The sequence below is a fragment of the Streptomyces sp. NPDC002032 genome (genome assembly GCF_042890765.1).
Lineage (GTDB): Bacteria > Actinomycetota > Actinomycetes > Streptomycetales > Streptomycetaceae > Streptomyces.
In genome coordinates, this window is the sequence record NZ_JBIASM010000001.1 from 119259 (window position 1) to 176929 (window position 57671).

The following is a 57671-nucleotide window of genomic DNA, read 5'->3' on the forward strand; positions in this document are numbered from 1 at the left end:
AAGGGGGGGGGGGGGGGCGGGGGGGGGGGGGGGGGGGGGGGGGGGGGGGGGGGGGGGGGGGCCGGCGCGGGGGGCCGGCCGCCCCCCCCCCCCCCCCCGCCGGGCGTCAGCCGCCGTAGACGCCCAGCTCGCGCAGCGAGTAGCCCCACTGGCTGCCGCGCTGCACGCCGTGGACGCGTACGTAGCGGGCCGGGGCGCCGGCGAACCGGACGGTGTCCACCCCGCCGTCGCCGGTGGTGGTGGAGGAGACCGTCTGCCAGTCACTGCCGTCGGTGGAGACCTCGACCCGGTACGCCTTCCCGTACGCGGCCTCCCAGTCGAGGGTCACGCGCCGCACCGTGTGCGCCGATCCGAGGTCGACCTGCACCCACTGGTCGTCGCTCCACTCGCTGGCCCAGCGGGTCGCGGTGTCCCCGTCGACCGCCTTGCCCGGCGCGTAGTCGACGAAGGGGTTCCACCACTCGGTGGAGCTGGCCGAGGCGGCGGCGCCGGAGGCGAGGTTGACCCCGGCCCGGTGGCTCTCCGTGGCGCCCCAGGTGTGCAGGTAGGACTCGGCGCCCCGCATCAGGTCGTCGACCACGCCCTGGCCGCCGACCTGCCGGATGTCCTCGATCCAGTCGGGGACCATGCCGACGTGCGCGGCGCCGTCGGTGTTGAGGTCCCAGGTCCGCGAGCCGGTGGTCTGCCGGTCGACGACGGAGCCGCCGTCGGCGGTGCGGAAGGGGTAGCGCACCGGGTTGGGGGTGTTCGCCCCGCGCGGGCCGGGCCAGCCGCCGACGCCGTTCATGTCCGTGCCGTAGCCGTAGCCCACGCCGTACTTGTCGCGCAGGGCCTTGGTGCGGGCGGCCTCGGCGGTGAAGCCCTCGGAGCCGTTCATGTACTGGGCGGCGAATCCGCCGAGCTTGTAGAGCCGCTCGGTCCAGCCCAGGTCCATCCAGCTGTGCGAGGAGATCACGCCGGGGTAGGACTCGGACTCCAGGATGTCGAAGGCCTGGCCGGCGGCCTTGACCCCCATGTGGTCGACCTCCAGCATCATGTTGCGCTTCATCATCCCGCGCACCGCGTAGGCGCCGAGATCGGTGAGCCCGCGCGCGTTGCACTGCGCGTCGGCGGCGTAGGAGGGCACCGACACCCCCGCGGGGAGCTCCTTCTGCGCCTGGGGGGCCGGTGCGAGGCCGATGGGGTTGTCGTGCTGCGGGCCGGTGCACTTCTCCGTCTGCCAGAAGGTCCCGGTGGACAGGAACTGGCCGACGTTGATGGCGGTGCCCAGGGTGCCCTCGTCGAAGCGGACCCCGCACAGGGCGTTGTCGAACTTGTGGCACAGGAACATGCTGCGCACGCCCAGCTTGTACAGCTCGTCCAGACCCCGGTCGACGTCCGCCCTGCTGCACTGGGCGACGTCCAGGATCTGCTTGCAGCCGAAGGGCTCGGAGGTCTCCACGCCGAGGACGACGGCCAGCTTGCCCTGCTTGACCACCTCGCGGGCCTGGGCGGAGTCGGTGACGATGCGGAACCAGCCCTTGCCCGGGCCGCCGTACATCTTGTCGATGTAGGCCTGCATGTCGTAGGTCTTCTGCGCCTCCAGGCGGATGGCGGACATCTCGTCGCAGCCGCGGTCCTTGAAGAAGTAGACCGAGCAGATCACCCCGTTGGTGACGAGGTCGTTGACGAGGACGCGCTCACCGCCGCGCCAGGCCCGCTCGATCCAGGCGTAGTAGTTCTGCTGGTGGGTCAGCGAGTCGTGGGCGGGCCAGTCCTTGAAGGTGGGCCAGCCGACGGGGTCGTGCTTGCCGTCCCCGCCCTTGGTGATCATGTCGAAGACGGCCAGGCTGCCGTCGGGGTAGTGCTCGGGGCAGTCCTTGAGCGCGTCGGCGACGCCCGCTTCGGAGAAGGGCTTGCCGCAGATCAGCCGTCCGCCGAAGCCCTCGTTGGACATGATGTGGTCGTGCGCGTCGACGAAGCCGCGGACCCGGCCCTGGGCGTCGGCGCCCTTGAAGGGCTCGCCCGTGACGTTGATGTCGGAGTCGGGCTGGGGACGCGCGGTCGGGGTCCACCAGCCGGCGTCGGCCGAGGAGCTGGGGACGGGTCCCAGCACCATGGCCAGCGCGGCGGCGAGGAGCAGCGACAGGAGTGCGAGGGGCCGGCGGCGCGGGCGCGGCGGGCGTGGCGGGCGGGGGTGAGGGTTCAAGGTCATCACTCGCGTCTTCGGTCGGCGGAGGGGCGCGCACGAATCCGGGCATGAATTGTCATGCCCCGCACAAACGGTGCGTCGAGAATCCCGAGTGGCGCGAACGGAGTCAAGGGTCCGGGACGGATGACCTGATGCACCGTCGGATTCGCCGCCATGCCGCGGCCGCCGGCAACGGGCCCGCCCCCGCGGCCGGTTCAGCGCCCGGCGGCTCCGGCGGCTCCCGCGGCCGGGGGCATGTCGTAGGTGACCCACAGGGTGCGGGAGGCCACCTGGTCGTACTTCGCGCGGGCCCGGTGGTTGTCGTCGGCGGTGATCCAGCGCACCACGCTCCAGCCGCGCTCCCGCGCCAGCTCGCGCAGCGCGCCGAGCAGCAGGTCGGCGGCGCCCGACCCGCGGTGCTCCGGGGTTACGAACAGGTCGTCCAGGAAGCCGCCGACCGTCGCGGACAGCGGCCGGGCGAAGGGGCGGTAGTGAGCCAGCCCCAGCAAACGGCCCGCGCCGTCCTCGGCGACGAGCGCGCCCACCTCGTGGCCGGGGTCGTGGATCCACCCCCACACCGTGGCGGCGGCCTCCTCCGTCTGCTCCACCCGGTAGAAGTCGGCGTAGCCGCGGTAGAGGGCGCGCCACTGGCCGAAGTCGCCGGGGCGGGCGGCGCGGACGGTGATGTCGGACATCGGACGGCTCCAGTGCTCGGGGGACCCGGACCCCCCGGGGCCGGGGCGGGTCAACCGATCATGCGGGAGCCGGGCGTCCGCGGGGCCTGCCGCCGTGTCGAAACGCGGGCCCCGGGCCCGCCGCCGTGGACAGGTCGGCGGGCCCTCGGGGCGGCCCTCAGCAGATCCGCGGGAGCTGTTCCCCGAGCGGCAGGTCGACCACCCGGGTGCCGCCGAGACCGGTCCGCGCCACGACCATCCCCGGGTGCGCGGCGACGGCCTCGCCGATCACCGCCGCGCGGCGGCCCAGCGGATGGGCGCGCATCGCGTCGAGGACGGCGTCGGCGTGCTCGCGGGGTACGAAGGCGACCAGCTTGCCCTCGTTGGCCACGTAGAGCGGATCGAGGCCGAGGATCGCGCAGGCGTTCGCGACGGCCTCGGGGACCGGGACGCTGCCCTCGTGGAGGACGACCCCGGTGCCGGAGGCCGCCGCGATCTCGTTGAGGGAGGCCGCCAGCCCGCCCCGGGTGGGGTCGCGCAGGACGTGCAGGCCCGGGGTGACCGCGAGCATGCTCTGCACCAGCCCGCCCAGGGCCGCGCAGTCGCTCTCGACGTCGACGCCGAACTCCAGGCCCTCGCGCACGCTCATGATGGCCACCCCGTGGAGGCCGATCTCACCGCTGACGATCACCACGTCCCCGGGGACCACCCGCTGCGGGCGCAGGTCCACCCCGTCCGGGATCAGCCCGATCCCCGCCGTGTTGACGTAGATCCCGTCCCCGTGACCGGCCTCGACGACCTTGGTGTCCCCGGTCACGACCTCCACGCCGGCGGCCCGCGCGGCGGCGCCCAGCGCCTGCGCGACCCGCGCCACCACGGACATCTCGACGCCCTCCTCCAGGATGAACCCGCAGGAGAGGTAGGCCGCCCGGGCCCCGCTCATGGCCAGGTCGTTGACGGTGCCGTTGACCGCCAGGTCCCCGATGCTCCCGCCGGGGAAGAACAGCGGGCGCACGACGTAGGAGTCGGTGGAGAAGGCCAGCCGCACCCCGCCCAGGGTGAGCGCGGCCGAGTCCCCGAGCCGGGCCAGCGCCTCGCCGCCGTAGGCCGGGGCGAACAGGTGCTGGACCAGCTCGGCGGAGAGCGCGCCGCCCCCGCCGTGGCCCATCACGACCCTGGGGTGGTCGCGCAGCGGGGCCGGACAGGTCCAGCCGGTGACGTCCAGCACGGAAGCGGTCGGAGCGGACGCAGCGGACGCAGCGGACGCAGCGGTCGGAGCGGATGCGGCGGACGGGACGGACGGAGCGGTCTCAGGCAACGGGGCTCGCCTCCAGCGCGGCGGTGGTCGGTACGGTGTCGGGCGCGGCGGCCCCCGGGAGGTCCAGGCGCCGGTAGAGGTAGTACGCCGCGCACGCGCCCTCGCTGGACACCATCGTGGCGCCGAGCGGATTGCGGGGCGTGCACAGCCCGCCGAAGGCCTCGCACTCGTGCGGCTTCAGCAGCCCCTGGAGCACCTCCCCGCTACGGCACGCGGCGGGCTCCACGGTCGTGATGCCGGTGACCGAGAAGCGGTGCTCGGCGTCGAACTCCCGGTAGCGCGGCGACAGCCGCCACCCGCTGTCCGGGATGACCCCGATGCCGCGCCAGGCCCGGTCGGTGACCTCGAAGACGTCCTCCAGCATCGCCAGGGCCGCCGGGTTGCCCTCCGGGCGGACGGCCCGCGCGTAGGCGTTGTCGACGGTGTGCTCCCCGCGCTCCAGCTGCCGCACGGCCCGGCGCACCCCTTCGAGGATGTCCAGCGGCTCGAAGCCGGTGACGACGATCGGCACCCGGTGGCGCTCCGCCAGGTCCGGGTACTCGGCCGTCCCCATCACGCTGCACACGTGCCCGGCGGCCAGAAAGGCCTGCACCCGGCAGCTCGGCGACCGCATGATCGCCTCGATCGCGGGGGGCACCCGTACGTGCGAGACCAGCAGGCTGAAGTTGCGGATGCCGAGCTTCCTGGCCTGGTACACCGTCATGGCGTTGGGCGGGGCGGTGGTCTCGAACCCGATGCCGAAGAAGACCACCTCCCGCTCCGGGTTCTGCCGCGCGATCCGCAGCGCGTCGAGCGGGGAGTAGACGACGCGTACGTCGCCCCCCTCGCTGCGGACCCGGAACAGGTCGCGGCCCGTCCCCGGGACGCGGAGCATGTCGCCGAACGAGCAGAAGATCACCCCGGGCCGGGAGGCGATCTCCAGCGCCTTGTCGATGACCTCCAGCGGCGTCACGCACACCGGACAGCCGGGTCCGTGGATCAGCTCCACCAGGTCCGGCAGCAGCTGGTCGATGCCGTGCCGGATGATCGTGTGCGTCTGCCCGCCGCAGACCTCCATCAGCGCCCAGGGCCGGGTCACCGTGGCGCGGATGTCGTCCAGCAGCCGCCCGGCCAGCTCCGGGTCCTGGAACTCTTCGATGTACTTCACCGGGGTACCTCCTCCTGCCGGACGCCGGCCGGGTGCGGGGTGGGGGGCGCCGCCGGGGCGTCGGCGAAGGGCCATTCGCCGCCGGCGGCCTGCGCCGCCTGCTCCCAGGGGTCGCCGAACTCCTCCTGGAGCATGCCGAGCTGCGCGAAGAGTTCGAGGGTCTGCCGGGCCGACTCCTCGTCCAGGCGCTGGAGCGCGAAGCCCACGTGGACGATGGCGTACTCGCCGACCTGGAGGTCCGGCAGGTACTCCAGGCACACCTCCTTCTGGACGCCGCCGAAGTCGACGGTGGCCATCCGGGTGCCGTCCTTCTCCCCGATCTCAAGCACTCTGCCGGGTACCGCCAGGCACATGGGCTTCTCCTCGCTGTGGGTGTTCCGTGACGGGTGCGGCCGCCGCCACCATGAGCTGGCCGAGCGCCAGCCCGCCGTCGCCCGGCGGGACCGCGCGGTGCCGCAGGACGGTGAACCCCCGCGCGCGCAGCAGCCGTGCGCAGGCGGAGGAGAGCAGGGTGTTGGCGAAGACCCCGCCGGTCAGGGCGACCGTGTCGAGGCCGTGCCGGTCGCGGGCGAGTCCGCACAGCGTGACGACGAGGTCCGCGACGGCCGCGTGGAAGCGGGCGGCGATCACCGGCCGCCCGGTACCGGCCCGTACGTCGGCCACCACCGCGGCCAGCACCGGCGCCGGGTCGGCCGTGACCGGGCCCGCGACGCCCGCCGGGGGCACGCGCAGGGCGAACGCGTAGCCGGCCGCGGCGTCGCGGCCGGCGCCGGCCGCCCCGGCCGCGGCGCCCTCCAGCTCGATGGCGGCCTGCGCCTCGTACCCGGCGTGCCCGCAGACGCCCGCCAGCGCGGACACGGCGTCGAAGAGCCGGCCCATGCTGGAGGTGGGCACGCAGTTCAGTCCCCGCTCCAACTGGGTGCGCAGGATCCGGAGTTCCCCGGGCGGACAGGCCTGCGTGCACGGCAGGTCCGGCGCCCACTCCAGGCCCGCGGCCCACAGGTGCGCCAGGGCCATGCGGTACGGCCGCCGCACGGCCGCGTCGCCGCCTGGGAGCGGTACGTAGGCCAGGTGGGCGAAGCGCGCGTAGCCGGAGTAGTCGGCGAGCAGCACTTCCCCGCCCCACACGGCGCCGTCGTCCCCGTATCCGGTGCCGTCGAAGGCGACGCCGATGACCCGGCGGGTGCCGTCGAGCCCGTGCTCGGCGAGCGCGGACGCGATGTGCGCGTGATGGTGCTGTACGAGGACCAGCGGGCGCCCGCCGGCGTGCTCGCGGGCCCAGCGCCCGGAGCGGTAGCCGGGATGCCGGTCGGCGGCGAGCCGGGCGGGGGCGACGCCCGTGATGGACTCCAGCTGCTCCTCACCCCGTTCGAAGGCGTACCGGGTGGCCAGGTCGTCCATGTCGCCGACGTGCGCCGACAGCCAGGCGCGGCGGCCCTCGCCGAGGCAGAAGGCGTTCTTGAGGTCGCCGCCCACGGCGAGGGAGGGCGGGACGGGCAGCGGCAGGGCGAGCGGCAGCGGCGCGTACCCGCGCGAGCGGCGCAGCACCAGCGTGTCCCCGTCGCAGACCCGGACGACGGAGTCGTCGCAGGGCACGTGGATCGGCCGGTCGTGCGTCAGCCAGGCGTCCGCGAGCCCGGCGAGGCGTTCCAGGGCTTCGGCGTCGTCGGTGACGATGGGCTCGCCCGAGAGGTTTCCGCTGGTCATCACCAGCAGCCGGGGGCCCTGCGGATCGCCTTCCCGGCCGAGCAGCAGGTGGTGGACGGGGGTGTACGGGAGCATCACGCCGAGGTCGGGGCTGCCGGGGGCGACCCCGGGCAGCGGATCGCCGTCCGGGCGGCGGCGCAGCAGCACGATGGGCCGCACCCCGCCGGTGAGCAGCTGCCGCTCCTCGGCGCCCACGCGGGCGAGCTCCTCGACGTCGGCGAGCCCGCGGGCCATCAGCGCGAACGGCTTGGCCCCGCGGTCCTTGCGGCGGCGCAGCTCCGCGACCGCCTCGGGACGGCCGGCGTCGCAGGCCAGGTGGTAGCCGCCGAGCCCCTTGACCGCGAGGACCGCGCCGGCGGCCAGCAGCGCACGGGCCTCGGCGACCGGATCGGCGCAGGCCACCTCGCGCGGCGGCCGCCCGGCGAGCAGCCGCAGCCGGGGCCCGCAGGCCGGGCAGGCGACGGGCTGGGCGTGGAAGCGGCGGTCGGCCGGGTCGGCGTACTCGCGGGCGCAGTCGGGACACATCGGGAAACGGGCCATCGTGGTGTGGGCCCGGTCGTAGGGCAGCCCGGTGACGATGGTGAAGCGGGGCCCGCAGTGCGTGCAGGTGATGAAGGGGTGGCGGTGGCGGCGGTCGGCCGGGTCCGAGAGCTCGGCGAGGCAGTCGGCGCAGGTGGCGACGTCGGGGGAGACCAGGGTCCGGCCGGGGCCGCCGGTCCGCGACGCGATGATGGTGAACCCGGCGCCGCCGACGGGCGCCACCCGCTGGTGGTCGACGGCGTCCACCACGGCCAGCGGGGGAGCGTCCGCCGCGAGCCGCTCGCAGAACTCCGATACGGCGGCGGGGGCGCCCTCCACCTCGGCGACGACCCCGTCCGGGGTGTTGGTGACGTGCCCGGCGAGACCGAGGCCGGTGGCCCGGGTGTACACGTACGGCCGGAAACCGACGCCCTGCACCACGCCCCGCACGGTGACCCGGCGGCGCTCCGGGGCCTCCATCAGCGGGTCTGCGCGACGGCCGGACCGGTCGCCGCGTGCCCGTGCCCGTGCCCGTGCCCGTGGGTGTGGCCCTGGCCGTGCGGGTGCGTGTGCCCCGTGCCGTGGTCGTGGTCGGGCGCGTGCTCGTGGTCATGGTCGTGGTCGTGGCCGGCCCCGTGGTGGCCGGCGGCGCCCTGCTGCCGCGCCATCACCGGAGCGTGCGCCGCCGCGCCCGCGCCGACCGCCAGCGCCCGCTCCAGCAGCAGGCCCGTCCCCCGGTCCGCGCGGACCGAGGTGAGCAGCACCTCCACACCGGGGTTGACCCGCTGGACGTTCGCGCGGAAGGCCGCCTCGTCGAACTCCACGGCCTCGGCGATGTCGGTCTTGGTGACCAGCACGAGCTGGGCCAGCCCGAAGGCCGTCGGATACTTCAGGGGCTTGTCCTCGCCCTCGGTCACCGAGGCGAGGACCACGCGCAGCGACTCCCCGAGGTCGTACGAGGCCGGGCAGACCAGGTTGCCGACGTTCTCCACGAACAGCAGCCGGGTGTCCTCGGGCAGCCACCCCTCCAGATGGCGCCCCAGCATCGGCGCCTCCAGGTGGCACAAGCCGTCCGTGAGCACCTGCTTGACCGGCACCCCCGAACGGGCGAGCCGCAGCGCGTCGTTCTCGGTGGCCAGGTCGGCGGTCAGGGCGGCGACCGGCACGCCCCGCTCCCGCGCCAGCGTCAACTCCCGCTCCAGCAGCGCCGTTTTTCCGCTGCCCGGGCTGGACAGCAGATTCACGACCGCCGTCCCCCGGGCGGCGAGCGCGGTGCGCAGGGCACGCGCGGCCCCGTCGTTCTTGGCGAGCACCGCCTGTTGCAGGTCGACCACTCGGCACATGGTTCAGGCCTCCTCGGAGATCGGTTCGCGGCAGGCCGCCCCGGCCGGGGCGGCCCCGTCCTCCCAGGTCACGCGGAGGACGCACAGTTCGCGCCCCGAGAGCAGCTCCACCTCCGTGGCCCGGCCGCAGGCGGGGCAGCACAGGTCCGGCGGCATGCCCACCGGCCACTCGCCCGTACAGGCGCCGCAGCGCGCACGGGCCGTCACGGGCCGCGTCACGAGCTCGGCCCCCTCCAGGACCGTTCCGGCGCAGGCCAGTTCGAAACAGAAGGCGAGGGCGTCCGGTACCACCCCGGCCAGCTCTCCGACCTGGAGCTCCACCCGGCTCACGGCGTGCGCCGCGCCCGCCCGGGCCGCCTCTTCCACCTGGCCCACGACGGCCATGGCGATCGACATCTCGTGCATCGGACTCCGTCCTGCCGGGGCTCATTACACCGGCCGGACGGGGGCGGGGCGGGCGGGCACGCCGACGCGCGAGGCGCCCCGTACGCCATTCGGGCGTGGGGGCGCCTCGGTGGTCACATGGAGCGGATGCGCAGGTAGCGCCTGATGTCGGGGAGGACCTGGGCGAGTACGGCGACCAGGACCACACCGGTCGCGGCGATGACGGCCTTCTTCATGGGGTTCTCCTCGGTTCGCGCGGGGTCGGTTGGTCGGCTCCGGCGCGGACGGAGCCCAGCGGGACGGCGTCCCGGTCCTCGTCCCCGGACCCGTACGGGTCCTGCGGGCGGAGCAGGTCCAGCAGCATCCGTACGGCCTCCGGCACCGCGGCGGCCACCGGGGCGCTGAGCCCGATGCCCTCCTCGACGCAGGCGGGTTCGCAGCCGAGGACGAGCGTGCGCCGGGGCGGGGTGGAGCCGGTCCCCGCGCACAGGGTGCCCAGCAGGGCCAGGACCGTGTCGGGGGACATGTGGTGGCCGTCCAGGACGGCGGCCCCGGGCGAGACCGGCCCGGCGGCGGAACCCGGCTGCGCGTCCTCGATCAGGTACAGCGTCCCGGGGGCGCCGCCGCGGGCGGTGGCGTCGACGAGGACGAGGGTGTCGTAGCCGTCGAGGAGCTGGTAGGCGAGGTGCACCCCGCGCACGCCGAAGTCCACCACCTCGACCCGCTCGGGCAGCGGGTGGGCGGACAGGGCGCGGACCGCCTCCACGCCGAAGCCGTCGTCGCCGAGGAAGACGTTGCCGATCCCGGCGACCAGCACCGGGCCGTTCACGCGTCCTCCAGCGGGGTGACCTCGTCGGGCTGGAAGTACAGGAACCGGCCCTGCTCGCGGCGGATGTCGGCGCCCGGGTCGCCCTCCACGGTGACGGCGAGGTGCACCCCGCCGTCGACGTCGTGCAGGACGGCCTCGACCTGCGCGGAGCACCCCTGGAGGAACAGGTCCTGGGCGTCGGTGCGGCGCAGCCCGGGCCGCAGCAGCACCCGGCTGCCCACGCCCACCGGGACCCCGTCGACCGTGATCCGGTCCGGGGGCGGCCCCGCCGGGTCCGCGCCGGCCGGGTCCCACCAGGGGGTCTCGGGCCGGAACACGGCCTCCTCGGAGGGGAGTTCGCTCAGCTCGGGCGGCCCGTCGAAGGCGTCCGGGCCGGTGATCTCCCGCAGGCCGCGCACCGCCCCGTGGAGCCGCTCCAGCACCTCGGGCGGCATCGACTCGGCGAGCTCGATCACGGCGGCCGCGCGGGCGTCGGTGCCCCGCGCCTCGCGCTTCTCCTCCTCGGTGAGCGTCGCGGTGCGCAGCGCGAGGATCTCGTCGATCTCCAGGGCGTCGTACATCGCCCCGGCGCTCTCCGGCGCGATGGCCGGATGGTCCTCCAGGATGATCGGGGACGACAGGACCACGTCGGCGCGGCCGGGGCCGCCCGCCAGCACCGGCCAGGTGTGCCGGTTCTCGCAGGCGGCGACCGCGCCCCTGGCCCACTCGGGCGGATCGGTCATCGACAGGAACGAGCCGGCGCTGACCCCCAGCAGGAGGTGCGCGCCGACCAGCGAGCGGGGCAGCGCCGCCTCCCGCGCGGCGTCCGGGTCCCCGGGGGTCCAGGGGCTGGTGTTCTCCACGACCGCGGTGAGCCGCAGCACCCGGTAGGGGCCCTCCAGCGCGGTGGCCGACACCCGCAGGACGCCCTCGGCCTCGGCCGTGCGCCGCACGAGCCGGCCGATGACCGCCCCCTCGGCGTCACGCACCGGTTCGCTCTCCTCCCCGGCCGGCCGGGAGAAGGGCAGCACGACCCCGTCCCCGGTCAGCGAGGCCACGGGGACGGCCAGTTCGACCCGCTCCTCGGTGCCCTCGTCCCAGGGGACCAGGATCCGGTCGGGCAGGCGCAGTTCGGCGACGTCCTCGAAGCCGCCGTCCGCGCGCAGCCGCTGCACGGTGCGCCGCCGGCCGTGCAGGAAGCGCAGCTCCAGGAAGAGCGTGGCCTCGCCCCTGGGCTCCATGAGGATCTCGGTGCGCTGGAAGGAGTGCTCGCCGTGCGCGGGCGCCCAGGCGGGCGGCACGAGGACGCCGAACTGCCAGCGCAGCCGGTTCTTGGCCGCCGACGCCCGGTACGGGTAGAGCACGTACCCCTCGAAGAGGACGGCGTCGGCCACCTGCCGGGCGGTGTCGAAGCGGGAGCCGCATTCGGTGGCGGCGGTCACGGGGCCGTCCTCTCGGTCACGCGCGGCAGTACGGCTCCCAGCCGCAGCGGGGGCGGCGGGGCGGCCGCGGCGGGGCCGCCGGAGCCGTCGGCCGCACCGTCGGCGCCGTCCAGGAGCGCGCGGACCGTCGCCTCCCAGGAGGCGAGCGCGTGGCGGGAGCGGAAGGCGAGCAGCTCCGCCATGAGGTCGCGCGGCAGCCGCAGCCAGCCGCAGCCCGGGAAGTGCTGTTCGACCATCTCCCGCCACACCGTCGCCGGCATCCGGTACGAGGCCTCGCGGTCCCAGGGCACCGGCTCGACCCGGAAGCCGCCGTCGCCGGTGAAGGCGGTCCCCGAGAACAGCATCAGCAGCGGGGCCTCACCCTCCGTCAGGGCGCTGAAGTAGCGGGTGGCCGCGATGTCCATGTCGTAGGTGCAGGGCACGACCAGATCGGTCTCGGTCTCCCCGGTGAAGCTCGGCACCATCAGCGCCACCTGCGCGAACTGCACGGGCAGCAGGGTGCTGCCCCAGCGGGACCGCTCCCCGAACAGGTCGGCCAGCGCCGCCGCCTCGCCGTCCGCGTAGCTGCGCCGGGCCGGCTCGATCCGCAGCTGGCAGCGCAGCGCGAGCGCGTGCACCCGCACCCCCGCCCCGGCGCTGATCCGCAGCCGGAAGACGAGGGTGGGTCCGGCGGCGTACGGGTCGGCGCGCACCCCGGTGCAGGCGAAGGCCAGGTCCGTGGCGCCGGTCATGACGCCGGTTCCCCGGCCAGGGCACGGGAGCGCCGCTCGACCCGCTCGAAGAACGCGTCCAGCGCGGCCCTGGCCTCGGCACCGCCGTCAAACCCCTGCCACAGCAGCCGCATCCGCCCCACCAGCTCGTAGCAGATGTCGATCGGTACGAGGTGGCAGCTGGTGCGGCCCTCCGAGCGGCGCAGCAGCAGCGCCTCGACGTCGGGTTCCAGCAGCGCGGAGAGCCGGCCCGTGCCGAGCACGCGCTGCCACACCTGCGGGTCGAGTTCGCTCTCGGTGGCACCGGCCGGGCTCGGGTAGAGGGCGACCAGCCGGTCGAGCGCGGCGTTGCGGAAGAAGAACGCCACGCCGACCGGGATCTGGAGCAGCTCCCAGGCCCCGTCGTCGAGCCGGTGGCCGGGGTCGGCCAGGTAGCGGTCCGGGACGGCGCGGAACCGGCCCGTCACGGTGCCGGGCCGGTCGAACAGCAGGGCGCAGCCGGTGCAGGCGCAGACCAGCGTCCGCTTCTCGGTCTCCACCAGGTGGCGGTGGCCGTCCTCGGCCACCACCGTCCCGCACAGCTCGCAGCTCTCGGGGCGGGGCGGGCGCGGGCCCGCGAACCGGCGCAGGCCGCGCGGGCCGCCCGCCAGGACACCGGGCGCCGTCACGGCACCCGTACCGGGGCGTGCGGCCGGGTACCGATCTGGAGCAGGGGCGGCTGCGGGGCCGGCGCGGGCTCCGCCTCCACCGCCGTCACCTCGGGCGCGAAGCAGGCCAGGGCCTCCTCCAGGCTCTTGGTGGCCTCGTCCGCGGAGCCGCTCCCGCAGCCGCAGCCCGAGGCCGCCGCCGCCCGGGGGCGCACCCGCAGCACCCCGGTGGCCCGGTCGAAGCCGATCAGCTCCACCGGGTCCCCGGCCGCGCCGAGCGCACGCCCGATCCGGATGTCGACGTCCTCCGGGTGCAGGTCGTGCAGCGAGAGCAGACCGGCCACCAGCTCGTCGTCCAGCACCGGGGCCAGCGCCTGCGCGCCGACCCCTTCCACGATCCGGGCGAGCCCGGCCCCGTAGAAGTCCATGAGCACGCGCACCAGTTCCTCGGCCGCCGCGCACGCCGCCCGGTCCCCGCCCGCGGCGAGCCCGTCCAGGACCTCCTCCACACGTGCGCCCGCCTGCCGGGCGTCCGGGGCGGCGCTCATCCGCCCAGTCCGCTCAGCCCGGTGGGGACGTGCATGGTCTTGACCGTCTTGCCGCCGCCCACGTACATGTGGACCCCGCAGGGCAGGCACGGGTCGAAGCTGCGCACCGCGCGCATGATGTCGATGCCCTTGAAGTTCTCCGGGGAGTTCTCCTCGAAGATCGGGGTGTTCTGCACCGCGTCCTCGTACGGGCCGGGCGTGCCGAAGGTGTCGCGCGTGCTGGCGTTCCACGGGGTCGGCGGGTACGGGTGGTAGTTGGCGATCTTGCCGTCGCGGATCACCATGTGGTGCGAGAGCACCCCGCGCACCGCCTCGGTGAAGCCGACGCCCAGGCCCTCGTCCGGGACCTCGAACTTCTCCCAGGTCTGGGTGCGTCCGGCGCGGACCTCGGCGAGGCCCTTCTCGGCGCAGTGCAGCGCGATGGCGGCCGCGTACGCCTGGAAGTACGTGCGGGCGCGGTTGCGCTCCAGCGCGTTGCTCCACTTCGGGATCTTCCACTCGAAGCGGGTCTCGGGCTTGGTCATCGTGCGCGGCAGGGTGATGACCACGCTGTGGCCGGTGGCCTGGACGTAGTCGGTCTGCACCAGCCCGGACAGGGCGGTCGACCACAGGCGCGCGATGGGGCCGCCGCCGGTGTCGAGGGCGAGGTGGTCCTTGCCGTCGAACCAGCGCGGGGACATCACCCAGCTGTACTTGTCGTCGAAGTTGCGCTTCTGCGGGGCGGGGATGGTGTGCTGGTTCCACGGGTGGCGCGGATCGACCGGGTTGCCGAGCGGGTCGTGCGTGACGAACTGCTCGCGGCCCTCCCAGTCGTCGTAGTACGAGCTGCCCAGCAGGATGCGGATGCCGAGGTTGATCTCGGTGAGGTCGTTGGTGACCAGCTTGCCGTCCACCACCACGCCCGGGGTGACGAACATCTTCCGTCCCCAGTCGGTCATGTTGGCGTACGTGAAGTCGCAGTGCTCGGGGTCGTTGAGCGCGCCCCAGCAGCCCAGCAGCACGCGCCGGCGGCCGACCTCCTCGTACCCGGGCAGGGCCTCGTAGAAGAAGTCGAAGAGGTCGTCGTGGAGCGGGACGACGCGCTTCATGAACTCGCAGTACCGCATCAGGCGGCTCATGTAGTCCGTGAAGAGCTGGACGGAGGCGATGGTGCCCACGCCGCCCGGGTAGAGGGTGGAGGGGTGCACGTGGCGCCCCTCCATCAGACAGAACATCTCGCGGGTGTACCGGCTGACCTGGAGGGCCTCGCGGTAGAACTCGCCCTCGATGGGGTTGAGGGAGCGCATGATGTCGGCGATGGTCTTGAAGCCGTGCTCGCCGGCGTGCGGGGCCGGGGTGCGCTCGGCCTTCTCCAGGACGCCCGGGTTGGTCTCGCGGACCATCTTCTCGCAGTAGTCGACCCCGACCAGGTTCTCCTGGAAGATGTTGTGGTCGAACATGTACTCCGCCGACTCGCCGAGGTTGATGATCCACTCGGCGAGGTGGGGCGGCTTCACCCCGTAGGCCATGTTCTGCGCGTACACGGAACAGGTGGCGTGGTTGTCACCGCAGATCCCGCAGATCCGGCTGGTGATGAAGTGCGCGTCGCGGGGGTCCTTGCCGCGCATGAAGACGCTGTAGCCGCGGAAGACCGACGAGGTGCTGTAGCACTCCGCGACCCGCTTCTGCTTGAAGTCGATCTTCGTGTGGATGCCGAGGCTGCCCACGATCCGGGTGATCGGATCCCAGGCCATCTCGACCAGGCCGCTGCCGTCGCCGGCCGCCTTCGTCTTCGGTGTCATCGTGTCTGCCGTGACCCTTCTTCGGTGCGGGGGTGGGTGCGTTCGGTGCGGGGGAGTGCGGCGCTCACCAGGGCGGGCGGTAGCCCGTCGTCAGCTTGCGTCCGCTCTGGCGCCACTTCGGCTCCTGGTCGACGGTGTGCGCCGTGATCGCGCGCAGCTTGCGCACCACCGCGCCGTACGCGCCGCTCGCCTTGCTGGAGACCTTGGCGCCGGGGGGCTCGTCCATGAACGGCATGAACTTGTCGGGGAAGCCGGGCATCGTGCAGGCGATGCAGATGCCGCCGACGTTCGGGCAGCCGCCGATCCCGTTCATCCAGCCGCGCTTGGGCACGTTGCACTTGACGACGGGTCCCCAGCAGCCCAGCTTCACCAGGCACTTGGGCGAGTCGTAGGTGTGCGCGAACTGGCCCTGCTCGTAGTAGCCGGCCCGGTCGCAGCCCTCGTGGACGGTGGCGCCGAACAGCCACGTGGGCCGCAGCTTGTCGTCCAGCGGGATCATCGGAGCCGAGCCCGCCGCCTGGTACAGGAGGTAGGTGAGGGTCTCGGAGAAGTTGTCGGGCTGGATCGGACAGCCCGGTACGCACACGATCGGGATCCCGGCCTTCGACTTCCAGTCCCAGCCGAGGTAGTCGGGGACGCCCATGGCGCCCGTCGGATTGCCCTCCATCGCGTGGATGCCGCCGTACGTGGCGCACGTGCCGATGGCCACCACGGCGAGCGCCTTGGGGGCCAGCCGGTCGATCCACTCGCTGGTGGTGATGGGCTGACCCGTCTGCGGGTCGTCGCCGAACCCGCACCAGTAGCCCTCGGGCTTGATCTTCTCGTTGGGGATCGATCCCTCGACCACGAGCACGAACGGATCGATCTCGCCCCGCTCGCCCTTGAAGAACCACTCGATGAACGTGTCCGCGCCCCCGACGGGACCGCACTCGAAGTCGATCAGCGGCCAGTGCACGGCGATCTTGGGGAGTCCGGGCAGGACACCCATGACGATCTCCTCGATGCTGGGCTGCATCGCTGCCGTGAGGGAGACGGAATCGCCGTCGCAGCTCAGCCCCGCGTTGATCCAGAGAATGTGGATCGGGGGGTCCTCTGCCGGGGCGGTCGGTGCTGCATCCATGCGGATGCCTCCTTCGGGAGGGGCGGGGAGGTGTGCGGGGCGGGTTGCGCGGCGGACCGGTCTGCCCCGGCCACACCTTTCTTGCTAACAGCCCCCCGGCCCGGGCGCCGCGTCATGTGCGGCCAGTGGAGTGACGGCCGCGGCCGGCCGCCCGGGGTGGGCTCGGGCGAGGTGGGGCGGGGTCGCCGCCGGTGCCTCCTTGCGCACGAAGGCGCGGCGCAGGGCGTGGTACGGCGCCCCGGGGTAGAAGAAGGTGCGGTGCATCAGGGCCAGCTCCGCCTCCCGGTACGAGGCCAGCGGCCGGACGGCCTCGTCGCGCTCCCGCAGCCCCTTCTTCGCGGCGATCCGGGACTGGGCGGCGGGCAGCGCCGCCAGGTGCGCCGCCAGTCGCGCGCTCTCGCCCGCGAAGGCCTGCGGCGCGCAGTCGACGGTCCGGTCCACCAGCCCGGCCCGCTGCGCGGCGGCGGCGCTCAGCGGCAGCGCCTCCTCGGTCAGCCGCGCCGCGGCGGCCGCCCCGACGCGGCGCGGCAGCGTGTACGTCCAGTACTCGGACCCGGACAGGCCCATCAGCCGGTAGTGCGGGTTCAGCACCACGCCCGTACGGCACCAGACCTCGTCGGCGGCCAGCGCCAGCATCGCCCCGCCCGCGGCGGCGTTCCCGCCGAGCGCGGCGACGACCAGCCGGTCGGTGGTCGTCAGGACCGCCTCGACCAGGTCGTCCATGGCGTTGATGTTGTCCCAGGACTCCCGCGCCGGGTCGGCGGCCGCCTCGATGACGCCCAGGTGGATCCCGTTGGAGAAGAAGTCGCGGCCCCCGCCGAGGACGAGCACCGAGGTGGGCCGGGCGCAGGCGGCCCGGTACGCGTCCAGCAGCCGGCGGCACTGCGCCGTGCTCATGGCCCCGCCGGGGAAGGAGAAGGACAGGAACCCGGCCGGCCCCTCCTCCCGGTAGCGGATGTCGGCCCAGGTACGGCCCCGGGCGTCCGCGTGCGGCGGCGGGGCGGGGTGCTCCCGCAGCGGGGGCAGCAGATCGCCGAGCGCGAGGGTGGCGGGCAGTTTCACCGGGGCCGGCCGCCCCGGGACCCGGCGGGCCCGCAGCTCCGGGATCCACACGGCGCCGTCGGCCGTGGCCCGGCAGACCGCGCCCGCCCGGGTCGCCAGCAGCGCGCCGGGACGGCCCCGCAGCCGGGGCTCCGGGTGGCCGCCGTGCAGGTACCACTCCCCGCCCAGCAGTTCGTCCAGGACGCCGGGCCGGGAATCGGCCGCGCGCAGCGTGCGCAGGACGCGGTCGGTGGAGTCGTTCTCCCAGTCGATGCGGCGGGCGTCCTGGCGCAGGTAGGGGCGGGTACGGGCGGTGGCCGGGTCCTGGGGGAGGGGGGTGTGGGCGCCGGACGCGAAGCGTTCGACGGCGAGCAGGACGGCCCGCAGCGCCGCGTCGGCGATCTCCCCCCGGTACAGGTCGCTCTTGGCGACCGGCGGCACCGGGCACTCGACGCTGGCCCACACGTCACCGGCGTCCATCTCCGCCCCGGCCTGGAGCACCGTCACCCCCCAGCGGGCCACCTGCTCCTGCACGGCCCGGTCGAGGGAGGAGGGGCCCCGGTCGCCGACCGGACCGGGGTGGACGATCAGACAGGTGCGGGAGGCCCACACCTCCTCGGGGAGCGCCGTCGTCAGCATCGGCGCGATGATCAGATCGGCGTCGTGCCGCCGTACCGCGGCGGCCAGATCGCTGCCGGGCAGGGCGAGTTCCACCGCCACCCGGTGACCGTGGTCGCGCAGTTCGGCGTGGACGCGCTGAGTGAGGCTGTTGAAGGCGCTCGCGACGAGCAGGACGTACACGGGGTCTCCCAGCGGCGGCCCGGCGCCCGTCGGTGGGGTGCCCGGCCTGATCGGCAACTCGTGACCGGAACATGACCGGCCGCCTGAGATGGTCGGGGAAGCCGGGGCCGCCGCGCCCGAACCCGTGCGGCGGTGTCACTCGAAAGCGCCCGCGGTGAGGGCCGCTCGGCCGCACCGCGACCCTCCGGCCCCGGGCGTCTCGCGCGTGCGGCGGGGGCTGGGGCGGAGCTGGGGGCGCCGGGGCGCCGAGGGCGGAAATTGGCTCCGCATTCTCTTTTTATTTTGCTCCGGGTGTCGGTTCCGCACGGTTGGGCGCTGGATTTCTGACGTATCACTGACTTGTTGCTGACCGGGCCCTGACTTCATTTCGTTGAATGGGGTACGGGGTAGCTGGAAAATCCCGGGTGGCGGACTTTCGCTCGCTCTTGACCTGCGTAAATCTGCGTTTGGAGCCTGTGGGTGAGGGGTTTTCCGGAGGTGGTCCGCATATGTTTCCGAGGCTTGCCGACGCCCTCTTCGGCTTGTCATACTTCCCACGGAAAGGCGGGCCGGGATATCGGTGGAAAAACAGCCGCCCGCGGCCGTCCCTTTCCTTTCGTGCACATTCGGCTATCGCTTCCACTTCCGGGAGACACCCATGTCCGACACCGCACCCGCCGACGCCTTCGACCTCCAGGACCTGGAGCTCGACCTCGGCGACCTCACCGTCACCTCGATGCGCGACACCGCGGCGCTGCCCGAAGGGGGAGCGTCCTGGGGTTCGTGTTCCTGCCAGGGCTCCTCCTCCTGCGCCCAGCCCACCACCGACCACCCGACCGCCTAGCCCACCGCCCACGACCTCCCGCCGCACCGCGCGTGCGGCGGAAGGCCGTGGGCCACCACCGACCCACCGACCGGAACGGGGGAGCCCATGCCACAGCCAGCGCCGCGCTCACCACAGCGGCCGACGCCGCGCCCGGCGCCCCGGCCCGGGCCGCGGACCGACGCGGACGCCGACGCCGGCGGCGACGGCCGGGGCTACCGGGTGCGGTCGGCCCCGTACGCGCTGGTCCGCGCCACCCTGCTCGCCCACCCCGCCCAGCGCCCCGAAGCCGAGCGCTTCCGCGCCCTGCTCGGCCGCCTGCACCGGGTCGAGACCGAGCTGCGGCGCACCACCGGCCCCCTCTGCGACGCCCTGCACGACAGCCTGGACGGCCACCCGGCCGCCTTCCACCGGGACGTCGTCCTCCCGCTGCGCCGCGCCCTGCACAACGGGCGCGAGCCGCGTCCCGCCCTGCTGGCCCGGCTCGGCGACCTGCCGGCCCGGGTGCCCCCGCTCGCCGACTGGACCGCCCTGCGCGCCGCCCGCGCCGCCCTCCTCGCCGAACTCGACGCCGCCGCCGCACCCGCCCTGGCCGCCGAGCGCGAGGCCCTGGCCGGCCTGTGCCGCGAGCCCGCGCTGGCCAAGGCCGTCGCGCTGACCAGCGCCGATCTCCTGCGGGCCGTACTGCGGGCCGGCACCGGCGCCGCCGACCGGCGGGCCCGCAAGGAGGAGGCCGGCGTACTGCGGCACGCCCTGCGGGCCAGTACCAAGACCAGCCCCCTGTCCTGGTTCACCGCCGTCGGCTGGGGCCCCCTGACCTCCTCGTCGGCCCGCCCGGTGCCCTCCTGGGGCGCGGCCGACCCCTTCGGCGGCCCCCCGCACGCGGTCGTACGGGTCAACCGCACCCTGACCACCGCCCTCACCCTCGCCCTGCTGGATGCCCCGCACCGCCGGGCCGCCCTCCCGCACCGCATCACCAGCACCGCCCGGACCGCCGACGGCCGGGCGGCCTACTCGCGCGACCGGACCGCCTTCGCCGGGGGCCGCTACCTCGTGGCCCGCGAGGACGAGGCGGAGCTGCCCGGCAGCGGCCCGCTGAGCCTGGTCACCGAACGCGCCACGAGCCCGCTCCCGCTGGCGGAGCTGACCGACCGGCTGGCCGCCGCCCTGCGGGGTGCCACGGGCGGCGACCGCCGGGCCGCCGCGGCGGCCTTCCTCGAACGCCTGCGCGCAGCGGGCCTGCTGGTGCCCGCCGAGCCCGTGCCGCCCCAGGACCCGGACCCGCTGGAGCGCATCGCCGCCTGGCTGCGCGCGTCCGGCCCGGGGGGCGGGGAGGCCGCTGCCGGGGATGCCGCCGGGGATGCGGAGCGGGCCGACCGGATCGCCGGGCTCGGCCGGGACACCGCCGCCTTCGCCGACGCCCCCGCCGAGGACCGCCCCGCCCTGCTGGCCGGCCTCGCCGAGCGCTGGGCGGCCGAACTGGCCGGGGCCGGGCGGCCCGTCCCGGCCGGCTCGGCCCCCTTGTCGGTGCTCTCCGAGGACGTCGTCGCCCCGCACCCGGTGGCGCTCGACGGCTTCCTGGACCCCGCCGATCACGAAGCCCTCGCCGAAGTCACCCCGCTGGCCGAACTGTTCGACCTCGGCCACCTGCTCCGCCGCGTCGTCCGCGACCGGTTCGTCGCACGCTACGGACCCGGCGGCACCTGCCCCCACCCCTGGGAGTTCGGAGCCGAGGCCGAGCGGGCCTGGGAGTCCGCGGGACGGCTCGCGGACCTGGACGCCACCGACCGCGGTGCCCTCCCCGCCGGGGCGGAGCAACTCGCCTCACTGCGCGCCGATTTCCTGGCCGACGTACGGGAATCCCTCGCGGGGGCGCCCGCCGACGCCGACGAGGTCGTCCTGCCGCCCGGCCCCGTCCGGTCCCTCGGCGGGCGGCTGCCGCGCTGGGCCGTCGCCCGCCCGCTCAGCTACGCCTGCTTCCTCCAGCGCGACCCGGACCGGGGCCTGCTCGCCCTCAACCACGTGTACGGAGGCTGGGGCCGCTTCGGCAGCCGCTTCCTCGACGCCCTCGACCCGCGCGCCGCCGCCGAGACCACCCGGCAGATCCGGCGCGGGCTGGGCCCCGGCGCCCGCGCCGCCCAGATCCGGCCCGTCGGCGGGTTCAACGCCAACCTCCACCCCCTGCTGGTCCCCGACGAGATCGGCCCCGACCGCGCCCGGACCTCCCTCGCCGAGGGCGACCTGGAACTCGTCCACGACGAACCCACCGACCAGGTCCGGTTCCGGCTGCGGGAGACCGGCGAACTCCTCGACGTCCTCTACCCGGGCTTCCTCGCCCCCGTGCTGCTGCCCCGCCGCATCGGCGCCCACCTGTCCGACCACCCCCACGGGGTCGTCGACTTCCGGGCGCTCCTCACCCCCCGCGCCCTGCCCGCGCCCGGCGGCCGGGTCGTCCACAGCCCCCGGCTGCGCCACCGGCACGTCGTCCTGCGCCGGCGCCGCTGGCAACTGCCGCCCGGCGTACTGCGGGAGCTGCGCGCCGACCTCGCCGCCGCGCCCGTCCCGGCCGAGGCCGCCGCCCGCTGGCGCGCCCTGCTCGACCTGCCCGAACAGCTCTTCCTGCACCCGGCGGCCCCCGCGCCCACCGGCCGCGCGGCCGAGGACTTCCTGAGCCGGCTGAGCCGCCCCAAGCCGCACTTCGTGGACCTCGGCAACGCACTGCACCTGCGCTGTCTGCCCAAATGGCTGTCCCGGCACGGCGAGGGCGCGGTGCTCGAAGAGGCCCTGCCCGCGCCCGGCGGCCGGGCCGCCCCGGCCCGCGCGGTCGAACTGGTCCTGGAGGTCTACCGGGCCGGAGAAACGCGATGAGCGCGGGCGCGGGCGTGGGGGAGGGAGGGGGCGGGGTCCTCGCCCTCGACGTCGTCGCCTACCACCACCACCCGGTCAAGGCCCCGCTGCTGCACGAGGTGATGCTTCCGCTGGCCGCGTCCTGCGCCGCCGACGGGCTCGCCGCCCACATCGAGCGGCACTGGCTGCACGGCCCCCACCTGCGGCTGCGCCTCCAGGGCCGGCCCGCCCGGGTCGAGGCCGCCGCCGGGGCGGCCGCCGAGCGGATCCGGGAGTGGCTCCACGCGCACCCCTCGCGCTCCGGCCTGACGGAGGCGGAGCTGCTGGAACGGGCGGCCGAGGCGGGCCGCGCCGAACTCGTGCCGCCGCCCTACGGCCCGATCGAGCCGGACAACACCGTCCGCGTCGAGCCCGTCGACCGCACCCCGGTGCACGCCCTCCTCGGCGACGACGGGGCCGCCCTGCGCGAGGAACTGCTCCGGGCCGGGCTCGGCGCGCTGCGGGCCGGCGCCGCGTTCCTCGCCGGACGGGGGAACGGCGGCGACAGCGCCCCGGCACGGCTCCGGCTGGCGGTGGCGGCGCTCGCCGCACACGCCGGGGCCCACCCCGGGGGCCTGGCCGGCGCCCACTACTCGTACGTCTCCCACCTGGAGGACTTCCTCGTCCACGACGACGTCGACGGACGCGTCCGGACCCGTTTCGAGCAGCACGCCGAGCGGGCCGAAGACGCCGCGACCGCCCTCGTGGGACGCGTCGCCGACGGCGGGGCGCAGGGCTGGGAGCGGGACTGGGCGGACTTCTCGGCCGGTGCCTGGGCACTGGTGCGCGCCCGCCACGAGGCCGGAGCGGACCTGCGCGGCGACCCGCTCGCCTACCGGGCCCGGGCGGCCGCCACCGGGGACGCGGCGGCGGCCGAGCGCTGGAACCACGAAGTCCGCACCCGCTACAGCGAGTTCCACCGGCTGCTGGCCCGCTCGGACCCGCGGGGCGCCATGTGGAGCCGTCCGGACTACCTGATCCACCGGGTCGCCACCAACGCCCTGTACCGGCTCCTCGCCCTCTGCGACGTCCGCCCGCTGGAGCGCTACCTGGCGGCCCACCTCGTCGTCCGCGCCGTACCCGCCCTCACCGGCTGCGACTGGCGCACCGAGGTCGGCGCCGCCATCGCCGTGGCGGAGCGCGGCGCATGAGCGCGCCCGAGCCGAGGCCGCTGCCGCCCGCCGCCGAGGTCACCGCGTCCGGGTCGCTGCCGTCCGCTGCCGGGACCGCGTCCGGGCCGCCGGCGCACGCCGGCGGGGCCGTGCGCAGGCTGCGGCCCGGTACCGCCGCGACCGTGCTGCGCGCCGGGCTCCACCTGCGTGGCCGGCGCGGCAGCGTCACCCTGGAGGGCAGCGCCGCACTGCCCGCGCTGTGGCGCGCGCTGGAACCCCGGCTGCGGGCCGGGGAAGCGGTGGAAACCCTGCTGGCCGGGCTGGAACCGGGCTCCGCCGTACGCACGGCCGTGGAGACCCTGACCGCGCGACTGGAGGCCCACGACCTGCTCGTCACCGGGCCCGCCGCTCCGGCGCCCGACTCCGGACCGGCCGGACGCTGGCTCGCGGCGAGCGCCGCCGACCCCGCCGGCGCGGCGCGGGCGCTGGGCGCGGCGCGGGCCGAGGTGGTCGCCCGGGCCGTCGACGCCCCCCTGGCCCGGGCCGCCGGGCGGGCCCTGGAACGGGGCGGACTGCCCGTCACGTTCACCGCCGGTCCGGCCCTGCCCGAGGGCCGGATCCACCTCCACGCCCACGGCGCCGGGCCGGTCCTGGCCGTCGCGGCCGGCTGGTGCGGGAACACCGGGTACGTCACCCAGGTCGCCGCCCCGGACCGGGTCCGCGCCGACGCCCCGGCCCTGGAGGCCCGCCTCGCCCTCGCCCTCGCCCTCGCCCCGGACGGGCCGGGGGCGGGGGCGGGTTCGGCGGGGGGACCGGGGAGCCGCCTGCTGCTCGTGGGGGCCGCCGTGCAGCGGCTGCTGTGCGCGGTGGCCGGGCTGCCCGACCCGGCGCAGGAGGGGGACGACGACCGGCTGGTGCCCGGGCTGCCGGCGGTGCTGCTCGCGCAGGGCCGCCCGGCGCGGGCCGAGTACCGCACCTGGCTCGGACCCGGCCACCACGGCGCCGCCCCGGCCCCCGCCGGCACCCTGCGCGAGGCGTTGCGCCGGGTGGCCGCCCTCGGCGACGACCGGTGCGGGGCGCTGCCCGATCCGGGGCCGGGGGAGCTGGCGCAGCTGCCGGTCCCGCTGGCCTCCTGCGCGGTGCCCGGGGGGACGGACCTGATCGGCGGCGCCCCGCGACTGGACCTGGCCCGCCTGGAGGTGTTCTGCCGGGCGGCCGAACGGGGCCTGGTGACCCCGGGCGGGGACCGCTTCACCGTCGGCGCGAACCCCGCCCACGCCCGGGGCCGGGCCCTGCGCGCCGCCGCCGCGCGGCGCGCCGGAGCGGGCGCCGGGTGGCCGCCGGTGCCCCGAGCGCACTGGGCGGGGCATCCGCAGGCCCGGCACTGGTGGACCACCCTCACGGTCCGCCTCGGCGTACCGGCCCGCCTGTCCGTGGTCCGGGCCGCTTCCGGCGCGGAGGCGTACCGGGCCGTCGTGGAGGGGGAGGGGGGCCGGGTGCTCGGCGAGGCCGTTGAGGCGACGGCGGGGGACGCCGCCGCCTACGCGGGGCTGGCCGCTGTGGCCTCGGTGGCGGCCGCCGGCGCGGGACCGGCCGCGCCCGTGGCCCCTCCCTCGGGCGGCGCCGCCGCCGCACTGGCCGTCGCCGGCGCGCGGACGGCCGCCTGGGAGGACGCCGGCTGGACGGGACACTGGCTGGCCGGGGTGGCCGCCCGCGAGGAGGCCTTCCAGGACGCGCTCGCCCGGCTGGCCGGACCGTCCCGCCCCGCGCCCCCGGAGCCGGAGCCCGGCCCGGCCGGCGACCCCGGCCGCCTGCTGCGGGCGTTCGGATTCACCGTCCTGCGCACCCCGCAGGCCGCGCCGTGACCGCGGCGACCCCGCTCGGCGAGCTGGACGTGCCGCTCCTGGACGCCGCCTCGGCGACGGCGGCCACGGCCGGCCCGGCCGTGGTGCTGCTGACGCGCTGGACGCTGGCCCTCGCCGAGGAACTGAGCCGGCACGCGCTGCGCCACCCCGTCGCGCTGGTCCCGGTCCGCTGCGACGGCGCGCTGCTGGTGGTCGGCCCGGTGCTGCGGCCCGGAGCCGCGGCCTGCCTGTGCTGCGCCGAGTACCAGCGGCTGGCCACGGCCGGCGGCCGCGTGCCCTGGGCGAGCCGGGAACTCGCGCTGGCCGGCGTACCGTCCCCGGCGCTGGCGGAGTCGGCGGGCGCGCTGGCCCTGGAGCTCCTGGCCGAGGCGCCCCCGCAGAACCCGCCCGCCGATGCCGATGCCGCCCTCGTCCACGTCGTCCACCAGGGCCGCGCCACCTGGTCGGCCCACCGCATCCGCCCCGTCGGCGGCTGCGCCGTCTGCCGCCCCCTGCCCGCCGACTCCGCCGCCGAACCGGCCCCGCTGCCCTCCGCGCCCCGCCCGCTCCCCGACCCGTACGTCCTGCGCGCCCCCAACCCCCGTACCGCTGCGCACCGGTTGCGCGCGGCCCTGTACGACGAACGGTTCGGCCCGGTCCGCCGGCTGCTGCGCGCCGATGACTCGCCCTTCTCGCTGACCGCCGCCTTCGTGACCGACGGCCGGCTCGTCGAGGACGGCGGGTACGGCCGGGCCCGCGACTTCGCCACCAGCGAGCGCGTCGCCCTGTTCGAGGGCGCAGAACGGTACGCGGGGATGCGCCCCACCGGCCGCCGCACCGATCTGCGGGCCTCCTTCGCCGCCCTGGGACCCGACCGCGCGGTGGACCCCGAGCGGTTCGGCCTGCCCGACCCCGCCCACCACGGGCATCCGGCCTCCCAGACCGTCCCGTACGCGCCCGGCCTCGAACTCGACTGGGTGCGCGCCTGGTCGCTGACCCGGCAGCGGGCCACGGCCGTCCCCGAACACATCGCGTACTGGGACGTGCCGCGACCGCCCGACGGCCCCGGGGCGGGCCCCCGCCCGCGCGTGGTCTACGAGTCCTCCAACGGCTGCGGGCTCGGCAACAGCCCCGAAGAGGCCGCCCTCTACGGCCTGTTCGAGGTCGCGGAGCGCGACGCGTTCCTGATGGCCTGGTACGCGGCCACTCCGCTGCGGCGCGTCGCGCTCCCGCCGGACGACCTCGACACGGCCCTGCTCGCCGACCGCGCGGCCCTGGCGGGCTACCGGCTCAGCCTCCTCGACGCGACGAACGACTTCGGCGTTCCGGCCGTCGTGGCCGTCTGCCGCTACCGGGGCCGCCACCCGGACGCGCCCCGGATGTTCCTGGCGGCGGGCGCGCACCACGATCCGCGGGCGGCGATCCGGTCGGCGGTGGCCGAGGTGGTCACCAACGTCCTGGAGGCGCCCGGGCGTTCCCTCGCCGAGGGCGGCCCGCGCGATCCGGCGCGGCTGCGGCCGATGCTGCGCGAGCCCGACCGGGTGGTGACCCTGGACGACCACGTCGGCGTCAACGCCCTGCCCGAAGCGGGCCCCCGGCTGGAGTTCCTCTTCGCCGACACGCCGTGCGTGTCCGTCGAGGAGGCCTGGCCGGGGGCGCCCGCCCCGGTCGGTGACCTGTCCGACCTGCTCCGGACGACCGTGGAGCGGCTGTCCGGGGCCGGTCTGGAGGTGATCGCGGTCGACCAGAGCGAACCGGGCCTGCGCGCCGGGCTGGGTCTGCACTGTGTGAAGGTCCTCGTCCCGGGCGCGCTGCCGATGACCTTCGGACACGTCAACCACCGCACCCGAGGCCTGCCCCGGCTGCTGGAAGTGCCCTATCGGCTGGGCCGCACCCCCCGGCCGCTGCGCCCGCACGACCTCGCGCTCCATCCGCACCCGTTCCCCTGACACCCCGGCACCCGCCGCCCCCACAGCCCCGCGCCCGCGCCCCCGACAACCCGAGGACCGCACGTGACCGCGACCGACACAGGCACCGCGACCGGCATCGACCCCGGCACCGGCATCGACATCGACACCGACACCGACCCCGGCACTGACCCGGGCACCGGCACCTGGCACGGCCTCCACCTCTTCCTGCACTCCGAGGCCGCCGACACCGACGCGTTCCTGGTCCGGTCCGCGGCCCCGCTCCTCGATGGCCTGGTCGCCTCCGGGCAGGCCGCCGGGTGGTTCTTCATCCGGTACGGGGAGGACGGCCCCCACCTGCGGATCCGGGTGCGCGGCCTGTCCGCCCCGGCCGTCGGGCGCCTCGCGCGGGAGCTGGCCCGGGCGGCGCAGGAGGTGCCCGCCGTCCCCGGGCCCTGGCCCTCCCGGCACGGGGAGGTCCGCGCCGTCCGCTACGAACCCGAGACGGAACGCTACGGCGGCCCGCGCGCCCTGCCGGTCGCCGAGGAGGTCTTCGCGGCCTCCACCCGGGTCGTGCTGGACGCCCTGCGCGAGGCCCCCGCCCCGGCGGCGGACGCGGCACGGCTGGCCCGCGCGGCGGACCTCGCCCACGCGACGGCGTACGCCCTCGGCATGGACCGCCTCACCGCCGCGCGATGGCTGCGCCGGCACGCGGCGGGCTGGCGCTGGGTCACCGGTCTGCCCCTGCTGCCCGGCGCCGCGGTGCACGCCCGGGTGAACACCGTCTACGCCGCCCAGCGCACCGGGCTGGCCCGGCGCGCGCGGGCCCTGCGCGAGGGGCTCGACCGGGGCGCGGTGCGGCCCTGGCTCACGGACTGGGCGGACCGGGTCCGCGAGGCCGACGCCCTGCTGCGCACCGACGCGGGCGGGGGCCTGTCACAGGGCGCCTCCGAGTGGGTCTGGGGCTCGCAGCTGCACATGCTGTTCAACCGGCTCGGCGTCGGCCCCGACGAGGAGCGGGCGGTGTGCCGGCTGGCGGCCCGGACCCTGCTGGAGACGGAGGAGCCGGCCGCGTTCTTCCCGCCGGGCCACGCAGCCCCCGACCTCCAGTACCTGGAGCGCAGCAAGTTCCAGATCGGCCGGGGCGAGGACACCGCCCTGCGGCCGCTCCCGGAGGCCGCCGCCCGGCCGCCGGCGGCGCCGGCGCCGGAGACGGCGCTCCCGGCGGCCCCCCTGCCCGACGTGCCGCTCGGCGCCGTCCTGGTCGGCCGGGCATCGGTGCGCGGCCCCCTGGGCGGACCGCTGGACGCCGCCGCCCTGGGCTCCCTGCTGTGGCACGCCCTCGCCGCGAGCGGGCGGACGGCGACGCGCCTCGCGGACGGCTCGGAGCGCGTCCAGACCCACCGCCCGTACCCGAGCGCGGGCGCTCTCTACACGGCCCGGGTACGGCTGCTGGTGCTGGACGTGGCCGGCGTCGAGCCCGGTACGTACGACTGCGTGCCCGAGCGGCGCACGCTGCGCCGCGTCGGCCCGGCACCGTCGGTCGGGGACGTCAAGGCGCTGTCGACATACCTCTCCCGCCCGGCGACGGATCCGGACTGGATCGGCGTGGACGGGGCGCCCGTGGTCCTCGGCCTGTACGCGGACCTCGGCCTGCTCCGCCGCCGCTACGGCCTGCGCGCCCTGCGGCTGGCCCTGCTGGAGACCGGCCACCTGGCCCAGACCCTGCTGCTGACGGCCTCGGCCCTGGGCCTGGGCGGCACCCCGCTGGGCGGCTTCCACGACGACCTGGCCCATGAGCTCCTGGGCCTGGACGACCTGGAGCAGCCGCTCCAGTACCTCCTGCCGCTGGGCCGCCGGGCCGCCGATTCGCCGTAGCAGGGACCGGCGGAAGGACAAAATTTCGAAGGGGTTAGCATATGAGCGCTGCCTAGCTCGAAAGATGGATCTGTGACTGTCAACGAGGACTCGTTCACCAACTGGAAGAACCGCGAAGAGATCGCGGAGTCGATGATCCCGATCATCGGGAAGCTGCACCGCGAGCGGGACGTGACGATCCTGCTGCACAGCCGCTCCCTGGTGAACAAGTCGGTGGTCAGCATCCTCAAGACCCACCGCTTCGCCCGCCAGATCGCGGGCGAGGAGCTCTCGGTCACCGAGACGCTCCCGTTCCTCCAGGCGCTCACCACCCTCGATCTCGGTCCGTCCCAGATCGACCTGGGCATGCTCGCCGCCACGTACAAGGCCGACGACCGCGGTCTGTCGGTCGAGCAGTTCACCGCCGAGTCCGTCGCCGGTGCCACCGGCGTGAACAAGATCGAGCGCGGGGCCGGCCGCGACGTCGTCCTGTACGGCTTCGGCCGCATCGGCCGCCTCGTCGCCCGCCTGCTCATCGAGAAGGCCGGTTCCGGCAACGGCCTGCGCCTGCGCGCCATCGTCGTCCGCGGCGGCGGCGAGGCGGACCTCGTCAAGCGCGCCTCGCTGCTGCGCCGCGATTCCATCCACGGCCAGTTCCAGGGCACCATCACCGTGGACGAGGCGACCAGCACGATCATCGCCAACGGCAACGCCATCAAGGTGATCTACGCCAACGACCCGTCCGAGGTCGACTACACGGCGTACGGCGTCAAGGACGCCATCCTCATCGACAACACGGGCAAGTGGCGCGACCGCGAGGGCCTCTCCAAGCACCTGCGCCCCGGCATCGACAAGGTCGTCCTGACGGCCCCGGGCAAGGGCGACGTCCCGAACATCGTCCACGGCGTCAACCACGACACGATCAAGCCGGACGAGCAGATCCTGTCCTGCGCCTCCTGCACCACCAACGCGATCGTCCCGCCGCTGAAGGCCATGGACGACGAGTACGGCGTGCTGCGCGGCCACGTGGAGACCGTCCACTCGTTCACGAACGACCAGAACCTGCTGGACAACTACCACAAGGCCGACCGGCGCGGCCGCAGCGCGCCGCTCAACATGGTCATCACCGAGACCGGTGCCGCCTCCGCCGTCGCCAAGGCGCTGCCGGACCTCAAGGCGCCGATCACCGGCAGCTCGATCCGCGTCCCCGTCCCGGACGTCTCGATCGCCATCCTGAGCCTGCGCCTGGGCCGCGAGACCACCCGCGAGGAGGTCCTGGACCACCTCCGTGACGTCTCGCTGCACTCGCCGCTGAAGCGCCAGATCGACTTCACGACCGCCCCCGACGCCGTCTCGATGGACTTCGTCGGCTCGCGCCACTCCTCGATCATCGACGCGGGCGCCACCAAGGTCGACGGCGACAACGCGATCCTCTACCTCTGGTACGACAACGAGTTCGGCTACTCCTGCCAGGTCGTGCGCGTCGTCCAGCACGTCTCGGGCGTCGAGTACCCCACGTACCCGGTCCCGCAGGCCTGACCGGCCGGCCCCACCGGGCCCGGCCGCACCCGAAGGCGCCCGTCCGAGCTCACGCTCGGGCGGGCGCCTTCGCGCGTCCTGCGGCCCCGTACCGCTCCGCGGCCGCCGTCCGCACCGGCGTGAGAACCGTTACACATCTCGTGCAAATGGCGCCAAATTCGCCCTTTCGGGTCAATCATGAGGGTTCGGAAAAGTCATTCGAGGGGCCGCTGGAGCGGTCCGCGGCGGCCGTACGCGGCCGGGGCCGCGAGGGAGCGACATGGGACGCACGGGCAACTGGACGGGCAACTGGCGGATCGCCGTACCGTTGGTGGGCGGCGCCGCCGTACTCGGCTTGGGCGGCCTGTACGTCACCGGACTCGTGACCGGAGCGGACATCGAGCAGGGCACCCGGGTCCGGGGCGTGGACCTCGGCGGGATGAGCCGCGCCGAAGCCCGCCAGGCGCTGACCCGTGAGCTCGGACCCCTCGCCGCGGCGCCGGTCGCCCTGAAGATCGGCGACCACGTCGAGAAGGCCGTCCCGGCCACCCTCGGACTGTCCCTCGACACGGACGCGACCGTCGACCGGGCCGCCCGCACGGGCCACGACCCCGTCACCGTCATCGGCAGGCTCTTCAGCTCCGGCAGCCGCGACGTGGAGCCCGTGGTCCGCTTCGACGAGCCGACCGCCCGGGCCGCCCTCGCCGGCCTCGACGAGCGCACCCGCCAGGAGGTCCGCGAGGGTGCGATCGCCTTCGAGAAGGGCGCGGCCAAGGCCGTCGACCCGCGGCCCGGCACCGACCTGAACGAGGACCGGGCCCTGGACACCGTCCGCGGGGCCTACCTGGCCGACGCCACCGCCACCGCCCCCGTCGAACTGCCGGCCCTGCGCGCCCAGCCGCGCGTCGGGGCCGGGGAGACCGACCGGGCCCTGCGCCAGTTCGCGCGGCCCGCGATGTCGGGGCCGGTGACGGTCGCCGTCGCCGGGCAGCGCATACCCATCAGCCCCGCCGTCCTCGGCGAGCACCTGAAGATGAACCCCGACGCCCAGGGGCGCCTCGTACCGGCCCTCGACTCCAAGGGCCTGCTGGCCGATCCCGCCGTGGCCCGTCCCGTCCAGCAGGCCGAGCAGGCCCCGCGGGACGCCGTCCTCGGCGTCGACGCGGCCGGCCGGGTGGCCGTGGCCACCGACAGCCGCACCGGGCGGCAGGTCACCCAGGCCGCCCTCGGCCAGGCGGTCATGCCCCTGCTGACCCGCACCGGCGCCGCCCGCAGCGGCGAGGTCGCCACCCAGGCGGTGGAGCCGGAGCTCACCAGCGCCGAAGCGCAGCGGCTCGGGATCAAGGAGAAGATCTCCTCCTTCACCGTGAACTTCCCCTCCGCCCCCTACCGCACCACCAACATCGGCCGTGCCGTGGAACTGATCAACGGCTCCGTCGTGCTGCCCGGCAAGGAGTGGAGCTTCAACCGGACCGTCGGCGAGCGCACGAAGGAGAACGGCTTCGTCGACGGGATCATGATCAACGACGGCCAGTACGTGAAGTCGCCCGGCGGGGGCGTCTCGGCCGTCGCCACCACCATGTACAACGCCGCGTTCTTCGCGGGCGTCCGGCTCGTCGAGCACGGTGCCCACTCGTTCTACATCGAGCGCTACCCGGAGGGCCGCGAGGCCACCGTGGCCTGGGGAAGCCTGGACCTGCGCTGGGTCAACGACTCCGGACACGCCCTCTACGTCCAGGCCCAGTCCACGGACACCTCGCTGACCATCACCCTCCTCGGCACGAAGAAGTACGACGAGGTGCGCGCCACCAAGGGTCCCCGCACCCAGATCACGCCCCCCGGCAAGCGCACGGGCAGCGGACCCGCCTGCGAGGTCCAGACCCCGCTGGAGGGATTCGACGTCTCCGTGGGCCGGGTCTTCGTCCAGGGCGGCCAAGAGGTCAAGCGCCAGGACTTCAAGACCCACTACACCCCGCGCGACGAGGTCACCTGCACCCCGCAGGGCACGCCCACCCCGCAGGCCACCCCCACCCCGGCGGCTCCGGCCGCGGCGGCCGCCGCCTCCGGCGTCACTCCCGCACCGCTGTCCTGACGGCCGCCGCCCGGCCCGGCTCCCGGGCCGGGCGGCCCGGCCCCCGGGGCCACGGCGCGTGACCGGCCGGACCCATTTCGCGCTTGCCGGGGGCCAGGGACAACGGGAAGTGCTACAACTGGGTGCGTGACCCTTCCTCGCCGCCAGCCGTGCCGGGCACGTCGGTGCGGTCACCCCTAGGCAAGCGCTTCAGGACCGTCGCCGGACAGGTATTCGTCCTTCAGGTGGCGATCGTGGTGTTGCTCGCGGCCGGAGCCCTCCTGGCCCTGCTGCTCCAGTCGAAGCACGACATCGACCGGGAGGCGCGCAACCGGTCGGTCGCCGTCGCCGAGACGTTCGCCCACTCCCTGGGTCTGCCGGCCGCCCTGAAGAGCTCCGATCCGTCCGCCGTCCTGCAACCCCTCGCCGAGGCCACCCGCAAGGACGCCGGCGTGGACTTCATCGTGGTCATGGACACCCACGGCATCCGGTACACGCACCCCAAACCGGACCGCATCGGCAAACGCTTCGTCGGCACCATCGGGCCCTCGCTCGCCGGACACACCTACACCGAGAGCGTCAACGGCCCCCTCGGCCGGGAGATCCAGGCGGTGGTGCCGGTCAAGGCGCCCGACGGCACGGTCACCGGCCTGGTCTCGGCCGGCCTGACCGTGAAGAACGTGACCGGCGTCGTCGACCGCCAGCTCCCCGTCATCCTGCTGGCCATCGCCACCGGCATCGCCCTGGCCACCGCCGGAACCGCGCTGATCAGCAGGCGTCTGCGCCGCCAGACCCACGGTCTGGGCACGCAGGAGATGACCCGCATGTACGAGCACCACGACGCGGTGCTCCACGCCGTCCGCGAGGGCGTGCTGATCACCGACGGCGATGGGCGCCTCCTGCTGGCCAACGACGAGGCCCGACGGCTGCTCGGCCTCCCCGAGGACGCCGAGGGCCGCTCCGTCGGGGACGTGCCCGGCCTGGACCGCAGAATGGCCGACCTGCTGCTCTCCGGCCGGGTGGCCACCGACGAGGTGCTGGAGACCGGCGACCGGCTGCTCGTCGTCAACCAGCGCCCCACCCACCCCCGCGGCCGCCGCGAAGGCAGCGCCGTCACCATCCGCGACTCCACCGAGATGCAGGTGCTGACCACCCGCGCCGACACCGCCCGGCGCCGCCTCAAGCTGCTGTACGACGCCGGGGTCGACATCGGCACCAGCCTCGACGTGGTCCGTACGGCCGAGGAACTCGCCCGGGTCGCCGTCCCCCGCTTCGCCGACTTCGTCACCGTCGACCTCGCCGACCAGGTCCTCGACGGGGACGAGCCCGCTCCCGGCGCCGACATGCGGCGCACCGCCGTCAGCGGCATCCGCTCCGACCACCCCCTCTACCCCCAAGGCCGGCTGATCGACTTCCTGCCGTCCACCCCCCAGGCCCGCGGCTTCGCCGCCGGCGAGGCGGAACTGGTCACCGACCTGAGCGCGGCCCCCGGCTGGGAGGCCCAGGACCCGCCGCGCGCCCGCGCCATCGTCGACTACGGCATCCACTCGCTGATCGCCGCCCCGCTCAACGCCCGCGGCGTCGTGCTGGGCGTGGTCAACTTCTGGCGCTCGGAGAAGCCGGAACCCTTCGACGCGGACGACCTCTCGCTGGCCGAGGAACTCGTCGCCCGCGCGGCCGTCAGCATGGACAACGCCCGCCGCTACACCCGCGAGCACGCCCTCGCCGTCACCCTCCAGACCAGCCTGCTGCCGCGCGCCCTGCCCGAACAGAGCGCCGTCGACGTGGCGCACTTCTACCTGCCCGCCCAGTCCGGCGTCGGCGGGGACTGGTTCGACGTCATCCCGCTCCCCGGCAGCCGCGTCGCGCTCGTCGTCGGCGACGTCGTCGGCCACGGCCTGCACGCCGCCGCCACCATGGGCCGGCTGCGCACGGCCGTGCACAACTTCTCCTCCCTCGACCTGCCGCCCGACGAGATCCTGGCCCGCCTGGACGACCTCGTCCAGCGCATCGACCACGAAGCCGACGACACCGGCGGCGGCGTCCTCGGCGCGACCTGCCTCTACGCCGTGTACGACCCGGTCTCCCGGTCCTGCACGGCGGCGCGGGCCGGGCACCTGCCGCCCCTCGTGGTCGCCCCCGACGGCACGACCGAGTTCCTGGAGCTGCCGGCCGGGCCGCCCCTGGGCCTGGGCGGCATGCCCTTCGAAACCGCCGAGCTCCTGCTGGCCGAGGGCAGCCAGCTCGTCCTGTACACCGACGGACTGGTCGAGGAGCGCGGCCGCGACATCGGCGAGGGGCTGGAACTGCTGCGCTCCGCGCTGAGCCACCCCGACCGGGACCCGCAGGAGAGCTGCCGGGCCGTGCTCGAACGGCTGCTGCCCGCCCGGCCCTCCGACGACGTGGCCCTGCTCATCGCCCGCACCCGCACCCTCGGCCCCGACCGGGTCGCGGAATGGGAGGTGCCATACGAGCCCAGCGAGGTGGCCACCGTACGCAACGCCGCCGCGCGCAAGATCGACGCCTGGGGCCTGGGGGAGCTGGGCTTCGCCACCGAGCTGATCCTCAGCGAACTGATCACCAACGCCCTGCGGCACGGCGGCGCCCCGGTGCGCGTGCGGCTGCTCTACGACCACACGCTGACCTGCGAGGTGTGGGACGGCAGCAGCACCGCCCCGCACCTGCGCTACGCCGCCACCACCGACGAGGGCGGCCGGGGACTGTTCCTGGTGGCGCAGCTCAGCGAGCACTGGGGCACCCGGTACACCCCCTCGGGCAAGGTCATCTGGGCCGAGCAGCACCTCCCCGGCACTCCCGGCAGCGCGGCCCCCCCGGCCGTCGCCGACACCGAGGAAGCCGCCCTCGCGGCCTTCCTGGACGTCGAACCCCTGTGACCCCGGCCGGACCGCGAGGATTTTCCGGGTCCGCCGACAGCTAAGGAGGCGATCGCAGGGTAGACGCCGGTTGCGACACTCCGGCGGATCCACCGTTCCGCCGCGTTCCTAACGGGAAAGCGAGGGACACCATGATCGTCGTCGGCCTCATTCTCCTGATCATCGGCTTCCTGACCGGAATCTCCATCCTGTGGACGATCGGAATCGTCCTGCTCGTGGTGGGGGCGGTGCTCTGGATCCTGGGTTCGGTCGGTCACGCCGTCGGCGGCCGGCGCCACTATTGGTGATCGGTTCGCGTCTCGTTCGGTGTGTGGCCCCGTCCGTCCTCGTGACGTACGGGGCCACACGGCTGTGAGGGGGCGGGGGTGAGCCGCGTCTCACCGGGCCGCCGGATCTTGTCTATGCAACGAGTTGCATAGAAAGATCTGGGCATGGCGCTCGAACACGCGATCCTCGTCTCCCTGCTGGAGCAGCCGGGCTCCGGATACGAACTGGCCCGGCGGTTCGACCGCTCCATCGGGTACTTCTGGACCGCCACCCACCAGCAGATCTACCGCGTGCTCGGCCGGATGGAGCGCGACGGCCTGCTCGCCGTCCGCGAGGTGGCGCAACAGGGCCGGCCGGACAAGAAGGAATACTCCGTCGCGAGCCCCGGCAGCGCCGCCCTCGCCCGCTGGCTGCACGAACCGATCGACCCCGAAAGCCTGCGCCACGACCTCGCCGTGAAGATCCGCGGCGCGGCCTTCGACGACCCGGCGGCCCTGATCCGCGAGGTCCGGCGCCACCACCAGGTGCACGGCGACCGGCTCGCGCACTACCTCGCCGGCGAGCTGCGCGACTTCACGGGCCCGGACGCGCCCGCGCCCCTCGACGCCGGGCAGGAACTCCAGCACGTCGTGCTGCGCGGCGGCATCGCCTACGAGCGCATGACCCTCGCCTGGCTCGACGACGTCCTCGCCACCCTGCACCGCCTCGGCGACGGATCCGAGCCAGGCTGAGCGCCGCACCTCCCCGGGGCCCGCACCTCCCCGGGCCCCGCCGGCCCCCGGGCCCAGCTCCACTGACCAGCCCCTCCCGGGGCCCGGCCCCCTCGCGGGGCCCGGCCCATCCGACCAGCCCCTCCCCGACCGCACCCCGGAAGGCGACCTCCATGGCCGACGGCCTGCTCTTCAACCCGCGCACCTACGACCCCGCGCACTTCGACCCCGAGACCCGCAGGCTGCTGCGCGCCACCGTCGACTGGTTCGAGGCGCGCGGCAAGCGCCGGCTGATCGAGGACTACCGCACGCGCGCCTGGCTCGGGGACTTCCTCGCCTTCGCCGCCAAGGAGAACCTGTTCGCGACGTTCCTCACCCCGGCCTCCGCCGGCACCCGCGAGGACCAGCGCTGGGACACCGCCAGGATCGCCGCCCTGAACGAGGTCTTCGGGTTCTACGGACTCGACTACTGGTACGCCTGGCAGGTCACCATCCTCGGCCTCGGCCCCGTCTGGCAGAGCGGCAACGCCGACGCCCGCGCCCGCGCCGCGCAGCTCCTCGACCAGGGCGAGGTCTTCGCCTTCGGCCTGTCCGAGAAGACCCACGGCGCCGACATCTACTCCACCGACATGCTGCTGGAGCCGTACACCGACGCCGATGGCGCCGAGGGGTTCCGCGCGAGCGGATCCAAGTACTACATCGGCAACGGCAACGCCGCCGGACTCGTCTCCGTCTTCGGCCGCCGCACCGACGTCGAGGGCCCCGACGGCTACGTCTTCTTCGCCGCCGACAGCCGCCACCCGGCCTACCACCTGGTCAAGAACGTCGTGGACTCCTCCAAGTTCGTCAGCGAGTTCCGCCTGGAGGACTACCCGGTCTCCGCCGCCGACGTCCTGCACACCGGCCGCGCCGCCTTCGACGCCGCCCTGAACACCGTCAACGTGGGCAAGTTCAACCTCTGCACCGCCTCCATCGGCATCTGCGAACACGCGATGTACGAGGCCGTCACCCACGCCCACGGCCGCATCCTCTACGGCCGCCCGGTCACCGCGTTCCCGCACGTGCGCCGCGAGCTGGCCGACGCCTACGTGCGCCTCGTCGGCATGAAGCTCTTCAGCGACCGGGCCGTCGACTACTTCCGCTCCGCCGGTCCCGACGACCGCCGCTACCTCCTCTTCAACCCGATGACGAAGATGAAGGTGACCACGGAGGGCGAGAAGGTCATCGACCTCATGTGGGACGTCATCGCCGCCAAGGGCTTCGAGAAGGACAACTACTTCGCCCAGGCGGCCGTCGAGATCCGCGGCCTGCCCAAGCTGGAGGGCACGGTCCACGTCAACCTCGCGCTCATCCTCAAGTTCATGCGGAACCACCTGCTCGACCCCGTCGACTACGCCCCCGTGCCGACCCGCCACGACGCGGCCGACGACGACTTCCTCTTCCGGCAGGGCCCGGCCCGCGGTCTCGGCTCCGTACGCTTCCACGACTGGCGTCCCGCCTACGACGCCTACGAGGCCGTCCCGAACGTCGCCCGCTTCCGCGAGCAGGCCGACGCCCTGTGCGCGTTCGTGACCACCGCCGCCCCCGACGAGGAGCAGAGCCGCGACCTCGACCTGCTGCTCGCCGTCGGCCAGCTGTTCGCGCTCGTCGTCCACGGCCAGCTGATCCTGGAGCAGGCCCGGCTGACCGGCCTCGACGAGGACGTGCTCGACGAACTGTTCGCCGTCCTCGTGCGCGACTTCTCCGCGCACGCCGTCGAACTGCACGGAAAGGACAGCGCCACCGAGGCCCAGCAGGCCTGGGCGCTCGGCGCCGTCCGGCGGCCCGTCGTCGACGAGGCCCGCTCGGCCCGCGTCTGGGACCGCGTCGAGGCACTGGCCGGCGCGTACGAGATGGCGCCGTAGCCCGCTCGCCCGCCCGCCACGGCGGCCCGCCCGGCCCCGCCCCGCCCCGCCCGGCCCCGCCCCGCCCCGCGCCGGGCGGGGCCGTCCGGCCGCCCCGGCGGTGGGGCGGGGGTGTCGGCGGGTGCCGCTAGGCTTCTCGGATGGCCCTTCCGGACGCTTCCCCCGACACCCGCGACGACACCTCCGACGCCCTGCGGGTACTGCACCGCGTCTTCGGCTACAGCTCCTTCCGCGGTGCGCAGCAGGAGATCATCGAGCAGGTGGTCGAGGGCGGGGACGCCCTCGTCCTGATGCCGACCGGCGGTGGCAAGTCGCTCTGCTACCAGATCCCGGCGCTGGTCAGAGAGGGCACGGGCGTGGTGATCTCGCCGCTCATCGCCCTGATGCAGGACCAGGTGAACGCGCTGACCGCGCTCGGCGTCCGGGCCGGGTTCCTCAACTCGACGCAGGACCCGCAGGAGCGCCAGGCCGTCGAGCGGGCCTTCCTCGCCGACGAGCTGGACCTGCTCTACCTGGCTCCCGAGCGGCTGCGCGGCGAGGGCACGCAGCGGCTGCTGGACCGGGGCCGGGTGTCGCTGTTCGCGATCGACGAGGCGCACTGCGTGGCCCAGTGGGGCCACGACTTCCGGCCCGACTACCTCGCGCTGTCCATGCTGCACGAGCGCTGGCCCAAGGTGCCGCGGATCGCGCTGACCGCCACCGCCACCGAGGCCACCCACGCGGAGATCGTGGCGCGGCTCGGCCTGGAGGAGGCCCGGCACTTCGTCGCCAGCTTCGACCGGCCGAACATCCAGTACCGCATCGCCCCGAAGAACAACCCCCTCAAGCAGCTCCTGGAGCTGATCCGCACCGAGCACGAGGGGGACGCCGGCGTCGTCTACTGCCTGTCCCGGGCCTCGGTGGAGAAGACCGCCGCGTTCCTGGCCGAGCAGGGCATCGACGCGGTGGCGTACCACGCCGGGATGGACGCCCGTACGCGCGCGGCGAACCAGGCGCGCTTCCTGCGGGAGGACGGGGTCGTGGTGGTCGCCACGATCGCCTTCGGCATGGGCATCGACAAGCCCGACGTCCGCTTCGTGGCCCACCTGGACCTGCCGAAGTCGGTCGAGGGCTACTACCAGGAGACCGGCCGCGCCGGCCGTGACGGGGAGCCCGCCACGGCGTGGCTGGCGTACGGGCTCCAGGACGTGGTCCAGCAGCGCAAGCTCATCGAGGGCTCCGAGGGGGACGAGGCGCACCGCCGGTCGCTGAGCGCGCACCTGGACGCCATGCTCGCGCTGTGCGAGACCGTCGACTGCCGCCGCACCCGGCTGCTGGAGTACTTCGGCCAGTCCGGCGAACCGTGCGGCAACTGCGACACCTGCCTGACCCCGGCCGAGTCCTGGGACGGGACGGTCGCCGCGCAGAAGCTGCTGTCCACGGTGTGGCGGCTGGCCAAGGAACGGCGCCAGAAGTTCGGCGCCGGTCAGATCATCGACATCCTCCAGGGGAAGAAGACCGCCAAGGTCATCCAGTTCGACCACGACGGGCTCTCGGTGTTCGGCGTCGGCGCGGACCTGGGCACGGCGGAGTGGCGCGGGGTCGTGCGCCAGCTGCTGGCGCAGCGGCTGCTGGCCGTCGAGGGCGACTACGGCACGCTCGTCCTCACCGACGACAGCGGTGAGGTGCTGGGCGGGCGCCGCAGCGTCATGCTCCGCAAGGAGAAGGCGCCCGCCGCCCCGGCGCGCAAGGAGTCCGGATCCCGTTCCGGGAAGGCCGCCCGGGTCCCGGTCGACCTGCCGGCCGAGGCCGAGCCGGTCTTCCTGGCCCTGCGCGCCTGGCGGGCCGCGACGGCCCGGGAGCAGGGCGTCCCCGCGTACGTCGTCTTCCATGACGCCACGCTGCGGGAGATCGCGACCCGGCTGCCCGCGTCGGTGGAGGAGCTGGCCACCATCGGCGGGGTGGGCGAGGCCAAGCTCACCAAGTACGGGCAGGGCGTCCTCGACGCCCTGGCAGAGTGTGCCGGTGCGCCGGTCGAGGTCGCCGTCGCCCCCGCGGCCGTCGCGTCGGCGGTCACCGCGGCGGCCCCCGCCGCGCCGCCCGCCCCGCCGGGCCCGGGCCGCGCAGCGGCGGATGCCGACGAGCCGCCCTTCGACTTCGACGAGACGGAGCCGCCGTGGGACGACTGGGAGTAGGGCACTAGAAGTTACCCGAGGGTAGCCAGCTGCGTGCGGGCCCGGTAGCGTCGGCGGTCGAGAAGGAGGCGCCGCCATGCCCCGCACGTTCACGGTGTCCGACAGCATCGTCATCCACGCCCGCCCCGCCGACGTCTACCGGCACGTCCGCGATCCCGCCCGGATGGGGGAGTGGAGCCCGGAGAACCTCGGCGCCACCGTCCACGGCGGCGCCGGGGAGACCCGGGTCGGGACGGTGTTCGACGGGCGCAACAAGCGCGGAGCCTTCCGCTGGACCACCCGGTGCACGGTGACGGCGATCGAGGAGGACCGGCTCTTCCGCTTCCGGGTGCACGCCATCGGGATCCGGCGGCCCCGGGTGCCCGGACCCATCGCCACCTGGGAGTACCGCTTCGAGCCGGTGCCGGAGGGCACCCGGGTGACCGAGACCTGGACCGACGACCGCCGCTCCTGGCCGGACTTCGCGGCCCACGCCTTCGACCGGATCGCGACCCGGGGCCACACCTTCGCCGACTTCCAGCGCGGGAACATCCGCACCACCCTGCGCAACCTCAAGAAGGCCCTGGAGCCGGCGCCGGACGCCGTCTGAGTCCGCCGCGTCAGGCGGCGGGCTTGCCGGGCTGGTCGTGGGTCGAGCAGTGGATGCCGCCGCCGCCCGAGGCGATCGTGTCGATGGAGACCGGTACGACCTCCCGCTTGGGGAAGTGCTCCCGCAGGATGCCGCGGGCCCGGTCGTCGGCCTTGGCGTCGCCGAACCGGGGCATGAAGACGGCGTCGTTGGCGACATAGAAGTTCGCGTACGTCGACACGAAGTCGTCGCCCCGGCCCGTGATCCGGTCCAGGTCGGGCTGCGGCAGGTCGATGACCTCGAAGCGCCGGCCGCGGGCGTCCGTCGCCTTAGACAGGACGGACTTGGCCTGGTCGGCGGAGCGGGACCAGGAGTCGGCCGGGGTGTTGGGGTGCGCCCGGTCCAGCAGGACCACGCCGGGCGCGGTGAAGCGCACCAGGCTGTCGACGTGGGCGTCGGTGATGTCCTTGCCCCGGACGCCGGCCAGCCAGATCACCTTCTCCACGCCCAGGGTCTTCTCCAGGTCCGCCTCGATCGTGTCCCGGTTCTTGCCCCGGTTGCGGTTGTCGTTGACGATCGAGCTCTCGGTGATGAGCAGGGTGCCCTCGCCGTCGGTCTCGAAGGAGCCCCCTTCGGCGACGAGCGGTGCCTGGACGCGGGGGATCCCGTACTTCTGGAGCAGGTTGCGGCCGACCGCCCCGTCGTTCGCGTGTTCCTGCTTGTTGCCCCAGCCGTTGAAGTTGAAGTCGACGCCGACGACCTTGCCGCCCTCCTCGACGAAGACGGGGACGGTGTCGCGCGCCCAGAGGTCGTCTACGGCCAGCGGGATGACCTCCACCTGGGAGCCGCAGGCCCGCTGGGCCGCGTCCACCTGGTCGGGCCGGGCCATCATGACGACGGCCTCGTACTGCCCGACGGCCCGGGCGATCCGCGCGATGTCCTCGCGCACGTAGCGCAGGTCCTCGCGCCAGACCGAGCTCAGCGCGGGCCAGGCCATGAAGGTACGGGTGTGGCTCTCCCATTCGGCACCGAGGCGGCGCTCGCCGTCGGCCGCGGCCGACCGGGAGGATCCGGCGGGGGCGGTGCCGGTCTCGGTGCCGGACGAGGAGGGGCCGCAGGCGACGGTGCCCGCGACGGCGGCGCCGATTCCGGCGAGGGTGCGCAGCACGGTCCGGCGAGTGGGGGGAAGGAAGGACACGGGGAACTCCGATCGTGGGCCGGCGGAACGGGTGCATCCCGCCAGGGCGGGCGCGAGGTGCCTCATAGGCCGGCTCACCGGGGCCCTAGGGACAAGAGTGCGCGCTCCGCGCCGCGAACGGCCGCTCGGCACAGTGAGTGCCGCGGCCACGTGTCGCCACTGTGGCACTGACTGGAAATTCAGTCAAACCCTCGCCGAGGTGGAACCGAGGCGGCCGATTTCCACTCCGATCGCCTCGCGTATCAGTCCTCGGGCGTGTCCCACGGGGAGCAGGCCGCTCAGCCAGCGGACGCTCAGCCCTTCCAGCAGGGCGGTCAGCCGCTCCGCGGCGGCCGCCACCGCGCCCGGCCGTGCGGCCGGGCACGCGGCGGCCAGCAGGTCCGCGACCTCCGCCGCCCAGGCCGCGCCCGCCGCGGCGAGCTCGTCGCGCAGCTCCGGGTCGAAGACCGAGTGGGCCCTCAGCTCCCCCCAGGCCGTGCTGTTCTCCCGCACCTCGGGCAGGTCCTGGAACTCCAGCAGCAGGGTCCGCTCCAGCAGCTCCCGGGGATCGGCGGGGCCGGGCCCGGCGGCCCCGTCCTCCCCGGTCCCGGTGTAGCGGCCGGCCCGGTCGCCGATGAACGCCAGGGCCTGCCGCAGGATGCCGGGCCGGTCCTTGAAGTGGTAGTAGATCAGCGCCGTGGACACGCCGGCCTCGGCCGCCAGGTCCGCCACCCGCAGCCCCCGGACGCCCCGACGTGCGATGACCCGCGCGGCGCCCGCGAGGATCGCCCTCCTGCGGTCGGTCACTGTGTGATCCCTCCTGGGTGATCCCTCCTGGCCGTGTGCGTCTCGCATTGTCACACATTGACTGAAACTTTAGTTAGCGGCACGATGCGCCAGGACAATGCCGCATCGTTGAAAGAGCCACCGCATGTCCGAACAGCTCCCCGGCGTCCGATCCACCGCCACGGCCCTGTCCGCCGAGGATCCCTACGAGATCGGTGGCTACCGCCTGCACGCCCGGCTCGGCGCGGGCGGCATGGGGGTGGTCTACCTGGCCTACACCCCCGGGGGCCGCCCCGTCGCGCTGAAGGCCGTCCGCAGCGAGTTCGCCGCGGACCCCGAGTTCCGCGAGCGGTTCGCCCGGGAAGTGGCCAGCGCCCGCAGGATCCACGGCCTGTTCACGGCCCAGGTGATCGACTCGGGGGTCGAGGACCGCACGCCCTGGCTCGCTACGGCCTACGTGCCCGGCCCCTCGCTGCACGAGGTGGTCCGGCGCCACGGACCGCTGCCCGTCCGCACGGTCCTGCTGCTCGTCGCGGGCATAGCCGAGGCGCTCCAGGCCATCCACCGCGCGGGCGTCGTCCACCGCGACCTCAAGCCGGCCAACGTACTGGTCGCCGGGGACGGCCCCCGGGTGATCGATTTCGGCATCGCGCGCGCGGCGGACGCCGCCGCCCTCACCGGCACGGGACTGCGGATCGGCACCGCGGCCTTCATGGCGCCCGAGCAGGCGCTGGGCCTCCGGGCGACACCGGCCACCGATGTCTTCGCCCTCGGGACGCTGGCCGGATACGTGGCGAGCGGGGTCCCGCCGTTCGGGCACGGGCCGGAGTCCGGCGCGTTGTACCGGGTCGTGCACGAGCACCCCGACCTCGGCCATGTACCGCCTGACCTGCGTGAACTGGTCTCGTGGTGTCTGGCCAAGCAGCCCGGGGACCGTCCCACGACCACCCAGCTCATCGAGGCCGTGCACGCGCACCCGGTGGTGGGCCCGCGGCCGGAGTTCACGGACGGCTGGCTGCCCGCCCCGGTCCGCGACGAACTCGGGGGCCGGGGGGAGTCGGTGCGACCGGCCCCGCCGCACCTCCAGCCGACCAGGACGGCGACGGCGACGACGACCGCGCCATCACCGGGCCCGGACGCACCCGTACCCGCGTCCGTACCCGTACCGGGCGCCATACCCGGCTCCCTGCCCGGCTCCGTACCCGGACCCGTCTCCGCGACCGGTCGCCGGGCGGCGCGGCGCGGACGGCGGCGCCTGCCCGCGGTGGTGCTGGCGGTCGCCGTCACGCTGCTGGCCTGCGGCGGGGCCGTGTACTACCTGGACGGCCCCGAGGACGACGGGGGAGCGGCCGCCGACCCGGCCACCGCCGCCCCGCGGCCGACCCCGTCCACCAACCCCGGCTACCTGCCCGGTTATGCGAAGACCGAGCTCACCGCCCCCGACGCCGGTTACGAGTTCGACCTCAAGGCTGGCAAGGTCGTCTCCACGGAGACGGCCTCCTGGTACCTCGCGCGCGACGGCCAGGCCCTCCTGCCCTCCGAGGAATCGGACGCCTTCGTGTCCGACGGCGCCGCCCTGACGCCGGCCGACTGCGTGCGCGGCATCGAGACGCGCCCGGCGGCCGCCCTGCCCTTCGCCGCACTGGCGAAGGGGCGGCCGTTCTGCGTGCGCAGCCCCGACCGCAACGAGGTCGCGCTCGTCAGGCTGGTCGGGGTCACGGCCGACGGCGCCGTCACGATCGTCGTGGACCAGTACCGCCGCGCCTGACACCGGCCTTCCCGGGCCGCGCGGACCCCCGCGCGCGCCCGCACTCCCCGTGACGGGCCGCGTACACCCGCTCCGGTGGGCCCCGGTAAAGTGCGGGCCATGGCGTCTCGCAGCACTCAGATCCTCGAAGCGGCCGCCCGGGTGATCGCCCGGCGCGGGGTCCGCGGGCTGCGCGTGGAGGAACTCGCGGCCGAGGCCGGCGTTTCCACGGCCCTGATCTACTACCACTTCAAGGACCGCACGGGGGTGCTGCGCCAGACCCTTGAGTTCATCAATGACCGTGCGGAGAGCTACACCACCGACCGCGATCCGGACGCCCCGCCGCTCACCCCTCGGGAGGAGCTGGAGGAAACGTTGCTCCTGGAGCTCCAGGACACCGCGGAGGTACGGGAGAACAGCTCGGCCTGGGGTGAACTGCGGGCGAGCGCCGTCTTCGACGAGGTGCTGCGCGAGGACCTCGCCAGGGCCACCCTGGTCTGGGTCCAGGAGGTCGCCGCGCTGCTGGGCCAGGTGCAGCCGATGGCGCCCGCCTCCTCGCTCGCCGCCTCCGCCGAGCGGCTCACCGCCCTGCTGGAGGGGCTCAGCGTGCGCTGGCTCAGTGGCGGCACGCAGATCGGGCACGCGCGCGAGCTCATGCGCGGTGCCATCGACGCCGAACTGGCCGGGCTGCGACAGATCTGACCCGGCCGACGACGCCCTTCGCGGGCGGTCCGCCGGACGCGCGCTCCCCTTCGCCCTGCCGCCGGTTTCCCCGGCCTTTCCCGGCCCCTCATGGCCGGGACCTTTCGCTGTCCGAGCTATTGACTGAATTTTCAGTCAATGCCAGAGTGAGGCCGAGCCGCCGGTGGCCCCGCAACGCGCCGCCGTCGGGCCTCCCGGCCGGCCGGTGTCTTCCTCGCCCGGCCCCCGTTCTTCCCTGCGCCCGGCCTCGCCCGGTGGCCCCCCGCACCTGCCTTCCGGAAGAAGGAATGATCATGAAAGACACCGGGTGGGCGTCATGCCCCTGACCCCCACCGAACGTGATCGGCTGCTGTTGTTCACCGCCGCCGAACTGGCCCGGGCCCGCCGTGCGCGGGGTCTGCGGCTCAACGTCCCGGAAGCCACCGCCCTGATCGCCGACACGGTGTGCGAGGCGGCGCGCGACGGACTCCGCCTCGCCGAAGCCCTCGAACGCGGCCGCGGGGTTCTCGGTCCGGAGGACGTACTGCCGGGCGTCGTCGACATCGTGACCGAGGTGATGGTCGAGGCGGTGTTCGAGGACGGCAGCCGGCTCGCCGCGATCAGCGACCCCTTCGGAGCGCACCCCCGCGACGACGGGGCGCCCGGCGCCGTCCTGCCCGGCCCGGGCGCCGTCGCGGCCGCCGCGCCGGTGCTGACCCTCGCGGTGCGCAACACCGCGACCGTCCCGGTCAGCGTGACCTCGCACTTCCACTTCTTCGAGGCCAACCCGCGCCTCGACTTCGACCGGGCAGCCGCCTACGGGATGCGCCTCGCCGTCCCCGCCGGATCGTCCACCCGCTTCGACTCGGGGGACACCGTCGAGGTGGGCCTGGTCCCGATCGGCGGCGACCGGATCGCGATCGGCTTCGCGGGGCTGGTCGACGGCCCCCTCGACGCCCCCGGCGCCAAGGCGGAGGCCCTCCGCAGGGCCGCGGCCTGTGGCTATCTCGGCACGGGCAGCTCGCACGGGACCCCGCACGGCGCCCGGAAAACCGCGCAGGACGGCGCCCTGGGCGGCGCCCCGGAAGGAGCCCCGGCATGAGCAGACCGACCCGGCACGCCGACCACTGCGCTCCCGGCAGCCGGCACATCGACCCGCACGAGTACGCGGCCGTGCACGGCCCGCGCGCCGGTGACCGGGTCCGCCTGGGCGATTCGGGACTCGTCGTCCGCGTGGAGTACGACGCGCAGAAGCCGGGCGACGAGTTCCTGGCGGGCTTCGGGAAGACGGCCCGGGACGGCCTGCACCTGAAGGCGGCGGCGGTCCGCGAGACCTGTGACGTCGTGATCAGCAACGTCCTGGTGATCGACGCGGTCCTCGGCATCCGCAAGGTGTCGATCGGCATCCGCGAGGGCCGCATCCACGCGATCGGCCGGGCGGGCAACCCCGACACCCTCGACGGCGTGGACGTCGTCGTCGGCACCGGCACGACCATGATCTCCGGCGAGGGTCTGATCGCCACCGCCGGGGCCGTGGACACCCATGTGCACCTGCTCTCCCCCCGGATCATGGAGGCCTCGCTCGCGAGCGGCGTGACCACGATCATCGGCCAGGAGATCGGGCCGGCCTGGGGTGTGGGCGTCAACTCGCCCTGGGCCCTCAAGCACGGGTTCAACGCCTTCGACGCCTGGCCCGTCAACATCGGCTTCCTGGCCCGCGGCTCCTCCTCCGACGCGGCGCCGCTGGTGGAGGCGCTGGCCGAGGGCGGCGCCTGCGGCTTCAAGGTCCACGAGGACATGGGCGCCCACACCCGCGCCCTGGACACCGCGCTGCGGGTGGCCGAGGAGCACGACGTACAGGTCGCCCTGCACAGCGACGGCCTCAACGAATGCCTCTCCGTGGAGGACACCCTGCGCGTCCTGGACGGGCGGACCATCCACGCCTTCCACATCGAGGGCTGCGGCGGCGGTCACGTCCCGAACGTGCTGAAGATGGCGGGCGTGCCGAACGTCATCGGCTCCTCCACCAACCCCACCCTGCCCTTCGGCCGGGACGCGGTCGCCGAGCACTACGGCATGATCGTCTCCGTCCACGCGCTGAAACCGGACCTCCCCGGCGACGCCGCCATGGCCCGCGACCGGATCCGCGCGGGCACCATGGGCGCCGAGGACGTACTGCACGACCTCGGGGCCATCGGCATCACCTCCTCCGACGCGCAGGGCATGGGCCGCGCGGGCGAGACCATCCGCCGGACCTTCGCCATGGCCGCCAAGATGAAGGGCGAGCTGGGCCCCCTGGAGGGTGACGGCGAGGGCGACGACAACGCCCGCGTCCTGCGCTACATGGCCAAGCTGACGATCAACCCGGCCATCGCCCACGGCCTGGCCCACGAGATCGGCTCCATCGAGGTCGGCAAACTCGCCGACATCGTGCTCTGGCGCCCCCAGTTCTTCGGCGCCAAGCCGCAGCTGGTCCTCAAGTCCGGCTTCCCGGCCTACGGAGTCACCGGCGACCCCAACGCCGCCACCGACTGCTGCGAACCGCTCGTCCTCGGGCCCCTCTTCGGCGCCCACGGGGCCGCCCCGGCCGATCTCTCGGTGGCGTTCGTCAGCCGCGCCGCGGCCGAGTCGGGCTCCTTCGGCGCACCGTACGACGCCCTGGGCACCCGGCGTCGCCGGGTCGCCGTACGCGGAACCCGGGGCATCGGCCCGGGCGACATGGTCGGGAACGCGCGCCTGGGCGACGTCCACGTCGACCCCCGGTCCGGTCTCGTCACGCTCGACGGCGAGCCCCTGCGCTCGGAGCCTGCGCAGCAGGTCTCGCTGAACCGCCTCTATTTCCTCTGATTCCCCTGGGATCGCTCCCACCCCTCCGCTTTCACCCAGGCCTCAGCTCTTGACTGAATTTTCAGTCGGGTGGAAGACTCTGCCAACGAAAGAATCGAGACACCTCATGGCTGAATACCGAATGCCCGCCGAGTGGTCCGAGCACGAGGGCTGTCTGATGGCCTGGCCCACCCGCGAGGACCTGTGGGGGAGCGTCCTGGCCGACGTGAAGGAGGAGTACGCCGCCGTCGCCCGCGCCGTCGCCGCCTTCGAGCCCGTCACGATGGTCGCTCCGCCCGGACACGGCGAGGACGCCCGCTCCCACTGCGGCGCCGACGTCACCGTGATCGAGCTGCCGCTCGACGACTCCTGGTTCCGCGACTCCGCCCCGCTGTTCGTCCTCGACGGGGACGGCAACCGGGCCGGCGTCGACTTCCGGTTCAACGCCTGGGGCCGCAAGCACCACCCCTACGACTCCGACGACCGGGTCAGCGCCCTGCTGCTGGAGCACCTCGGCGCCGACCGCATCGCCTCCGACATGATCCTCGAAGGCGGTGCGATCACCGTCGACGGCGAGGGCACGCTGATCACCACCGAGCAGTGCCTGCTGCACCCCAACCGCAACCCCGGTATGACCCGCGACGGGATCGAGGCCGAACTGAAGGCCCGGCTCGGAGTCACCAAGGTCATCTGGCTGCCGTACGGCGGCCTGCTCGACACGGAGACCGACGGCCACGTCGACGGCGTCTGCGCCTTCGCCGCGCCCGGCACCGTCGTCGTCTCCCTGCCCGCCGACCCCGCCCACCCCGACCACGCCCGGATGCGTGCCAACCGCGCCGTCCTGGAGGCCTCCACCGACGCCCGAGGCCGCCGGCTGGCGATCGTCGACGTGCCGCAGACGGCGTTCGCGGCCCTCGGCGACGGCGAGATCGAGGTGTCGTACCTCAACTACTACCTCGCCAACGGCGGAGTCGTCGTCCCCGTCGCCGGGGTGCCCCAGGACGAGGAAGCCCTCGCCGTCATCGCCGCCGCGCACCCGGGCCGCAAGGTCGTCGGCGTGCGGGCGCTCGCCCTCGCGTTCGGCGGCGGCGGCGTCCACTGCATCACCCAGCAGATCCCCGCCGCCCGCACCGCGGCGCGCGCCGAAGGCTGACCCGGACACCGGCCGTTCCCCGCGGACCGCGCCGCCGGTCCGCCCGCTCCTCCCCCCGCATCCCTCACGGAAAAGAGAGCGCGACGATGACCACCTCCCCACCCCGCGCGAGCAGACGCCCCCACCGGGGGGCCGTCCGCCGCGCCGCGGCCCTCGCCACCGCCGCCCTGACCTCCCTCGCCCTGCTCACGGCCTGCGGCGGTCCGCCCAAGGACAGCGGCGGCCTCACCGACGTCCGGCTCTCCGCCTCCACGCCCCCCGCCCGGGGCGACATCGACTCCTTCAGCTGGGCCCTGTACGCCGAACCGCCCACCCTCGACTACACGGTGGCCTTCGACTACCCGCAGAACACCATCCTGTCCAACGTGTGCGAGAGCCTGATGCGCTGGACCCCGGGCCTGACCACCGAGCCCGGTCTCGCCCAGAAGGCGTCCAACCCCGATCCCACCACCTGGGTCTACGACCTGCGCCCCGGCGTGCGCTTCCACGACGGCAAGGAGATGACCGCGGACGACGTGGTCTTCAGCCTCGGCCGGCAGCGGGACCCCGACAACGCCGCCGCCTGGGCCCAGGTCTTCCAGAACGTCTCCGCCGTCACCAAGAGCGGCCCGCTCCAGGTCACCGTCACGCTCAAGAAGCCCGACTCGCAGTTCCCCCAGTACATGGCCACCGCCGCCGGAGTGGTGGCCTCCAAGGCGGCGGTCGAGGCGGCGGGCAAGGACTACGGCACCACCGGCGGCCTCGCCTGTACCGGCCCCTTCCAGCTCGGCACGTGGAACAAGGGCCAGTCGATCGAACTCGACCGCTTCGACGGCTACTGGGGCACCAAGGCCAAGGCGAAGAAGGCGGTCTTCCGCATCCTCACCGACCCCTCCGGCCGCACCAACGCCATGCTCAGCGGAGAGGTCGACGGCGGCTACCTGATCCCCACCGAGAGCTACGCCCGCCTGCGCGACAGCGGCGCGGGCACCCTGTACTTCGGTGAGGGCCTGAGCACCGTCAACGTCAACGTCACCGATATGAAGGGCCCCCTCGGCGACGTCCGCGTCCGCCGGGCCCTGTCGCTGGCGCTGGACCGCGGCGGATTCGTCAAGGCGGGACTGGGGGGCGCCGGCACCGCCACCAACTCCCTGACCACCCGGGCCGCCTGGGCCGCCGCCCCCGAGCACACCCTGAAGACGGCCTTCGACAGCCTGCCGCCCACCGGCCAGGACATCGAGCGGGCCAAGGCCCTGATCAAGGAGGCCGGGGCCGAGGGCAAGACCCTGACCATGGCCACCAGCTCCATAGGTCAGGACGTCTCCCTCCTCGCCACCGCCGTCCAGGCGGCCGGGACCCGGATCGGCCTGGACGTCAAACTGAAGACCATCGCCCCGAACGCCTTCACCGCGCTGTTCACCGACCCCGGGGCGCGCGAGGGCATCGACATGTTCCCGCTCACCTACTACGACTCGATCACCGACCCCCTCGACCTGCTGTCGAACTTCAAGACCGGCGCGTACATGAACTTCGGCGGGTACAGCGACCCCGAGTACGACCGTCTCGTCGAACAGGCCGCCGCCGTCTACCCCGTCGGGGAACGGCTGGAGATCGAGGCCAAGCTCCAGCACCGGGCCTCCGAGCAGCTGCTGTGGATCCCCGTCGCCGAATGGCCGACCGCGCTGTTCCTGGGCAAGCGGATCACCGGGGCGCCCACCACCATCTCGTACATGTACTACCCGTGGGCCGCCGACGTGGGGGCCGCACAGTGAGCTTCGTCCGCTTCGCCGTACGACGGGTGGCGGAGATGGCCGCCACCCTGTTCGTCGCCTCTTTCGTGGTCTTCGGCGCCCTGTACCTGGCCCCCGGCAGCCCGGCGAGCTTCCTGCTCGCCGGCCGGTCGGCCTCCCCGGAGGCCCTCGCCGCGATCAACGCCCAATACCACCTCGACGACCCCTTCCTCGTACGGTACTTCCGCTGGCTCGGGGACGTGGTGCGGGGCGACTTCGGGCGCTCGATCACCTACCGCACCGACGTATCGAACCTGCTGGCGGACCGGCTGCCCGTGACGCTGCTGCTGATCGCCATGGCCCTCGTCGTGGTCGTCGCCGTCGGTCTGTTCCTGGGCCGGATCGCCGCCGTCCGCGGCGGGGGCACCGACTCCGCGATCCTCGTCACCACCACCTTCGCCGTCGGCACCCCCTCCTTCGTCGCGGCCGTCCTGCTCCAGGGGCTCTTCGCCGTCCAGCTCGGCTGGTTCCCCAGCAGCGGCGCCGGCGACGGACTCGCCGACATGCTCTGGCACCTCGCGCTGCCCGCCGTCGCCCTGGCGCTCTACCTGATCGGCATGCTCGCCCGGGTCACCCGCTCGGCCATGCTCGAAGCCCTCGACAGCGAGCACGTCACCGTCGCCCGCAGCCGGGGCGTCCCCGAACGGCAGGTCATCCGGCGGCACGTCTTCCGCAACTCCCTCGGGACGGTCCTGACCACCGGCGGACTGATCGTCTCCACCCTCCTGGTGTGCACCATCCTCGTGGAGACGGCCTTCAGCATCGGCGGGATCGGCCAGCTCCTCGAACTGTCCACCACCACCAAGGACTTCCCGACCGTCCAGGCCATCTCCCTGATCATCGTCGCCCTCTTCATGGCCGTGAACCTGGTCGTGGACCTGCTGCTGCCCCTGGTGGACCCACGGGTCACCCTCGGCACGAGAGGGGCCGCCGCATGAGCGCCGTCCTCACCCGCCGCCCCGGCCTCGGCCGGATCCGCGCCACGGGTTCCCCGCTGCACCTGCTGTGCCTGGGCCTCGTCGCCGTCGTGGTCCTCGCCGCCCTGCTCGCCCCCTGGCTGGTGCCCCACGACCCCAACGCCGTCGACCTCGGCAACGCCCTCGCCGGACCCTCCGCCGCGCACCCGCTCGGCGCGGACGCCGCGGGCCGCGACACCCTCTCCCGGCTGCTGCTCGGCGCGCGCACCTCCCTGCTCGGCCCGCTGGGCGTCGTCGTCTTCTCCACCGTCGCCGGCATCGCCGTCGGCACGGCCGCCGCCTGGCGCGGCGGCTGGCTCGACTCCGTCCTGTCCCGCAGCACGGAGCTGGTCTTCGCCTTCCCCGGCATGCTGCTCGCCATCCTGATCATCTCCGTCTACGGCGAAGGGCTGCTCGCCCCCGTCCTCGCGCTGGCCGTCGCCTACCTGCCCTACGTCAGCCGGCTCACCCGCTCGCTGGTCCTCGCCGAACGCGCCCGCCCCTACGTGAGCGCCTACCGGGTCCAGGGCCACTCGGCGCTCCAGATCTGCCTGCGCCACATCCTGCCCAACATCGCCCCGGTCGTCCTCGCGCAGTCCACCGTCAACTTCGGGTACGCCCTCATGGACCTCGCCGGCCTGTCCTTCCTCGGACTGGGCGTTCCGGCCCTCACGCCCGACTGGGGCCGCATGGTCTTCGACGGGCAGAGCGCCGTCCAGCACGGCTACCCGCTGTCCGCCGTCCTGCCCTGTGCCTTCATCGTGCTGACCGTGGTCGCCTTCAACGTGGTGGGCGAACGATGGGCCGACCGCATCGCCAGGAGGGACCGATGACCCAGACGAGCCCCACCAGTCCGACCGGCCCCACCAGTCCGACCGGCCCCGTCGGTTCCGGCAGCCCGGAGACAGCCGTGGAATCCCCGCACACGCTCGACATCCAGGGGCTGCGGATCACGCTGCCCGGCACCGCCCGGCCCGTCCTCGACGGAGTCGACCTCACCGTCGCCGCCCGGGAGACCGTCGCCCTCGTCGGCGAGTCCGGCTCCGGCAAGACCCTCACCTCCCGCAGCGCCCTGAACCTGCTGCCGCGCGGTGCGGTCGTCGAGGGTGCCGTCCGGGTCGCCGGCGAGGACGTGCTCGCCATGGACACCGGCCGGCTGCGCGACGTACGCGCCACCTCCGTCGCCATGGTCTTCCAGGACCCGCGCGCCGCCGTCAACCCGCTGCGCCGCATCGGGGACTTCCTCACCGAGAGCGTCACCCTCACCGGCGCCATGAGCCGTACGGACGCCACCGCGCGCGCCCTCGCACTCCTGCGGGCCGTCGGCCTGGACGAAGCGGTCCTGCGCAAGTACCCCGGCCAGGTCTCCGGCGGCATGCTCCAGCGGGTCGTCATCGCGGCGGCCCTCATGGGGGACCCGGCGCTGCTGCTCGCCGACGAGCCCACCACGGCGCTCGACGTCAGCAGCCAGGCCGAGGTGATCGCCCTCCTGGCCGCGCTCCGCGAACGCTTCGGCACCGCCCTGCTGTTCGTCACCCACGACCTGGACCTCGCCGCCGCCATCAGCGACCGCGTCTACGTCATGTACGCCGGACGGATCGTGGAGACCGGCCCGGCCGAGGTCCTCTTCTCCCGCCCCCGCCACCCGTACACCGCCGCCCTCCTCGCCTCCACCCCGCGGATGGACGGCCCCCGAGGCAGGCTCGCCGCCATCGAGGGCCAGCCGCCGGACCTGCGGGAACCGCTGCACGGCTGTGCCTTCGCCGCCCGCTGCCCGCTGGCCACCGAGGTGTGCGACCAGCGCGCCCCGCAGCAGTCGGCCGCCCCCGGCCGGCCGGCGCACCGGGCCGCCTGCCACCACAGCGACCTGCTCGAAGGGAGCGCCGTCGATGCCCGATAACGTACTGGAGGTCACCGGGCTGCGCCGTTCCTTCGGCTCCGTCCGCGCCGTCGACCACGTCTCCTTCGCCCTCCCCGAGGGCGGATCGCTGGGCATCGTGGGCGAGTCCGGATCCGGCAAGACGACCACGGCCCGCATCGTCGTCGGCCTGGAACGCGCCGACGACGGGGACGTTCTGGTCCGGGGCCGGTCCCGGACCGGGCACGCCCGGGGCCGGGCCGCGCGCCTGGCCCGCGCCCGCGAGATCCAGATGGTCTTCCAGGACCCGTACCTCTCCCTCGATCCGCGCACCAGCGTGGAAGCGGCCCTGCGCGAAACGCTGGGCCTGCACTTCCCCGGACGCGACCACGCGGGGCGCGTACGCGAACTGCTCGACCAGGTGGGTCTGGGCACCCGGGCCGCCGACGCCCTGCCGCGCCGGCTCTCCGGCGGTCAGCGCCAGCGCGTCGCCATCGCCCGGGCCCTCGCCGTCGAACCGGCCGTCCTCGTCCTGGACGAGGCCGTCGCCGCGCTCGACGTCTCCGTGCAGGCGCAGATCCTGAACCTGCTGGCCGACGTCAGGGAGCAGACGGGGATCGGGTACCTCTTCATCACCCACGACCTCGGCGTCGTACGGTGCGTCACCGACGAGATCGTCGTGATGCGGCACGGGGCCGTGGTCGAACAGGGCAGCACCCAGGAGGTGCTGGCCGCACCCCGGCACCCGTACACCCGGCTGCTGCTGGAGTCCGTACCCCGCCCGGGCTGGGATCCGGCGGCCATCGCCGAGGCCCGGCGGGCGCTGTAGCCGGGGGGGGCGGGCCGGCACTGTCGCCGGGGGCGGGCGGGCGCTGTGGCCGGGGGCGGCCGCGCGGATCAGCTCCCGGGCCGGGTCCCGGCGGCGAGCGTACGGATCAACGTGCGCAGCACCGCGCCGGAGTCGACCTCGGAGCCCAGCGACTCGGCAGCCGCGAGGCCGTCCACGGCGGCGGCGACGGCCTCGCCGAGCAGGACCGGGTCGACGCCCCCGCCCCGCTCCTCGGCCAGGACCCGGAACAGCGTGACGAAGCAGCCGCGCCAGCGCACGTACTCCGCCTCCAGCGACTCCCGGACCCGGGCGTCGTTCAGGGCGTGCCAGTGCAACGCCGAGTGCAGGTGGGAGAGTTCCGCGCCTTCGGGCCGGGCCAGCAGCCCGACCACCCGCTCGGCCCGCTCCTGGAACGGCCCGGGGGCGGAAGCCGCCTCCTCCAGGGGGTGGATCCACTCGGGCCGGATGTCCTCGATGACGGCCAGGACGAGATCGGTCCGGTCCTGGAAGTGGTAGTGGCACATTCCGTGCGAAACGCCGCACAGCGCCGCCACGTTGCGCGTGGTGAACCGTTCGCTCATCCCGCCCGCCAGCAGGGTCCGGGCGGCGGCGATCAGCCCGGCCCGGGTCTGTTCGCCCTTCGCCGAGACCCGGGGCCGCCGCGTGCGCGCAGGGGGAGCGGACTGGTCCGGTGGGTTCTTCGCGGATGCGGCCATGGCGTCACTCTAACGATCCTCCAACCCGCCACCTGCGGCTTCTCCCGAACCGCCGGAATGACCGCGTCGAAACTATTGACCGAGCGCTTGGCCAGTTTTAGCTTTCGGGTCAACCCCGCTACCGCTGCGGGGAGTTGCCCCCCAAGGAGACCCCTCATGAACGATCACGCAGCACGCCCGCCCGCCGGCGGCATGGCCAGGCGCAGCTTCCTGGCGGCCGCGGGACTCACCGCCGCGACCGCCGCGCTGGCTGCGGCCGAAGGACGGGCCCGGGCGGCCGCCCGTCCCGCCCCGGCGGCGGGCACCCTCCGCGTCCCGAGCGAGGACGTGCGCCACACCCGCACCTGGATGGCGTGGCCCGACAGCACCTCCATCTGGGGCAGCACCCTCAGCGGGGTCCAGTCGGACATCGCCCTCATCGCCCGCACCATCGCCGCGTACGAGCCGGTGTTCCTCTGCGCGAACCCGGCCGGCGCCGCCAAGGCCCGCTCCCAGTGCGGTCCGGCCGTCACCGTCGTCACCACCATCCCCGTCGACGACTGCTGGATGCGCGACACCGGCCCCGTCTTCCGCACGGACGGGGCGGGCGGCCTCGACGCCGTGGGCCTGAACTTCAACGGCTGGGGCAACAAGCAGACCCACTCCAAGGACGCCCTCGTCGCCGGCCGGATCGCCGCCTACGTCGGCGCCCCCTTCACCGCCGCGGCCCTGGTGGGCGAGGGCGGCGCCGTCGAACAGGACGGCGCCGGCACCCTGATGGCCACCCGCAGCAGCCTGGTGAACCGCAACCGCAACCCCAACATGTCCCAGGCACAGGTCGAGGCCGCGCTGCGCACCGCCTACGGCGCCTCCACGGTCATCTGGTTCGACGGCGTCAGCGGCCAGGACATCACCGACGACCACGTCGACGCGACCTCCCGCTTCCTGGCCCCCGGCAAGGCCCTCGTCCAGATGCCCCTGGCCTCGGACAACGACGCGTACGCCAAGGACGCCCGGCAGCAGTACCAGGTCCTCGCCGCGGCCACGAGCGCGGGCGGCGCCCGCATGACCGTCGACAAGCTCCAGGGACCCGACTACGGCAAGATCCGCTCCACCAACCGGGACTTCCTCGCCTCCTACGCCAACTACTACGTGTGCAACGGCGCCGTCATCAGCGGCCAGTTCGGCGACACCCGGGCCGACGCCGCCGCCAAGGCCACCCTGACCCGGCTCTTCCCCGGCCGCACGGTCGAGCAGCTCAACATCGACCGCCTCGGCACGGGCGGGGGCGGCATCCACTGCGTCACCCAGCAGCAGCCGGTGCCCTAACCCCGCACCCCATGCACGGCATCCCATGCCCCGCACCCCATGCACGGCACCCCCGGACCCCGCCGCCCGGTTCCGCGTCAGTCCCGGCGCGCCCACTCCTCGGCGAGCAGCCGGTACGAGCGGACCCGGTCGGCGTGGTCGTGGGTGATGGTGGTGATCAGGAGTTCGTCGGCGCCGGTGGCCTCCCGGAGCCGCTCCAGGTGGTCGGCCACGGTCGCGGGGGAGCCTACGAACCGCGTCTCCACCCGGTCGGCCACCAGGGCGTCATCGGCCTCCGTCCACGGCAGCCGCCGCGCCTCGGCGGGCGACGGATAGGGGATGGCGCCCTCGCCGGTCCGGATGCTGCGCACCCACGGCGCGTACCCGGTGGCCAGCTCACGGGCCCCGGCGTCGTCCTCGGCGACCACCACGTCGGCGGACACCGTCAGGTGGGGCCGCTCCAGCCCGGCCGAGGGCTTGAACGCGGCCCGGTAACCCTCGGCCGCCTCCAGCACGCTCGCCGGGCTGACGTGGTAGTTCGCGGCGAAGCGGAGCCCGTTCGCGCCCGCGGTCTCGGCGCTCACCCCGCCACTGCTGCCGAGGATCCACACCTGTACGTCGGCCCCCTCGCCGGGGACGGCATGCGCCTCGACGCCCTCCGGGGAGCGGTACTCGCCGCGCAGCAGGGCCAGTACGTCGGCCACCTGCGCGGCGTAGTCCTGCGGCCGCGCCCCGGGCAGGTTCAGCAGCCGCTGCTGGAGGGCCAGGCGCGGGTGGCCCAGCAGAGGGGCGAAGGAGAAGCGCGCCGGGATCCTCAGCCCGCCCGCCGTCCACCCCTCGAAGGGCGGCTCCGCGTCGGGCGCGGGCGCCTGGGGCCGGCCCGCCGAGCGGCCCAGACCGAGGTCGAGGCGGCCCGGGTGGAGGGCGTCGATGAGGCCGAACTCCTCGACGGTCGACAGGGCGGTGCGGTGCCCCAGCTGCACGGCCCCCGACCCGAGGCGGATCTTCGTGGTCGCGGAGGCGGTCAGCGCGAGCACGACCGCCGGGGAGGTCCCGGCGACCCCGGGGTTGAGGTGGTGCTCCGCGAACCAGTAACGGGCGTACCCGAACCGTTCCGTCTGCCGGGCCAGGTCGATGCTGCGGTGCAGGGCCTCGGCGGCGGTGGAACCAGAGGTGACCGGGACGAGGTCGAGGACCCCCAGGGGCGTGCGG

Annotated in this window: 46 protein-coding genes (1 of these 46 only partly in view); 25 read left to right on the plus strand and 21 right to left on the minus strand. The window is 74.4% G+C overall.

The genetic code is table 11. From position 1 onward, the window contains the following. Positions 1 to 106: 106 nt before the first annotated feature. From ACFYYT_RS00605 to ACFYYT_RS00685, 17 genes are all read right to left on the minus strand, one after another. Positions 107 to 2098, minus strand: a complete 1992-nt coding sequence (locus tag ACFYYT_RS00605) for a discoidin domain-containing protein (protein WP_351826027.1) — start codon at positions 2096 to 2098, stop codon at positions 107 to 109. A gap of 287 nt (positions 2099 to 2385) precedes the next feature. Beyond that, entirely contained in the window at positions 2386 to 2865 is a 480-nt protein-coding gene (locus ACFYYT_RS00610) for a GNAT family N-acetyltransferase (RefSeq protein ID WP_351826020.1), read from the minus strand. Positions 2866 to 3022: 157 nt separating this feature from the next. Continuing rightward, the gene (hypE, locus tag ACFYYT_RS00615; RefSeq protein ID WP_388606881.1) at positions 3023 to 4012 is read right to left on the minus strand and encodes a hydrogenase expression/formation protein HypE; all 990 of its coding nucleotides are present in this window, start codon (positions 4010 to 4012) and stop codon (positions 3023 to 3025) included. A gap of 142 nt (positions 4013 to 4154) precedes the next feature. Then, positions 4155 to 5309 (minus strand): hydrogenase formation protein HypD, encoded by a 1155-nt coding sequence (hypD, locus tag ACFYYT_RS00620; RefSeq protein WP_351826022.1) that lies wholly within the window; start codon positions 5307 to 5309, stop codon positions 4155 to 4157. After that, complete coding sequence (locus tag ACFYYT_RS00625) at positions 5306 to 5662, minus strand: HypC/HybG/HupF family hydrogenase formation chaperone (protein ID WP_351826023.1); 357 nt, start codon at positions 5660 to 5662, stop codon at positions 5306 to 5308. Before ACFYYT_RS00625 ends, hypD begins: the two co-directional genes overlap by 4 nt. Beyond that, entirely contained in the window at positions 5631 to 8015 is a 2385-nt protein-coding gene (gene hypF / locus ACFYYT_RS00630) for a carbamoyltransferase HypF (protein ID WP_388606700.1), read from the minus strand. The genes ACFYYT_RS00625 and hypF overlap by 32 nt, the downstream gene beginning before the upstream one ends. After that, positions 8015 to 8878: a hydrogenase nickel incorporation protein HypB gene (hypB, locus tag ACFYYT_RS00635; protein WP_351827779.1), complete on the minus strand. Its 864-nt coding sequence runs from the start codon at positions 8876 to 8878 to the stop codon at positions 8015 to 8017. Before hypB ends, hypF begins: the two co-directional genes overlap by 1 nt. Before the next feature lie 3 nt (positions 8879 to 8881). Beyond that, entirely contained in the window at positions 8882 to 9283 is a 402-nt protein-coding gene (locus ACFYYT_RS00640) for a hydrogenase maturation nickel metallochaperone HypA (RefSeq protein WP_351827776.1), read from the minus strand. Positions 9284 to 9396: 113 nt separating this feature from the next. Next, the gene (locus tag ACFYYT_RS00645) at positions 9397 to 9498 is read right to left on the minus strand and encodes a DUF6893 family small protein (protein ID WP_388606702.1); all 102 of its coding nucleotides are present in this window, start codon (positions 9496 to 9498) and stop codon (positions 9397 to 9399) included. Further along, entirely contained in the window at positions 9495 to 10091 is a 597-nt protein-coding gene (locus ACFYYT_RS00650; RefSeq protein ID WP_351827773.1) for a hydrogenase maturation protease, read from the minus strand. Before ACFYYT_RS00650 ends, ACFYYT_RS00645 begins: the two co-directional genes overlap by 4 nt. Then, positions 10088 to 11512, minus strand: a complete 1425-nt coding sequence (locus tag ACFYYT_RS00655; RefSeq protein WP_351827770.1) for a hypothetical protein — start codon at positions 11510 to 11512, stop codon at positions 10088 to 10090. Before ACFYYT_RS00655 ends, ACFYYT_RS00650 begins: the two co-directional genes overlap by 4 nt. Beyond that, the gene (locus tag ACFYYT_RS00660; protein ID WP_351827767.1) at positions 11509 to 12243 is read right to left on the minus strand and encodes a DUF6084 family protein; all 735 of its coding nucleotides are present in this window, start codon (positions 12241 to 12243) and stop codon (positions 11509 to 11511) included. Before ACFYYT_RS00660 ends, ACFYYT_RS00655 begins: the two co-directional genes overlap by 4 nt. Beyond that, complete coding sequence (locus tag ACFYYT_RS00665; RefSeq protein WP_351827765.1) at positions 12240 to 12890, minus strand: DUF5947 family protein; 651 nt, start codon at positions 12888 to 12890, stop codon at positions 12240 to 12242. Before ACFYYT_RS00665 ends, ACFYYT_RS00660 begins: the two co-directional genes overlap by 4 nt. Then, entirely contained in the window at positions 12887 to 13417 is a 531-nt protein-coding gene (locus ACFYYT_RS00670) for a hypothetical protein (RefSeq protein WP_351827762.1), read from the minus strand. Before ACFYYT_RS00670 ends, ACFYYT_RS00665 begins: the two co-directional genes overlap by 4 nt. Next, positions 13414 to 15198, minus strand: a complete 1785-nt coding sequence (locus ACFYYT_RS00675; RefSeq protein ID WP_280915524.1) for a nickel-dependent hydrogenase large subunit — start codon at positions 15196 to 15198, stop codon at positions 13414 to 13416. Before ACFYYT_RS00675 ends, ACFYYT_RS00670 begins: the two co-directional genes overlap by 4 nt. Positions 15199 to 15262: 64 nt before the next feature. Beyond that, positions 15263 to 16318, minus strand: coding sequence for a hydrogenase expression protein HypE (locus tag ACFYYT_RS00680; RefSeq protein WP_351827759.1), 1056 nt, complete (start codon positions 16316 to 16318; stop codon positions 15263 to 15265). 84 nt (positions 16319 to 16402) lie between these two features. Further along, positions 16403 to 18160, minus strand: coding sequence for a hydrogenase maturation protein (locus tag ACFYYT_RS00685; RefSeq protein ID WP_351827757.1), 1758 nt, complete (start codon positions 18158 to 18160; stop codon positions 16403 to 16405). A 637-nt stretch (positions 18161 to 18797) separates the two neighbouring features. Here ACFYYT_RS00685 and ACFYYT_RS00690 point away from each other — a divergent pair. From ACFYYT_RS00690 to ACFYYT_RS00755, 14 genes are all read left to right on the plus strand, one after another. After that, a complete protein-coding gene (locus ACFYYT_RS00690) occupies positions 18798 to 18983 on the plus strand; it encodes a thiazolylpeptide-type bacteriocin (RefSeq protein WP_351827755.1) in 186 nt (61 codons plus the stop codon). Between the two features lie 87 nt (positions 18984 to 19070). Further along, positions 19071 to 21830 carry a lantibiotic dehydratase gene (locus ACFYYT_RS00695; RefSeq protein ID WP_351827753.1) on the plus strand — a complete coding sequence of 920 codons (2760 nt, stop codon included), beginning with the start codon at positions 19071 to 19073 and terminating at the stop codon, positions 21828 to 21830. Then, positions 21827 to 22999: a lantibiotic dehydratase C-terminal domain-containing protein gene (locus ACFYYT_RS00700; protein ID WP_351827750.1), complete on the plus strand. Its 1173-nt coding sequence runs from the start codon at positions 21827 to 21829 to the stop codon at positions 22997 to 22999. The genes ACFYYT_RS00695 and ACFYYT_RS00700 overlap by 4 nt, the downstream gene beginning before the upstream one ends. Continuing rightward, complete coding sequence (locus ACFYYT_RS00705) at positions 22996 to 24825, plus strand: hypothetical protein (RefSeq protein WP_351827747.1); 1830 nt, start codon at positions 22996 to 22998, stop codon at positions 24823 to 24825. Before ACFYYT_RS00700 ends, ACFYYT_RS00705 begins: the two co-directional genes overlap by 4 nt. Beyond that, on the plus strand, positions 24822 to 26753 hold the full coding sequence (locus ACFYYT_RS00710) for a TOMM precursor leader peptide-binding protein (RefSeq protein ID WP_388606707.1): 1932 nt from the start codon (positions 24822 to 24824) through the stop codon (positions 26751 to 26753). Before ACFYYT_RS00705 ends, ACFYYT_RS00710 begins: the two co-directional genes overlap by 4 nt. A 63-nt stretch (positions 26754 to 26816) precedes the next feature. Beyond that, on the plus strand, positions 26817 to 28589 hold the full coding sequence (locus ACFYYT_RS00715; protein ID WP_351827741.1) for a thiopeptide-type bacteriocin biosynthesis protein: 1773 nt from the start codon (positions 26817 to 26819) through the stop codon (positions 28587 to 28589). 72 nt (positions 28590 to 28661) lie between these two features. Next, a complete protein-coding gene (locus ACFYYT_RS00720) occupies positions 28662 to 30107 on the plus strand; it encodes a glyceraldehyde-3-phosphate dehydrogenase (protein WP_351827738.1) in 1446 nt (481 codons plus the stop codon). 259 nt (positions 30108 to 30366) lie between these two features. Further along, positions 30367 to 32178, plus strand: coding sequence for a VanW family protein (locus ACFYYT_RS00725; protein WP_351827736.1), 1812 nt, complete (start codon positions 30367 to 30369; stop codon positions 32176 to 32178). Positions 32179 to 32342: 164 nt separating this feature from the next. Further along, on the plus strand, positions 32343 to 35051 hold the full coding sequence (locus ACFYYT_RS00730) for a SpoIIE family protein phosphatase (RefSeq protein WP_351827733.1): 2709 nt from the start codon (positions 32343 to 32345) through the stop codon (positions 35049 to 35051). Positions 35052 to 35182: 131 nt separating this feature from the next. Further along, complete coding sequence (locus ACFYYT_RS00735) at positions 35183 to 35338, plus strand: DUF6131 family protein (RefSeq protein WP_351827731.1); 156 nt, start codon at positions 35183 to 35185, stop codon at positions 35336 to 35338. A 144-nt stretch (positions 35339 to 35482) separates the two neighbouring features. Continuing rightward, entirely contained in the window at positions 35483 to 36049 is a 567-nt protein-coding gene (locus ACFYYT_RS00740) for a PadR family transcriptional regulator (protein ID WP_351827728.1), read from the plus strand. A gap of 152 nt (positions 36050 to 36201) precedes the next feature. Beyond that, the gene (locus ACFYYT_RS00745; protein ID WP_351827725.1) at positions 36202 to 37932 is read left to right on the plus strand and encodes an acyl-CoA dehydrogenase family protein; all 1731 of its coding nucleotides are present in this window, start codon (positions 36202 to 36204) and stop codon (positions 37930 to 37932) included. A 140-nt stretch (positions 37933 to 38072) separates the two neighbouring features. Further along, positions 38073 to 40106, plus strand: coding sequence for a DNA helicase RecQ (gene recQ, locus ACFYYT_RS00750; protein ID WP_351831071.1), 2034 nt, complete (start codon positions 38073 to 38075; stop codon positions 40104 to 40106). 76 nt (positions 40107 to 40182) lie between these two features. After that, the gene (locus tag ACFYYT_RS00755; protein WP_351831068.1) at positions 40183 to 40695 is read left to right on the plus strand and encodes an SRPBCC family protein; all 513 of its coding nucleotides are present in this window, start codon (positions 40183 to 40185) and stop codon (positions 40693 to 40695) included. Between the two features lie 10 nt (positions 40696 to 40705). Here ACFYYT_RS00755 and ACFYYT_RS00760 read toward each other — a convergent pair whose 3' ends face one another. Continuing rightward, positions 40706 to 41872: an agmatine deiminase family protein gene (locus ACFYYT_RS00760; RefSeq protein WP_351831065.1), complete on the minus strand. Its 1167-nt coding sequence runs from the start codon at positions 41870 to 41872 to the stop codon at positions 40706 to 40708. Positions 41873 to 42055: 183 nt separating this feature from the next. Continuing rightward, positions 42056 to 42658, minus strand: a complete 603-nt coding sequence (locus ACFYYT_RS00765; protein WP_351831063.1) for a helix-turn-helix domain-containing protein — start codon at positions 42656 to 42658, stop codon at positions 42056 to 42058. A 124-nt stretch (positions 42659 to 42782) separates the two neighbouring features. Between ACFYYT_RS00765 and ACFYYT_RS00770 the strand changes: the two genes are divergently transcribed. The 10 genes from ACFYYT_RS00770 (at position 42783) to ACFYYT_RS00815 (ending at position 54456) form a co-directional block, all read left to right on the plus strand. Further along, the gene (locus ACFYYT_RS00770; protein ID WP_351831061.1) at positions 42783 to 44405 is read left to right on the plus strand and encodes a serine/threonine-protein kinase; all 1623 of its coding nucleotides are present in this window, start codon (positions 42783 to 42785) and stop codon (positions 44403 to 44405) included. Positions 44406 to 44504: 99 nt separating this feature from the next. Further along, entirely contained in the window at positions 44505 to 45086 is a 582-nt protein-coding gene (locus ACFYYT_RS00775) for a helix-turn-helix domain-containing protein (protein ID WP_351831058.1), read from the plus strand. Between the two features lie 316 nt (positions 45087 to 45402). Continuing rightward, positions 45403 to 46167: an urease subunit gamma gene (gene ureA / locus ACFYYT_RS00780; RefSeq protein ID WP_351831055.1), complete on the plus strand. Its 765-nt coding sequence runs from the start codon at positions 45403 to 45405 to the stop codon at positions 46165 to 46167. After that, entirely contained in the window at positions 46164 to 47912 is a 1749-nt protein-coding gene (locus ACFYYT_RS00785) for an urease subunit alpha (protein ID WP_388606712.1), read from the plus strand. Before ureA ends, ACFYYT_RS00785 begins: the two co-directional genes overlap by 4 nt. Positions 47913 to 48018: 106 nt before the next feature. Beyond that, on the plus strand, positions 48019 to 49044 hold the full coding sequence (locus ACFYYT_RS00790; RefSeq protein ID WP_351821794.1) for an agmatine deiminase family protein: 1026 nt from the start codon (positions 48019 to 48021) through the stop codon (positions 49042 to 49044). An 86-nt stretch (positions 49045 to 49130) separates the two neighbouring features. Next, the gene (locus tag ACFYYT_RS00795) at positions 49131 to 50795 is read left to right on the plus strand and encodes an ABC transporter substrate-binding protein (protein WP_351821791.1); all 1665 of its coding nucleotides are present in this window, start codon (positions 49131 to 49133) and stop codon (positions 50793 to 50795) included. Then, a complete protein-coding gene (locus tag ACFYYT_RS00800; protein ID WP_351821788.1) occupies positions 50792 to 51751 on the plus strand; it encodes an ABC transporter permease in 960 nt (319 codons plus the stop codon). The genes ACFYYT_RS00795 and ACFYYT_RS00800 overlap by 4 nt, the downstream gene beginning before the upstream one ends. Continuing rightward, positions 51748 to 52602 (plus strand): ABC transporter permease, encoded by an 855-nt coding sequence (locus tag ACFYYT_RS00805; RefSeq protein ID WP_351821785.1) that lies wholly within the window; start codon positions 51748 to 51750, stop codon positions 52600 to 52602. The genes ACFYYT_RS00800 and ACFYYT_RS00805 overlap by 4 nt, the downstream gene beginning before the upstream one ends. Beyond that, entirely contained in the window at positions 52599 to 53669 is a 1071-nt protein-coding gene (locus ACFYYT_RS00810; RefSeq protein WP_351821782.1) for an ABC transporter ATP-binding protein, read from the plus strand. Before ACFYYT_RS00805 ends, ACFYYT_RS00810 begins: the two co-directional genes overlap by 4 nt. Beyond that, the gene (locus ACFYYT_RS00815) at positions 53659 to 54456 is read left to right on the plus strand and encodes an ABC transporter ATP-binding protein (RefSeq protein WP_351821779.1); all 798 of its coding nucleotides are present in this window, start codon (positions 53659 to 53661) and stop codon (positions 54454 to 54456) included. Before ACFYYT_RS00810 ends, ACFYYT_RS00815 begins: the two co-directional genes overlap by 11 nt. Positions 54457 to 54524: 68 nt before the next feature. On the opposite strand, the gene ACFYYT_RS00820 is transcribed toward ACFYYT_RS00815, so the two are convergent. Beyond that, positions 54525 to 55172, minus strand: coding sequence for a TetR/AcrR family transcriptional regulator (locus ACFYYT_RS00820; RefSeq protein WP_351821776.1), 648 nt, complete (start codon positions 55170 to 55172; stop codon positions 54525 to 54527). A 156-nt stretch (positions 55173 to 55328) separates the two neighbouring features. On the opposite strand from ACFYYT_RS00820, the gene ACFYYT_RS00825 reads away from it, so the two are divergent. Continuing rightward, the gene (locus ACFYYT_RS00825) at positions 55329 to 56480 is read left to right on the plus strand and encodes an agmatine deiminase family protein (protein WP_351821773.1); all 1152 of its coding nucleotides are present in this window, start codon (positions 55329 to 55331) and stop codon (positions 56478 to 56480) included. Between the two features lie 77 nt (positions 56481 to 56557). Here the strand turns inward: ACFYYT_RS00825 and ACFYYT_RS00830 are convergent, their stop codons facing one another. Continuing rightward, a protein-coding gene (locus ACFYYT_RS00830; RefSeq protein ID WP_351821771.1) for an LLM class flavin-dependent oxidoreductase crosses the window boundary here: on the minus strand, positions 56558 to 57671 show its 3' portion. It continues 5 nt past the right edge of the window; the window shows 1114 of its 1119 coding nt (coding positions 6-1119); its start codon lies beyond the right edge, outside the window; its stop codon occupies positions 56558 to 56560.

What these genes read in the sequence shown, in the direction of transcription:
- ACFYYT_RS00770 (WP_351831061.1), top strand. Translation starts at nt 42,783, where the DNA reads ATGTCCGAACAGCTCCCCGGCGTCCGATCCACCGCCACGGCCCTGTCC.
- ACFYYT_RS00790 (WP_351821794.1), top strand. Translation starts at nt 48,019, where the DNA reads ATGGCTGAATACCGAATGCCCGCCGAGTGGTCCGAGCACGAGGGCTGT.
- ACFYYT_RS00755 (WP_351831068.1), top strand. Translation starts at nt 40,183, where the DNA reads ATGCCCCGCACGTTCACGGTGTCCGACAGCATCGTCATCCACGCCCGC.
- ACFYYT_RS00605 (WP_351826027.1), bottom strand. Translation starts at nt 2,098, where the DNA reads ATGGTGCTGGGACCCGTCCCCAGCTCCTCGGCCGACGCCGGCTGGTGG.
- ACFYYT_RS00740 (WP_351827728.1), top strand. Translation starts at nt 35,483, where the DNA reads ATGGCGCTCGAACACGCGATCCTCGTCTCCCTGCTGGAGCAGCCGGGC.
- hypB (WP_351827779.1), bottom strand. Translation starts at nt 8,878, where the DNA reads ATGTGCCGAGTGGTCGACCTGCAACAGGCGGTGCTCGCCAAGAACGAC.
- ACFYYT_RS00735 (WP_351827731.1), top strand. Translation starts at nt 35,183, where the DNA reads ATGATCGTCGTCGGCCTCATTCTCCTGATCATCGGCTTCCTGACCGGA.
- ACFYYT_RS00645 (WP_388606702.1), bottom strand. Translation starts at nt 9,498, where the DNA reads ATGAAGAAGGCCGTCATCGCCGCGACCGGTGTGGTCCTGGTCGCCGTA.
- hypE (WP_388606881.1), bottom strand. Translation starts at nt 4,012, where the DNA reads ATGGGCCACGGCGGGGGCGGCGCGCTCTCCGCCGAGCTGGTCCAGCAC.
- hypF (WP_388606700.1), bottom strand. Translation starts at nt 8,015, where the DNA reads ATGGAGGCCCCGGAGCGCCGCCGGGTCACCGTGCGGGGCGTGGTGCAG.
- ACFYYT_RS00705 (WP_351827747.1), top strand. Translation starts at nt 22,996, where the DNA reads ATGAGCGCGCCCGAGCCGAGGCCGCTGCCGCCCGCCGCCGAGGTCACC.
- ACFYYT_RS00670 (WP_351827762.1), bottom strand. Translation starts at nt 13,417, where the DNA reads ATGAGCGCCGCCCCGGACGCCCGGCAGGCGGGCGCACGTGTGGAGGAG.
- ACFYYT_RS00640 (WP_351827776.1), bottom strand. Translation starts at nt 9,283, where the DNA reads ATGCACGAGATGTCGATCGCCATGGCCGTCGTGGGCCAGGTGGAAGAG.
- ACFYYT_RS00695 (WP_351827753.1), top strand. Translation starts at nt 19,071, where the DNA reads ATGCCACAGCCAGCGCCGCGCTCACCACAGCGGCCGACGCCGCGCCCG.
- ureA (WP_351831055.1), top strand. Translation starts at nt 45,403, where the DNA reads ATGCCCCTGACCCCCACCGAACGTGATCGGCTGCTGTTGTTCACCGCC.
- ACFYYT_RS00805 (WP_351821785.1), top strand. Translation starts at nt 51,748, where the DNA reads ATGAGCGCCGTCCTCACCCGCCGCCCCGGCCTCGGCCGGATCCGCGCC.
- recQ (WP_351831071.1), top strand. Translation starts at nt 38,073, where the DNA reads ATGGCCCTTCCGGACGCTTCCCCCGACACCCGCGACGACACCTCCGAC.
- ACFYYT_RS00820 (WP_351821776.1), bottom strand. Translation starts at nt 55,172, where the DNA reads ATGGCCGCATCCGCGAAGAACCCACCGGACCAGTCCGCTCCCCCTGCG.
- ACFYYT_RS00725 (WP_351827736.1), top strand. Translation starts at nt 30,367, where the DNA reads ATGGGACGCACGGGCAACTGGACGGGCAACTGGCGGATCGCCGTACCG.
- ACFYYT_RS00745 (WP_351827725.1), top strand. Translation starts at nt 36,202, where the DNA reads ATGGCCGACGGCCTGCTCTTCAACCCGCGCACCTACGACCCCGCGCAC.
- ACFYYT_RS00675 (WP_280915524.1), bottom strand. Translation starts at nt 15,198, where the DNA reads ATGACACCGAAGACGAAGGCGGCCGGCGACGGCAGCGGCCTGGTCGAG.
- ACFYYT_RS00625 (WP_351826023.1), bottom strand. Translation starts at nt 5,662, where the DNA reads ATGTGCCTGGCGGTACCCGGCAGAGTGCTTGAGATCGGGGAGAAGGAC.
- ACFYYT_RS00795 (WP_351821791.1), top strand. Translation starts at nt 49,131, where the DNA reads ATGACCACCTCCCCACCCCGCGCGAGCAGACGCCCCCACCGGGGGGCC.
- ACFYYT_RS00825 (WP_351821773.1), top strand. Translation starts at nt 55,329, where the DNA reads ATGAACGATCACGCAGCACGCCCGCCCGCCGGCGGCATGGCCAGGCGC.
- ACFYYT_RS00690 (WP_351827755.1), top strand. Translation starts at nt 18,798, where the DNA reads ATGTCCGACACCGCACCCGCCGACGCCTTCGACCTCCAGGACCTGGAG.
- ACFYYT_RS00680 (WP_351827759.1), bottom strand. Translation starts at nt 16,318, where the DNA reads ATGGATGCAGCACCGACCGCCCCGGCAGAGGACCCCCCGATCCACATT.
- ACFYYT_RS00700 (WP_351827750.1), top strand. Translation starts at nt 21,827, where the DNA reads ATGAGCGCGGGCGCGGGCGTGGGGGAGGGAGGGGGCGGGGTCCTCGCC.
- ACFYYT_RS00810 (WP_351821782.1), top strand. Translation starts at nt 52,599, where the DNA reads ATGACCCAGACGAGCCCCACCAGTCCGACCGGCCCCACCAGTCCGACC.
- ACFYYT_RS00815 (WP_351821779.1), top strand. Translation starts at nt 53,659, where the DNA reads ATGCCCGATAACGTACTGGAGGTCACCGGGCTGCGCCGTTCCTTCGGC.
- ACFYYT_RS00610 (WP_351826020.1), bottom strand. Translation starts at nt 2,865, where the DNA reads ATGTCCGACATCACCGTCCGCGCCGCCCGCCCCGGCGACTTCGGCCAG.
- ACFYYT_RS00775 (WP_351831058.1), top strand. Translation starts at nt 44,505, where the DNA reads ATGGCGTCTCGCAGCACTCAGATCCTCGAAGCGGCCGCCCGGGTGATC.
- ACFYYT_RS00785 (WP_388606712.1), top strand. Translation starts at nt 46,164, where the DNA reads ATGAGCAGACCGACCCGGCACGCCGACCACTGCGCTCCCGGCAGCCGG.
- ACFYYT_RS00660 (WP_351827767.1), bottom strand. Translation starts at nt 12,243, where the DNA reads ATGACCGGCGCCACGGACCTGGCCTTCGCCTGCACCGGGGTGCGCGCC.